The organism is Psychrobacter immobilis (genome assembly GCF_003148585.1).
Classification (GTDB): domain Bacteria; phylum Pseudomonadota; class Gammaproteobacteria; order Pseudomonadales; family Moraxellaceae; genus Psychrobacter; species Psychrobacter immobilis.
Genome location: NZ_QGGM01000001.1, coordinates 346,029 through 403,699, shown reverse-complemented (window position 1 = coordinate 403,699; position 57,671 = coordinate 346,029). Strand labels below are relative to the sequence as shown.

At 43.9% G+C, this 57,671-nt stretch carries 52 protein-coding genes (1 of these 52 only partly in view); 34 read left to right on the top strand and 18 right to left on the bottom strand.

Going from position 1 to position 57,671, the window contains the following annotated elements; translation table 11 throughout:
• Positions 1–25: 25 nt before the first annotated feature.
• The 11 genes from C8D84_RS01770 (at position 26) to C8D84_RS01720 (ending at position 11,468) form a co-directional block, all read left to right on the top strand.
• Positions 26–637: a hypothetical protein gene (locus C8D84_RS01770; protein WP_146192878.1), complete on the top strand. Its 612-nt coding sequence runs from the start codon at positions 26–28 to the stop codon at positions 635–637.
• A gap of 114 nt (positions 638–751) precedes the next feature.
• Positions 752–1,270, top strand: a complete 519-nt coding sequence (locus C8D84_RS01765) for a BLUF domain-containing protein (RefSeq protein ID WP_228244402.1) — start codon at positions 752–754, stop codon at positions 1,268–1,270.
• A 62-nt stretch (positions 1,271–1,332) separates the two neighbouring features.
• The gene (locus tag C8D84_RS01760; protein WP_060491721.1) at positions 1,333–1,770 is read left to right on the top strand and encodes a BLUF domain-containing protein; all 438 of its coding nucleotides are present in this window, start codon (positions 1,333–1,335) and stop codon (positions 1,768–1,770) included.
• Positions 1,771–2,195: 425 nt separating this feature from the next.
• The gene (locus tag C8D84_RS01755; protein ID WP_045453321.1) at positions 2,196–2,519 is read left to right on the top strand and encodes an H-NS histone family protein; all 324 of its coding nucleotides are present in this window, start codon (positions 2,196–2,198) and stop codon (positions 2,517–2,519) included.
• Between the two features lie 329 nt (positions 2,520–2,848).
• On the top strand, positions 2,849–3,676 hold the full coding sequence (gene gspN, locus C8D84_RS01750; RefSeq protein WP_109589545.1) for a type II secretion system protein N: 828 nt from the start codon (positions 2,849–2,851) through the stop codon (positions 3,674–3,676).
• Entirely contained in the window at positions 3,677–4,573 is an 897-nt protein-coding gene (locus C8D84_RS01745; protein ID WP_109589543.1) for a type II secretion system protein N, read from the top strand.
• Between the two features lie 186 nt (positions 4,574–4,759).
• Positions 4,760–7,006 carry a type II secretion system secretin GspD gene (gene gspD, locus C8D84_RS01740; protein WP_109589541.1) on the top strand — a complete coding sequence of 749 codons (2,247 nt, stop codon included), beginning with the start codon at positions 4,760–4,762 and terminating at the stop codon, positions 7,004–7,006.
• Positions 7,007–7,243: 237 nt separating this feature from the next.
• Positions 7,244–7,432 (top strand): hypothetical protein, encoded by a 189-nt coding sequence (locus tag C8D84_RS01735; RefSeq protein ID WP_109589539.1) that lies wholly within the window; start codon positions 7,244–7,246, stop codon positions 7,430–7,432.
• Between the two features lie 187 nt (positions 7,433–7,619).
• Entirely contained in the window at positions 7,620–8,609 is a 990-nt protein-coding gene (locus C8D84_RS01730; protein ID WP_228244401.1) for a TatD family hydrolase, read from the top strand.
• Between the two features lie 165 nt (positions 8,610–8,774).
• Complete coding sequence (locus C8D84_RS01725; protein ID WP_228244417.1) at positions 8,775–9,626, top strand: tRNA threonylcarbamoyladenosine dehydratase; 852 nt, start codon at positions 8,775–8,777, stop codon at positions 9,624–9,626.
• A 21-nt stretch (positions 9,627–9,647) separates the two neighbouring features.
• Positions 9,648–11,468, top strand: coding sequence for a GAF domain-containing hybrid sensor histidine kinase/response regulator (locus C8D84_RS01720; protein ID WP_228244400.1), 1,821 nt, complete (start codon positions 9,648–9,650; stop codon positions 11,466–11,468).
• A gap of 294 nt (positions 11,469–11,762) precedes the next feature.
• Here C8D84_RS01720 and efp read toward each other — a convergent pair whose 3' ends face one another.
• The gene (efp, locus tag C8D84_RS01715; protein WP_055124654.1) at positions 11,763–12,338 is read right to left on the bottom strand and encodes an elongation factor P; all 576 of its coding nucleotides are present in this window, start codon (positions 12,336–12,338) and stop codon (positions 11,763–11,765) included.
• Positions 12,339–12,505: 167 nt separating this feature from the next.
• On the opposite strand from efp, the gene epmB reads away from it, so the two are divergent.
• From epmB to C8D84_RS01675, 8 genes are all read left to right on the top strand, one after another.
• Positions 12,506–13,513: an EF-P beta-lysylation protein EpmB gene (gene epmB / locus C8D84_RS01710; protein ID WP_109589534.1), complete on the top strand. Its 1,008-nt coding sequence runs from the start codon at positions 12,506–12,508 to the stop codon at positions 13,511–13,513.
• Between the two features lie 220 nt (positions 13,514–13,733).
• Positions 13,734–15,509 carry a hypothetical protein gene (locus tag C8D84_RS01705; RefSeq protein WP_109589532.1) on the top strand — a complete coding sequence of 592 codons (1,776 nt, stop codon included), beginning with the start codon at positions 13,734–13,736 and terminating at the stop codon, positions 15,507–15,509.
• A gap of 353 nt (positions 15,510–15,862) precedes the next feature.
• Positions 15,863–17,950 carry an EAL domain-containing protein gene (locus C8D84_RS01700; RefSeq protein ID WP_109589530.1) on the top strand — a complete coding sequence of 696 codons (2,088 nt, stop codon included), beginning with the start codon at positions 15,863–15,865 and terminating at the stop codon, positions 17,948–17,950.
• A gap of 289 nt (positions 17,951–18,239) precedes the next feature.
• Positions 18,240–18,704, top strand: a complete 465-nt coding sequence (locus C8D84_RS01695) for a c-type cytochrome (protein WP_109589528.1) — start codon at positions 18,240–18,242, stop codon at positions 18,702–18,704.
• Positions 18,705–18,922: 218 nt separating this feature from the next.
• Positions 18,923–19,951, top strand: coding sequence for an AAA family ATPase (locus C8D84_RS01690; RefSeq protein WP_228244415.1), 1,029 nt, complete (start codon positions 18,923–18,925; stop codon positions 19,949–19,951).
• A gap of 147 nt (positions 19,952–20,098) precedes the next feature.
• Positions 20,099–21,160 (top strand): DUF58 domain-containing protein, encoded by a 1,062-nt coding sequence (locus C8D84_RS01685; RefSeq protein WP_109589525.1) that lies wholly within the window; start codon positions 20,099–20,101, stop codon positions 21,158–21,160.
• Positions 21,157–23,481, top strand: a complete 2,325-nt coding sequence (locus C8D84_RS01680; RefSeq protein WP_228244399.1) for a transglutaminase family protein — start codon at positions 21,157–21,159, stop codon at positions 23,479–23,481. The genes C8D84_RS01685 and C8D84_RS01680 overlap by 4 nt, the downstream gene beginning before the upstream one ends.
• 67 nt (positions 23,482–23,548) lie before the next feature.
• A complete protein-coding gene (locus C8D84_RS01675) occupies positions 23,549–23,836 on the top strand; it encodes a DUF4031 domain-containing protein (RefSeq protein WP_109589523.1) in 288 nt (95 codons plus the stop codon).
• Between the two features lie 201 nt (positions 23,837–24,037).
• Here the strand turns inward: C8D84_RS01675 and C8D84_RS01670 are convergent, their stop codons facing one another.
• Together C8D84_RS01670 and C8D84_RS01665 are read right to left on the bottom strand one after the other, a co-directional pair.
• Positions 24,038–24,556 (bottom strand): DUF302 domain-containing protein, encoded by a 519-nt coding sequence (locus C8D84_RS01670; protein ID WP_109589521.1) that lies wholly within the window; start codon positions 24,554–24,556, stop codon positions 24,038–24,040.
• Between the two features lie 185 nt (positions 24,557–24,741).
• Positions 24,742–25,635: a LysR family transcriptional regulator gene (locus tag C8D84_RS01665; RefSeq protein ID WP_109589520.1), complete on the bottom strand. Its 894-nt coding sequence runs from the start codon at positions 25,633–25,635 to the stop codon at positions 24,742–24,744.
• Between the two features lie 191 nt (positions 25,636–25,826).
• Between C8D84_RS01665 and C8D84_RS01660 the strand changes: the two genes are divergently transcribed.
• Entirely contained in the window at positions 25,827–26,951 is a 1,125-nt protein-coding gene (locus C8D84_RS01660) for an S-(hydroxymethyl)glutathione dehydrogenase/class III alcohol dehydrogenase (RefSeq protein ID WP_055124643.1), read from the top strand.
• 107 nt (positions 26,952–27,058) lie between these two features.
• Here C8D84_RS01660 and C8D84_RS01655 read toward each other — a convergent pair whose 3' ends face one another.
• Together C8D84_RS01655 and C8D84_RS01650 are read right to left on the bottom strand one after the other, a co-directional pair.
• Positions 27,059–27,754 carry a haloacid dehalogenase type II gene (locus C8D84_RS01655; protein ID WP_109589518.1) on the bottom strand — a complete coding sequence of 232 codons (696 nt, stop codon included), beginning with the start codon at positions 27,752–27,754 and terminating at the stop codon, positions 27,059–27,061.
• A 229-nt stretch (positions 27,755–27,983) separates the two neighbouring features.
• Positions 27,984–28,667 (bottom strand): DsbA family oxidoreductase, encoded by a 684-nt coding sequence (locus tag C8D84_RS01650; protein WP_109589515.1) that lies wholly within the window; start codon positions 28,665–28,667, stop codon positions 27,984–27,986.
• Between the two features lie 313 nt (positions 28,668–28,980).
• Between C8D84_RS01650 and nfsB the strand changes: the two genes are divergently transcribed.
• The 8 genes from nfsB (at position 28,981) to C8D84_RS01610 (ending at position 37,525) form a co-directional block, all read left to right on the top strand.
• On the top strand, positions 28,981–29,637 hold the full coding sequence (gene nfsB / locus C8D84_RS01645; protein WP_109589513.1) for an oxygen-insensitive NAD(P)H nitroreductase: 657 nt from the start codon (positions 28,981–28,983) through the stop codon (positions 29,635–29,637).
• A 300-nt stretch (positions 29,638–29,937) separates the two neighbouring features.
• Entirely contained in the window at positions 29,938–30,585 is a 648-nt protein-coding gene (locus C8D84_RS01640; RefSeq protein ID WP_109589646.1) for a 2Fe-2S iron-sulfur cluster-binding protein, read from the top strand.
• Complete coding sequence (locus C8D84_RS01635; protein WP_109589511.1) at positions 30,582–31,574, top strand: FAD binding domain-containing protein; 993 nt, start codon at positions 30,582–30,584, stop codon at positions 31,572–31,574. Before C8D84_RS01640 ends, C8D84_RS01635 begins: the two co-directional genes overlap by 4 nt.
• Before the next feature lie 2 nt (positions 31,575–31,576).
• Positions 31,577–34,024: a xanthine dehydrogenase family protein molybdopterin-binding subunit gene (locus C8D84_RS01630; protein ID WP_109589509.1), complete on the top strand. Its 2,448-nt coding sequence runs from the start codon at positions 31,577–31,579 to the stop codon at positions 34,022–34,024.
• Positions 34,025–34,150: 126 nt separating this feature from the next.
• Entirely contained in the window at positions 34,151–35,533 is a 1,383-nt protein-coding gene (locus C8D84_RS01625) for an XdhC family protein (RefSeq protein ID WP_109589507.1), read from the top strand.
• The gene (locus tag C8D84_RS01620) at positions 35,530–36,270 is read left to right on the top strand and encodes an NTP transferase domain-containing protein (RefSeq protein WP_109589505.1); all 741 of its coding nucleotides are present in this window, start codon (positions 35,530–35,532) and stop codon (positions 36,268–36,270) included. The genes C8D84_RS01625 and C8D84_RS01620 overlap by 4 nt, the downstream gene beginning before the upstream one ends.
• Before the next feature lie 32 nt (positions 36,271–36,302).
• Complete coding sequence (locus C8D84_RS01615) at positions 36,303–36,878, top strand: GNAT family N-acetyltransferase (RefSeq protein WP_109589503.1); 576 nt, start codon at positions 36,303–36,305, stop codon at positions 36,876–36,878.
• A 125-nt stretch (positions 36,879–37,003) separates the two neighbouring features.
• Complete coding sequence (locus C8D84_RS01610; RefSeq protein WP_109589501.1) at positions 37,004–37,525, top strand: HdeD family acid-resistance protein; 522 nt, start codon at positions 37,004–37,006, stop codon at positions 37,523–37,525.
• 458 nt (positions 37,526–37,983) lie between these two features.
• Here C8D84_RS01610 and C8D84_RS01605 read toward each other — a convergent pair whose 3' ends face one another.
• From C8D84_RS01605 to C8D84_RS01585, 5 genes are all read right to left on the bottom strand, one after another.
• Positions 37,984–38,598, bottom strand: coding sequence for a hypothetical protein (locus tag C8D84_RS01605; protein ID WP_045444387.1), 615 nt, complete (start codon positions 38,596–38,598; stop codon positions 37,984–37,986).
• A gap of 41 nt (positions 38,599–38,639) precedes the next feature.
• Positions 38,640–39,257 carry a hypothetical protein gene (locus tag C8D84_RS01600; protein WP_060491697.1) on the bottom strand — a complete coding sequence of 206 codons (618 nt, stop codon included), beginning with the start codon at positions 39,255–39,257 and terminating at the stop codon, positions 38,640–38,642.
• 150 nt (positions 39,258–39,407) lie between these two features.
• Positions 39,408–40,157, bottom strand: a complete 750-nt coding sequence (locus C8D84_RS01595; protein WP_109589499.1) for a PhnD/SsuA/transferrin family substrate-binding protein — start codon at positions 40,155–40,157, stop codon at positions 39,408–39,410.
• 3 nt (positions 40,158–40,160) lie between these two features.
• Positions 40,161–40,655 (bottom strand): PAS domain-containing protein, encoded by a 495-nt coding sequence (locus C8D84_RS01590; RefSeq protein ID WP_055124629.1) that lies wholly within the window; start codon positions 40,653–40,655, stop codon positions 40,161–40,163.
• A gap of 272 nt (positions 40,656–40,927) precedes the next feature.
• The gene (locus C8D84_RS01585) at positions 40,928–41,290 is read right to left on the bottom strand and encodes a roadblock/LC7 domain-containing protein (protein WP_010201036.1); all 363 of its coding nucleotides are present in this window, start codon (positions 41,288–41,290) and stop codon (positions 40,928–40,930) included.
• A gap of 637 nt (positions 41,291–41,927) precedes the next feature.
• On the opposite strand from C8D84_RS01585, the gene gdhA reads away from it, so the two are divergent.
• Positions 41,928–43,274 (top strand): NADP-specific glutamate dehydrogenase, encoded by a 1,347-nt coding sequence (gene gdhA / locus C8D84_RS01580; protein ID WP_109589497.1) that lies wholly within the window; start codon positions 41,928–41,930, stop codon positions 43,272–43,274.
• 195 nt (positions 43,275–43,469) lie between these two features.
• Positions 43,470–44,054, top strand: coding sequence for a PepSY domain-containing protein (locus C8D84_RS01575; protein ID WP_109589495.1), 585 nt, complete (start codon positions 43,470–43,472; stop codon positions 44,052–44,054).
• A 171-nt stretch (positions 44,055–44,225) separates the two neighbouring features.
• On the opposite strand, the gene hutI is transcribed toward C8D84_RS01575, so the two are convergent.
• From hutI to hutU, 5 genes are all read right to left on the bottom strand, one after another.
• Positions 44,226–45,551 carry an imidazolonepropionase gene (hutI, locus tag C8D84_RS01570; protein WP_109589493.1) on the bottom strand — a complete coding sequence of 442 codons (1,326 nt, stop codon included), beginning with the start codon at positions 45,549–45,551 and terminating at the stop codon, positions 44,226–44,228.
• 77 nt (positions 45,552–45,628) lie between these two features.
• On the bottom strand, positions 45,629–46,672 hold the full coding sequence (gene hutG / locus C8D84_RS01565) for a formimidoylglutamase (protein ID WP_109589491.1): 1,044 nt from the start codon (positions 46,670–46,672) through the stop codon (positions 45,629–45,631).
• Positions 46,673–46,699: 27 nt separating this feature from the next.
• A complete protein-coding gene (hutH, locus tag C8D84_RS01560) occupies positions 46,700–48,262 on the bottom strand; it encodes a histidine ammonia-lyase (RefSeq protein WP_109589489.1) in 1,563 nt (520 codons plus the stop codon).
• Positions 48,263–48,381: 119 nt separating this feature from the next.
• On the bottom strand, positions 48,382–49,743 hold the full coding sequence (locus tag C8D84_RS01555) for a YjiH family protein (protein WP_211181219.1): 1,362 nt from the start codon (positions 49,741–49,743) through the stop codon (positions 48,382–48,384).
• A gap of 70 nt (positions 49,744–49,813) precedes the next feature.
• Positions 49,814–51,532, bottom strand: a complete 1,719-nt coding sequence (gene hutU / locus C8D84_RS01550) for a urocanate hydratase (RefSeq protein WP_109589487.1) — start codon at positions 51,530–51,532, stop codon at positions 49,814–49,816.
• 305 nt (positions 51,533–51,837) lie between these two features.
• Between hutU and C8D84_RS01545 the strand changes: the two genes are divergently transcribed.
• The 4 genes from C8D84_RS01545 (at position 51,838) to C8D84_RS01525 (ending at position 55,358) form a co-directional block, all read left to right on the top strand.
• Positions 51,838–52,635: a UTRA domain-containing protein gene (locus tag C8D84_RS01545; RefSeq protein WP_109589485.1), complete on the top strand. Its 798-nt coding sequence runs from the start codon at positions 51,838–51,840 to the stop codon at positions 52,633–52,635.
• 314 nt (positions 52,636–52,949) lie between these two features.
• Positions 52,950–53,786 (top strand): amino acid ABC transporter substrate-binding protein, encoded by an 837-nt coding sequence (locus tag C8D84_RS01535; RefSeq protein ID WP_109589482.1) that lies wholly within the window; start codon positions 52,950–52,952, stop codon positions 53,784–53,786.
• Positions 53,786–54,523 (top strand): amino acid ABC transporter permease, encoded by a 738-nt coding sequence (locus C8D84_RS01530; RefSeq protein WP_055124618.1) that lies wholly within the window; start codon positions 53,786–53,788, stop codon positions 54,521–54,523. Before C8D84_RS01535 ends, C8D84_RS01530 begins: the two co-directional genes overlap by 1 nt.
• 91 nt (positions 54,524–54,614) lie before the next feature.
• A complete protein-coding gene (locus C8D84_RS01525; RefSeq protein WP_060491687.1) occupies positions 54,615–55,358 on the top strand; it encodes an amino acid ABC transporter ATP-binding protein in 744 nt (247 codons plus the stop codon).
• Positions 55,359–55,526: 168 nt separating this feature from the next.
• On the opposite strand, the gene C8D84_RS01520 is transcribed toward C8D84_RS01525, so the two are convergent.
• The 3 genes from C8D84_RS01520 to C8D84_RS01510 all read right to left on the bottom strand — a co-directional run.
• Positions 55,527–56,474, bottom strand: coding sequence for a DMT family transporter (locus C8D84_RS01520; protein ID WP_109589481.1), 948 nt, complete (start codon positions 56,472–56,474; stop codon positions 55,527–55,529).
• Between the two features lie 308 nt (positions 56,475–56,782).
• Positions 56,783–57,430: an anthranilate synthase component II gene (locus tag C8D84_RS01515; protein WP_109589479.1), complete on the bottom strand. Its 648-nt coding sequence runs from the start codon at positions 57,428–57,430 to the stop codon at positions 56,783–56,785.
• A gap of 33 nt (positions 57,431–57,463) precedes the next feature.
• On the bottom strand, positions 57,464–57,671 hold the end of the coding sequence (locus tag C8D84_RS01510) for an anthranilate synthase component I family protein (RefSeq protein ID WP_109589477.1). 1,211 nt of this gene lie beyond the right edge of the window; 208 of the gene's 1,419 nt are visible here — the last part of the coding sequence; its start codon lies off the right edge, out of view; the stop codon is at positions 57,464–57,466.

The window sequence follows — 57,671 nt, the reverse complement described above, 5'->3', positions numbered from 1 at the left end:
AGTACAAAGAATGAAAGATGGTGATGTGTTTCAAAAAACTGATTTGGGCAGAGAAGAGATTAAATCTCAGAGTCTCGGCATCTTGCCGCGTGAAGCGAGAACATTGCTCATTATGATCGATGGCAAACGCACGTATCAAAGCTATCTTGATACGCTTGACCGTAGCAAAATGTTTGCCGATTTTGGCGGTGTTGCACCACTATTTGAGTTGCTGTTAGGGCTTGAGTGCATAGAGATAGTGGGCGCTGATAATGCTGCCTCCCAAATATCCACTGCGCCGCAAGCACCAACGGCTTATCAGTCTCAATCATCATTGTCTGAAAGAAATATTGAGACAGAGTTTGATCGCACCTTTAATGATAAAGGTCTCAATAAAATGGCAGCATTAGGCAAGAAATCAATCAGTAGTATTTTCAAGGCTAGGTTGTCTGGTGCGAGCTACGAAACGATAAAGTCAGAGTTGGCTAACTATATTGAAAAAAACGCACCACCAGTAGAAGCTTGGGGTTACTTGTTGAGTTTAGAACAATGCAAGGATAGCTCGCAATTATTGAGCTTGGTCAAAGAAATACAGAGCACCAGTAGCAGTAATTTATCACGCGGCATGAATGATTTTATCAAAAAAATTCAACGTTAATATATACGCGACTTATGTTATAAAAAAATGACTTATACCACAAATACTTGGTTATAAAAGAAAGTAGCTGGGTGGTGATAGGTGAAAAATTTAGCAAACTAATTGGAGTGTTTTGTGGAATCAGCTGAGCTTTCAGAATTAAATCGCCTAAAAATGCATCATGGCGAGCATATTATTCTACGTTTAACTTATATTAGCCGTTATAACACCGACAATCCTAAAGGTGAAGTAACGCGCATCCTGACACAAGCTCAGCAAAATAATGAGCGCAATGGTATTACAGGTGCTTTGGTGTTCAATCACAATTATTTTTTGCAAAGTATTGAAGGGGCGAGACCCGTCATCAATGAATTGCTCAGAAAATTGGTTAAAGATAATCGGCATCATAGCTTACAAGTCATCGAATGCCGTGAAGTAGAGCTGCGCCATTGGAGTAAATGGTCAATGAAGTATTTGATTCCGAGCGATGAAAACAAAGGACTTGCGCTCAAGTTTTCGACAGGTACTCAGTTTAATCCTTATTTGATGAACACCAATCAAATCATGATGTTAATTGAGACGTTATCAGATCTTCAAGAGCAAGAAGCAGTGAGCGCCGCCAAAAAGAAGAAACCATGGTTTTCTATTGGCTAATTGACTGACGTTTATAAACGCTAAGAACCATCACACCCATGACATTTTACAAGAGATAAGATATGACATCAGCAATGGAAGATGCACACATTTTGATGAGCATGACATACGCTAGCCGTGCCAACCCAGATGTATCGGCCAACGACTTCAACGAAATCTTGCAGCAAGCACAAGTAAATAATGCCGCCAATGGCATCACTGGTATGCTGACGTTTAATAAAGATTATTTTTTGCAAACCATTGAAGGGCCAAGAGCACAGATCAATCGTCTGTTATATAGTTTAATTGCTGATCCGCGTCATCATGACTTACAGGTTATTGAAACGCGTGAATTAAAGCATCGAGCATGGTCTAAATGGTCCATGAATTATGCTTCCCCGACTGAAAAAAATGCGGCGATTTATTTAAAATATTCGACAACGATTGATTTTAATCCCTATTTATTGAGCGCCGAAGCAGCCTATAATTTGATGAATGAGCTTAGTGATCAGCATGATTAATGAATGGCGCTTTTAACTAATCGGTAGGTATATATAAATTGGTCGCTATTTTTAATGGATTTATGTTTGCTGAGTTATTCATTTAACCGTTTTTAGGACATTGTTTATAGAGACTGATTTTATCTTAAAATTAATAACTGTTTATGAATAACTATTAAATAAATAGTGGTTTTTCATTTACCCGATTTTACTATTCACTGACCTTTGTTATAGTGGATATAATAATCTACTGTTGTGATAGCAAGGTTTTTTGTTTATATTATCTACGCCATTAGCTATTGTGGCTAACAATATTTTATTTGGTTGAAAAAATATCGATTTATGACATTCATCGTTGTATTTAATGATGAATACGTCATTCTTAGTTCTTAATAGTGAATAATATCTATTAAGGTTATATTTTTTATCTTACAGTTGGATTTATTATGAGCAAAAATACCGCCATTGATTTAGAAAACCTGAACGTTGATGAGCTACGCGCCATCACTGAAAATGCTCAACAGCTTATTGCCAAAAAACAACATCAGCGTTTGTATGACGCTTATATGCAGTTTGAGAAAATTGCAGAAGACAGCAATGCCTCTATCGAAGAGATTCTAAAAGCTGGTGAAACGTTAGAGAAAAAACGCAGCATCAAGTATCGCAATACTGACAACAACGAAGAAACATGGACTGGCCGTGGTCGCAAGCCAACGTGGTTGGTTGAAGCGCTAGCAGCAGGTCGTAGTATCGAAGATTTTGCTATCTAATAGTGTAGTGGCTAACAAGATGATGTCGGTTTAGATTTAGCAAGGTGCAATTTTTACTAAAGGCTATCTAAAATAAGCGCTTGTTTAAATAAGTCCTGTTTTAAAAAAGTGCTATGTTACATCTACTCTGATCATCGTGCTTGTTTCTCATGATTTGTGTGTAATTATAGTGTTTGATCGTGATAGTCCTTTCGTCTTAGAAGCTGATAAAAGCCAGTATCTTTATTGCCATTATGTTGGTAAAAAGATACTGGCTTTTTTTCTGTCATCTGTATGCCATTGTTTGTTATGATAATGACGTTTTTGTCTTATATAAGAGTTATGCAACCGTGCCCCAAGTATCTGCGTCGTCTCATAAGCGCCCTCGTAAGCTGTGGTGGCTGGTTGGGTTTGTATTATTTGCATTATTTGCTGTGTTGCAAATGCCAGCGGCGTGGCTGCTTGAAAAGTATGCTCCCGAAACGCCTTATGTACAGCATGTGTCGGGTAATTTATGGCAAGGCTCCGTTATTTGGCAGATGCCTTTAGCAGCCACACCGCTCACAGGTACGGCAGAATGGTCGTGGCAGCCATGGCATTTGTTATTGGGTAAGATAAGTGCAGAGGTCGATATTAATTCAGCACAAACTCGCCTAAATGGACAAGTAAAGATAGGCAGCAACTCATGGCAAGTGGATAATATGAGCGGCAAGGTAGCACCTGAGACGTTGGCAAGTTTGGTTGATTGGCAATTGCCCAATACACCGATTCAGGTCAATAACGTTTCGCTCAGCCGTCAGACTGGCTCAAGTGCCGCCGCAGAAAACGCTTCAACAAAAAATTCATCTGGTTTTAGTCAAGCGGATGGTCAGTTGACATGGGTCGGCGGTGAGATAGGTTATCCTAGCGGTGGCAAGGTTTTTTATCTGACCATGCCTGCGATGCGTGCTGAGTTAAGTGCCGAGCAAAAAAATAATAAAAACCTGCTCCATATCAATTTATTAAACAATCAAGATAAGCGCTTGGGCGACTTATATATCGATGGCGACAATATGTTGGATGTCAGTTTGACGCAGCGTTTATTAGAAAGTATGCCTGAGTATAAAGGGCAAGCACCCCAAGATACCCCAGTTGTTAGTGTGCGTCAGCCGCTATTAAATGGGCTGGGGACACGCTAGATGATGAATGTTTCTACAACTTTAAAACCTGTGCTTAACACCCTTAATCGATTCTCAGGTTGGGTATTGTTATTGGCTGTTGCTTGGTTATGCTGGACAGCGGCTCGATTACTATGGTTGTTGCTCGCAGCACCATTGGCACCGATGTTGCCACCAGCAGCTTTGCAAAATACATCGGCATCTGGCAAGGACTATAGTGGGTTATTTGCTATTTTTGCAGACCCTGATCCTATTGCAGCAGCAGTGCAGCCACCGCCCAATGTCAATCTAAAAGGCGTTCTGTTAGCAATGCCAGAGAGCATGTCCTCGGCACTACTGGATATCAATGGTGAAGTGAAAAACTATCGAATCGGTGATGCGCTAAAAGACAGTGGCTATACCCTTGTGGCTGTCGATTGGAACTCGGTTGTCATCGCTGATGCTAGCGACAAGCAAACCGTCATTAGCATGCCAGCCGCGATGCCATTAGACCAAAGTGACATGATCGCAGGTGCCGTCAGTAATCAGCGCTTGCCAGAGAACAGCATGTTGCCTAACGCCCCTCAGCCTACACAAAATACTGAGGAAGAGTCCGCTGCGACAGGCAGTGACAGTAGCCCGCAATCTGCTATCGATGAAGCGGTCACAGAATTGCAAGAAAACCCTGCCAGTTATTTGAGTAGGATGGGGGTTATGGCAGCAGGGGAAAGCTATCAAGTAACGCCTGCAATGCCAGCAAAGCTGCGTAATCGACTAGGGCTTGAGCCAGGTGATAAAGTGCTAACGGTTAATGGTCAAAGCGTGGGTAGTAATCCTGCTCAAGATGCTAGTGTGCTGCAACAGGTACAGCAATCAGGTGAGGCGCAAATAGAGGTGCAACGCGGCGATCAAGTCATTACCATTCGTCAGCAGTTTTAAGCACAATAAATGGGTGAGAACTCTTATTTTAAGCAAACAAGTTTTAAGTAAACAAGTATTTAGATAGTGCCACTTAAATAATGCCATTGTTGGCAGAACGTTAAGTGAGCAAAGCAATCCTTGAGCACCTTAGCACACAATAAATCCAGTACATACTAAGCGACATCACTGTAGGTAATCATCAATATGGTAAGTTTTCATAATTTTTCAGTCACGCCTCTGTACCATGTTTTGCAGCGCCTGATGCGCCTGTGTCGTCCTCTTTGCCTCGCCGTACCATTATGGGCTGCCAGTACGGGTCTTGCGAGTGCTGAGAGCTGGAAAGTCAACTTACAAGATGCCGATATCAAAGCCTTTATTAATGAGGTGGCAACCATCACTGACCAAAACTTTGTCCTTGATCCGCGTATCAATGGCAATGTGACTGTAATTTCCAACAAAGCCTTGTCGCGTGACGAAATCTATCAGCTGTTTTTGAGTGTGATGCAAGTCAACGGTATTGCAGCGATTGACTCGGGAACGACCATCAAATTGGTGCCAGATAATGTCGCCAAACAATCTGGCGTGGCAGTTGATTTACGCGGTGACAGTGTTGGTGAGGCATTAGCTACTCGTGTTATTTATTTAACCAATACCCAAGCTGCAGAAGTGCTGGGTGTCATCCGTCCGCTTATGCCTCAATCAGCTCATGCCGCTGCCGTGCCTGGTGTCAATGCTTTGGTATTGTCCGATCGTGCCGATAGTCTTAATCAGCTGACGTCGCTTATCCGCGATTTAGATAGCAACGTCAATGACAGTTTGCAAGTGATACCACTACGTCACGTCGATGCTGAACGTATGATGGAATTGATTAGTGCCTTGGTTGCAAGCGCTGGTAGCGGGCAAGCACAAGGTGGTAACAACCAGCTTAAAGTTATCGCTGATACCTCTAGTGATAGATTGTTGGTGAAAGGCAGTCCGGAGATGATTGCTAAAGTCAAAGAGATGGTCAATCAATTAGATACCACGCCTACAAGGCGTTTGAGTGGTCTGCGCGTCTTTCGATTAAAATACGCCAGTGCAGGTCATATTGCAGATATGCTACGCGGATTGCTCGCCAATCAATCTATTAATAGCGCTGGAGCAACGTCCTCGTTAGAGTCGGCATCATTGAACGATTCCAGTAGCACGGGCGCTACTTTGACTAATGAGTCTAGCACTAACACAACGAACAACGCGACGACCTCATCGACCTCTGGTGCCAATTCGAGTAGTACTGGTACAGGTGTTGGCGGGCGACCTTTTAGTATTATCGCTGATGAAACCCAAAATGCCGTTATTGTCAATGCAGCACCGGAGCTGATGTTTGAGATTGAAGATGCGGTCACTCAGTTGGACAGTCGCCGCGCGCAAGTATTGATTCAAGCGGCTATTGTAGAGGTGTCAGGTGATGATGCGACCCAGCTTGGTGTGCAATGGGCGCTTGGCAATGCCAATAGCGGCTACGGAGTCGTAAACTTCAATAACGTAGGCGCGAGTGCTACAGCACTTGCCGCCGCGGCGTTGGGTGGCGGTGCCGCCAGTATCAGTGCAGCAGCAGGCTCGATAGCTGGTGCTTTGATTGGTATTGGTGATAGCAGTAAAGACAGTCAGGGAAACACCCAGTTTTATGGGGCTATCTTGCAAGCACTTGATTCTTCTACCAGTGCCAATCTGCTGTCTATGCCATCAATTTTGACATTGGACAACGAAAAAGCCAGTATTTTAGTGGGTCAAAACGTGCCTTTTGTGACAGGCTCCTTTACCACCAGTGGCAACGATTCTAGCAACCCCTTTCAAACCATTGATCGTCAGGATATTGGTATCAACCTAAATGTCATTCCTCATATTGGCGACAATGGCACCGTACGCTTGGAGGTCTCGCAAGAAGTCTCGTCGGTGGTGCCGGGCAGTACGGGTAACGCCAGTGGTTTGATCACCAATAAAAGCCTCATCAATACGACGATTCTGGCTGATGATCAGCAGACCATTGCTCTCGGTGGCTTGATGCGTGAAAACAGCACCACGCGCCAACAAAAAGTCCCTGGATTGGGTAATGTGCCGGTCATTGGTCGACTATTCCGCTCTGACAATGACACGACGCAAAAAAGCAATTTAATCATATTTTTACAGCCAACCATCCTACGTGATGGCAGGGCAGTCGCCAGTGTCACCGAGCGCAAATTCAACCAAATGCGCGTCCTGCAATTGGTCATTGATAAAAACGGTACCATCAAACAGCTGCCATTGAGCGGTACGGAAGGTTGGAATGGCGATGTTAGCGCAGATTATGAATTGATGCCGCTCAATCCCCTTGTTCCTAAGCGCGATCAGACACCAAAGACTCAGTCTCAAGGTTTTACCAAAGTAGACAGTCCTAATAATGGTATGACAACTTACCCTTTAAACCGTTAAGAACTCAAAAAAGCGCTTTATTAATGATAGGTTAATAAAGCGCTCGCCTCCTATTCTTATAGCATGTAGAGACACGGTGTAATAAATAAGCTACGCCGTACATTAGCTTGCGTATTCATAACACAGATAAACATAGCAGTTTTTATATCGCAGTATACTAATGAGTAATTGAGTAGTAAGTATGAACACTTGCTGATAAATATAGCAGATAATGATATAAAGGTAGGGGTGGAAGTAATGACAAGTCATACAAATGCTAAAAAGTGGTTTTTATTAGCAGTCGCTGCCACCGCCTTATTGGTGATTCCTCGGCGTAGCAGTCGACAAGCTGATACCAGAGCGTTAGATAAGCACAATGTATCAGATGAGCACTCAGATGAGCACAATGCAAAAGCCAATCATGATAATACTAATAGGGCGTGTTGAAGGTCTCTTTACTTGCCAAAAGCTCTTTTGTTGATTGGCATTTTTTAACTGTCGAAATCATTTTAAATAAACTTGCCATCCTAAAGTGTTCATTGACGTAGTTATTTCTACAAAATGACAAATAATGTTTATTGAATGACAAATCACGGAATGCCTCACTGAAAACTATTAATTTTGGAGTCTATCAATGGCCCCTATCGCTCCACCTAAGATGATCAAACAGCCCTTACCTACTATTTATCCTCTCATTGACACGCATACTCATTTTGATGCCCCAATATTTGATGATGATAGAGAAATACTGACGCAGCAGGCTCACAATCAGGGAGTACGCCATCTGGTATTAGTGGGTTATCTATATCAGCATTTTGAGCGGATGTATGAGACTGAGCGCCTGTTAAATACGCTGTCATTACCTACGACAGCCAATGTCGATAGACAAAAAGTGTCAAATTTTAGTAGCCATATTGCGGTCGGTTTGCATCCTTTTTATATTAAACAACATACTGACGATCATTTAACTGCTATGGCAAAAAGGATTACTGATAAACGCCCATTAGCAATCGGCGAGATTGGTTTAGACACCTTTACTGAGGCGATGAAAGCGCCTGACATATTTGCCAAACAAGTACGATTTTTTAAGGCACAATTGGACATGGCGGTGACTCATCAGCTACCAGTGATGCTGCATATTCGTAAAGCACATGCAGAAGCGTTGGCCATACTAAAAGCGCATGATTACGATGCACACAAACTTGGCGGTATCGCGCATAGTTTTAGTGGTGGGACGCAAGAAGCTAAAGCATTTGTTAAGTTGGGATTTAAGCTTGGGGTTACTGGTCAAATCACTAATCCCAATGCTAAGAAACTGCGCCGCGCCATTCAAGCAGCGGTTGATAGCTATGGCGTTGAATGTTTGGTGATAGAAACGGACTGCCCTGATATGACGCCTATCATGTGCCAAATATCTGACCATGATTCATTAGTACCAACTCAAAACTCAGACAGTGCACGGAGGAGTACAGCCGTACATAATAGAAATGTACCTGCCAACTTGCCATGGGTGTTGCTAAGCTTGAGTGAGTTGCTTAATGTACCACCCGCCAGTCTTGCTAAGCAATTGTGGCACAACAGTTGCAGTGCTTTGCAAACAAAATGGGATTATCCGTTATCGTAGTGCCACAGATTTTAGTCAATGACGGTTTATTATATGGCTAGCCATTGATATGATAGTGAATGAGATAGCCGTGAATAAAGAAATTGACGTAATATAAGCGCCACCAAAATAATTTAAAAGAGCATTTAATCTGTTATGAGTGAAATACAACCATTTGAGCAAACAATGACAGAATCCATTGGCACCGAAGACGTTACAAAGACAGAAAAGCTCAGCGAAGACAATGTGCAATATGAACGCCGTTTTCAAGGTACGCGCACTCTTTATGGTACGGCAGCTGTCACTACTTTTGCCGATGCGCATGTATACGTTATTGGCGTCGGAGGCGTTGGTTCTTGGGCAGCTGAGGCTTTGGCAAGAACGGCAGTGGGCACTATTACGTTGATCGATTTGGACGTATTGGTTGCATCCAATGTCAATCGGCAGTTGCCTGCACTAGACAGCACCTTTGGTGAGAGTAAAATTGCAGCGATGGCCACCCGTATTCGTGAAATTAATCCCAAAGTAACGTTAAACTTGATCGATGATTTTTTAACTGTAGAAAATGTCGCCACTTTATTGCCAAGTCGCGATGAAGCAAAAGCCGCTGTTGCTCAAGGTAGACCTATGGTTATTTTGGACTGCGTAGATGATATGAATGCCAAGCTTGCCATCGCGCTACATTGTCGTTTTAATAAATTAAAACTGGTGTGTGCAGGCGGCGCAGGCGGTAAGATAGACCCTAGTCAGATTAGGGTGAGCGACTTGCGTGACAGTTACCAAGATCCTTTACTTGCCAAATTACGCAATAAGCTGCGCCATGAAAAAGGCATTAATAGTACACTAAAAGAAAAGTTCGGGATCAAATGTGTCTACTCTACAGAGCCACCGCGGGTAGATAAGAGTTGTCAGACAGGCGGTTTGCAGTGTGGTGGTTACGGCTCAGCAGTAGTGGTCACATCGGTGGTTGCGATGATTATGGTGAGTGAAGCATTACAGTTATTAATAAAACAGACGGGCATCAAGCCGAGCGTCTGATCTTATTTAATGGAGTCTATCTTGTCTATATTTAACGCACCTAAACACAGCTACCCAGTGGCGGCAGATGAAGTAGAACGCATCAATAAGCTTAGGAAGTATCAGGTGCTCAACGACAATGATGAGCCTGCATTTAAGCGTCTAATTGATCTGGCAAAGCTATTTTTTGATGTACCAGTTGTGACCATTACTTTCATGGACGAAGAAACACAGTATCTAAAATCTGTCCAAGGACTGGGCGGTGTTTGCCGAACGACGCGTGAAGTGGCTATTTGCAATTATACCGTGCTTTCTAACGACGTCTTTGTAGTACCGGACTTAACCAAAGACAGTCGTTTTAGCCACAATCTCTTAGTGACAGAATCGCCATACCTGCAGTTTTATGCTGGTGCGCCAATTATCCTGCATGAGGACAATAAAAGCTATCGTTTGGGCTCGCTGTGTGTGATGGATATGAAGCCCAATCATGACTTTGATGAGCAAAAAGCAAAGGTGTTGGCTCAATTTGCGATGATGGCGGCAGATGCCTTACAGCTACAGGATAAGCAGCGTGATGCCAAACATGCCAATGAGATGAAATCAGACTTTTTGGCCAATATGAGTCATGAAATTCGTACACCGATGAATGGCATTATTGGTATGGTGGAGATGCTTGGTGAGACCAAACTTAGCAGTGAACAACAAGAATACGTGGACAATATCAAAGTTTCCAATGAGCATTTGATGGCGATCATTAACGGGATTTTAGATTTATCAAAAGTAGAATCTGGGAAAATGACCATTGATTCTATTCCTGTTAACTTATCCGCATTATGTAATGAGGTGGTCAGCCTCTTTGCTGTCAAAGCACGTCAGCGAGGGCTCATTTTAGACTACCATTATACCGAGTCGTTATCGCCCTATGTACAAGGCGATCCGGTACGCCTCAAACAAATTTTAGCAAACCTTGTTAATAATGCGATTAAATTCACTCGTGAGGGCGGGCGAGTCACTATTGATGTCAAACACGTACCCAATTGTCATTGTGATGGTTTTGACGATGACAGCGCTGACCAATATCGCGCTCAAGGCATTTCGGCAAGCGATCTCAGCAAAATAACGGCTCAAGAAGCTATCAGTAATACCATCTATCATGAAGTCATGACCTTATGCATTGAAGTCACAGATACGGGTGTCGGCATCAAAGCTGAGTCATTGGATGCAATATTTGATGCTTATGACCAAGCAAATAAATTCACCCACCGTCTTTATGGTGGCACAGGTCTAGGACTCTCGGTTTGTAAGTCTTTGGTTGATTTGATGGGCGGTTATATCGATGTGGATAGCGAAGTGGGTGTGGGCACTACGTTCAGTGTTTTATTACCGCTACCGACTATTGATGAAAACCAGTATGAGATGTGGCAAGATTCAAATGACTTTACGATGATTGAGCCGACCCATGAGCGTGCTGGTCATATATTGTTGGTTGAAGACGATACCGTCAATGCCATCATCGCTAAAAAAGCCCTGAATAATAGTGGTCATACGGTCACACATGTCACTGATGGGCAGCAGGCTATTGAAATTTTTGCGCTCTCACCTGAGCGTTATGATGTCATTTTAATGGACCATCATATGCCTATTTTAGATGGTGTACAGGCCACTATTAAATTGCATGAACTCTATGATCCTCAATCATTACCACCTATTATTGCTTTGACCGCCAATGCAATGGACGGTGAGCGCGAAAAGTATTTAAAAGTTGGGATGCAAGATTACTGTACCAAGCCTTTTAAACAAGAGCAGTTGAATGCATTGGTACAATATTGGCTGATACAGAAACATTCATCAGCAGAAGAGTAGTGCTTTGGTAGGTATTTATAGAACGTTATTTATCATCGCTGTCATCAATAGCGACAGTTCATCCACTATAAAAAACCACAGCGCTAACCTTGTTTGACATACTCCATATGAATTTTTACTCGGTTACTTTGGAGTACTTTTCAATCAAATTAACTACAGAGACAATATTCATAAATAAAAAAAGCTGAACCGCTTTATCAGTGGTTCAGCTTTTTTGTGGAATAACAGCTAGAGGCTAACTGTTAAGTTCTACTATGTAAGTTCTATTATGTCGAGCGCTATAACTTTTACATACTATTGGCTAACGCGAGTTTGATAGTCACCTGTGCGAGTATCAACACGTACGATTTCTTCTTGTTGTACAAATAATGGCACACGGACGACAGCACCTGTCTCTAACTTGGCAGGTTTGCCGCCACCACCTGAAGTATCACCACGCACACCAGGATCTGTTTCAGTGATTTGCAACTCAACAAAGTTAGGCGGTGTTACTGAAAGAGGAGCACCGTTGAATAAAGTGATGGTACATAGTGCATTGCTGTTTTCTTTTAGCCACTTTATTGAATCGCCCATCGCTGTTTTGTCCGCTTGAATCTGCTCAAAACTTTCAGGGTGCATGAAATGCCAAAACTCACCATCGTTATATAGATAGTTCATTTCAGTGTCCATGACATCAGCAGCTTCTAAGCTATCGCCTGACTTAAAGGTTTGTTCCAATACTTTACCACTACGAAGGTTGCGCAATTTAACACGGTTAAAGGCTTGACCTTTACCTGGTTTGACAAACTCGTTTTCAAGAATGGCACAAGGGTTGCCATCGAGCATGACTTTTAGACCAGCTTTAAATTCATTAGTAGAAAAACTTGCCACAAGAAACTCCTAGGGGTTATAAATAGGGTGATAGATAAGGGGATGAATAGCTTGCTGCGTTAAAATCGCTTATTACGCTAAGTGTTTAAAGGATAGGTCGTATGCTTTGATAGGCTACGCACTAAGCGCGTATAATAGCGACTTTTGGGCACAGGTATTAGGTTGTCATGATAAACCATTTAATCACACAAAAAAACTGGCAAACGCAATTATCCGAGGCCATTACCTCTATCGATGAGCTGTTAAGCATCCTAAAGCTAGAATCATTGCGTGCAGAGGTTTATGTACCTAAGCATTTTGAGCTGCGCGTACCACGTGGATTTGTGGCAAAAATGATCATCGGCGATAGCAATGATCCTTTACTGAGACAAGTATTGCCTGATCAACGCGAGCAAATCAAGGTAACGGGCTATGTGGCGGATCCCTTGAGCGAGAATACGCAAAACCCAGTCAAAGGTATGCTGCATAAGTACCAATCCAGAGTATTGTTGACCGTGACAGGTGCTTGTGCCATTCATTGTCGCTACTGTTTCCGTCAGCATTTTGACTATAGTGCCAATATGCCGACGGCTGATGCTAAAGAAAATATCATTGATTACATTACCGCACACCCCGAGATTAATGAGGTGATTTTGAGTGGCGGTGATCCACTGAATGTGACAAATAGACGCCTGTTTGCTTGGCTAGATACTTTAGAGTCACTCCCGCAATTGACCACTATTCGCTTACATACGCGCTTGCCGCTGGTCATCCCAGCGCGTTTGGACAATGCGTTATTGACCAGACTGTCTCAAAGTCGCTGTCATATTGTGATGGTAATTCACTGTAATCATGCCAATGAAATCGATGCCTTAACAGCAGAGCATCTGCAACGTGCTCGAGAGGCTGGCATAACGTTATTGAATCAAGCGGTGCTATTAAAAGGCATCAATGATAGCGTTGCTGTTCAAACACAATTAAGTCAGCGTTTGTTCTCCTGTGGGGTACTGCCTTATTATCTGCATGTATTAGACAAAGTGGCTGGAGCCGCACATTTCGATAATGATGAGCGCTTCGCAATTGAGCTGTATTGGTCATTGTTGGCAGCACTCCCTGGTTACCTGGTACCCAAGCTGGTGAGAGAGCTACCAAATAAACCTTTCAAAGTACCGATTGATATTTACAATGATCGTTAATATAGGCACTATGGTATATTGAAAAATTAGTGAACAAAGCGTGGTTTTTAGAAGATGGGCGTGCGGTTAGATGATGCTATAGAACTTAATTGTTACTAAAAATGGGTGCTGTCGATTTTGATGGTTGCTGCTGATTTGTATCTTTTATCTTGTGTTGTTGCATACGGCATGGTTGAATATTTGCCTCCTGCCAAGTTACTCAAGGTTACTAGGAATACTGATGATAACTTTATCGACGTTTCAAGAGCACCTATCTTCTACAGAGGCATTGCCACTAGTTTCTAAGCGATCCGCTAATGGCCAAGAAGGTTATTTGCTAAAATTGTTGGCAGCGTTACCTTCGCAAACGCAAGCACAGCAAGCTGAACAATTGGCAAAAATACTTACGGTACTACGCGTGGCCAATATAGATGATTCGCAACGTCTTACCCTTATGGCGACAGTGATAGACGCCTCAGATCAGTTAATTGCCACTTTGCGACAGTCTTATATTTATGAGACAGGTGCGCTTAGCGATATTCAAATGGGTTATGTGGCTCAAATAAAGTCGCTATATTATTCAATAATTATGACGTATGACAGAGTCATACGTCATAAAACTTCATTGCTCAATAATCAGCGAAAATATGCTGCAAGTAATGGCTGGCAGCGCTATTTTAATGGTGATAAGTCTTCATCGACGACACTCGCCAGCGCCATTTACCAGACGCTGCTGATGTACCAGAAGCTATTGGGCGAAGAAGCACTGTGCTATCAAAAACCCTCATCTTACTTATGGCACAAAATCAATCAGCTGTATTACCTTGCTTATCAGTATCATGCGGCTGAGATTAATATGAGTGTGATGACAGGTACTCAGCGTGCTAAGACAGTCCATCAGCTGTACTGCCAAATTTGTTTATACAGTCTATTAAATGTACGTGCCATGCGTCGTCCCAATATTCTGCTCGTCCAACGTTTGTTACCTGAATGGGCTAAGCATATCGTTGCGACGATTGAGCCAACCACTGAGACACGCGTGTTCGTTGATTTACAAAGTGACAATCCGCCAAATTACCTGACGGCCAGTTCTACAATCAACCCATACGACGATCGCTATCACTGTTTATTTATAGAAATTGCCCCGCTGGTTGAGTATCTTAAACGACGCAAACAGGCTTTAGTTAAGGAAGGGGGTGACGGCGTTGAGAGTCACTTGCTTAATAAAATAGCGATGACGCTTAATTACCGCTATTTACAGCCGCCGCTCACCCTAGCGACTAAACATAGTGCGAAAGAAGACGCTGTTTTGATTACAGGTTTTAATAATATTCATTATCGGGTGAGCCATTCGCATAGCTTTACCAGTTTAATCGCTATAAAAGAGTTACCAGATGAGCAGCGTCCTCGTTATGATACCGTGAATAAAAAACAAGACAGCAGCCACGTATTAGCCAGTGAAACCTTTGATCGTAATGATGATTTATCACTATTTCGCACCCTGCGACTATCATCAACAGTAGATACTTTAAATAAAGACCGCTTTCATAAAGATGGCTTTTATAAAGAAAGTGTTCATAAAGACAGCCTTAACATAGTGGCTGATGAGGATACATCTGCGACGACTGCCCCGCCAGCATTACATATGATGAGCCTTTTTTTAGTCTGTCGATCTGATACAATCATGCCGCCTGATTGGTCGATGGGCGTGGCGCGCTGGCTTGATTTTGATAGTAAAAACCCGGAGATCGAGTGGCAAGTACTTGGACATCAGCTAGTGGCTTGTGGCTTGCGTTTAGAAGGTAAAGAAACGCGTAGTCGCCATTTTGTGCCAGCATTTATTCTTGGTAGAGATGAGCGACTACAAACCACTGGCACTCTGATTGTACCGACTTCTTACTTTCAGACCCATGATAGAGTCATTATGCGTATTAATAGCAAACAAACCCCTTTACGTTTGGGACAGAGGTTGCTGATTACGGATGAATTCAGCCAGTATGAGGTGGTGCAGCTATAGTTTGTTTGAGCGTCTATGGAAAAGTTGCCAAATAGTAATGTCAATAAATACTGGCTTAAAGGTTACTTCATTGAATTTATTATTCAATAATAGCAGTGAATAAGTGTACTGAATAATGATGATAAGTTAGTCTGCAATCAGTCAAGTTATTGTCTATAATGATTGATAAAATTATGTTCGTTTATACGATGTTTTTGCTTCGCCAAGATGTCGCCTTGATTCGAAAGACGATGCCAATCTACTAAAAACCGCTAAGCCTATCCCTGATAGTATTTTCCTTGCTGGGTTAATGCTTGGAAAAGGTGTAGGGTATCAAACATAAAAATAAGATTACAAGATCCAAAAGGCTTCTTATGCGTACTCAGTCCATCTTAAACCTCTTAGTCATTGATGACGATCAGCTCTATGCTGAGCGCCTTGTGCACTTACTAGGTTGCTATTATGACACCATCAATTTAGGGTTTTTGGACGATAAAGAGGAGCTGTTAAAGTCACTTCGACAACCGTGGGATGTCTTGGTGTTTGGCAATGCTTATGATATGAGTTTCACCGATGTGGTGGGCGTCGTTCAAGAGCAAAGTATTGATTTGCCTATGATCTGCCTATTCAATGAAGAGATGGCAGCGTCCGCCAATAACGATGAGGGGCTACCTGATATTATTAGCGGCACGATGGTCAAATCGCTCAAAGTAGACCAAGAGATGGCAGTAGTGATGTCTATCTGTCTACAGCATGATAATTTACGCAGTCGCCGTGAGCTTAGAGCGTTGCGACATGTTCTCTCTGAAGCAGAGCAACGCGCCAACGTATTGATTAAAAACTCTAAAAGTGCGGTCGCCTATATTGATCAGGGTATTCATATTTTTGCCAATGACCCTTATCTTCAGCTTTTTGGTTTTGAGTCAATGAATGATGCCATAGGCGTGCCTGTTGTTGACCTGATTGCAGGCGGTGATAACGTTAAGGGTTTCAAACAGTTCTTACGTCAATTTGATAAAGGTAGCCGCCAAGAAGTCGAGTTCAATTTTGAAAGTAAGCGGATGGATGGCAGTACTTTTGAAGCAAAGCTACAATTGGCAGCCGCGACCTTAGATGGCGAGCCAGTGACGCAGGTTATTATCCAACAAAACCATAATAACAGTGCGGAAGTCGCTAAGCGTTTGGCAGCCGCTGAATGCAAAGACAGCCTGACAGGAATCAACAACCGCCGCGGCTTTGAAGAACAAATGGCAATCGTGTACCAGCAAGCACGTCAAGGTGTAATGACGGCTGGGCTTTTGTATATTCAGCTCGATAATGTCGGTAAAATAAGAAGCAGTCTAGGTTTGCAAGGGGTAGATGCGACCGTCAAGCAAGTCGCCTATGCGTTAGATGAGCTGATATCAGACGGGCATGTGAGTCGTTTCAGTGATACCGCCTTTACCATACTGGTCGAGGATAAGAGCACCACAGAGCTTGAAACACTGGCTAAGCATATTGGTTCACGTATCAGTGATATGCTCATTGAAGTAGATAAGCGTACGACGAGTACGACTGTCAGTATTGGTATTGTCAAAATCGAAACCAATACAGCAGAGCCAAGTATCGTGCTCGAACGTGCGATGGATGCCATCAGTCAGATTATGATAGAGACCTCTAATCATGGCGGCACTTATCATTTGTACGATCCAAGCGAGCATGCCAATAGTGATGATCATGCGCTTGCCGAATCTTTAGTTGATGCCATTGCCAATAGCCGTTTTGAGTTATCGTTCCAGCCAATATATGATATTAACAATGACCGAAGCGACTTTTTTGAAGTATATCTGCGGTTGCCATTGGCGGATGCGGACAATACGATATTGACGCCTGATCAATTTATGGCAGTCGCCAAGACGCATAAATTGCTCGAAAAAATAGATCGTTGGGTGCTCATCAATGCCTGTAAAAAGGTCAATGAGGTACGTAAAACACATCCTGAAGCCAGATTGCTAGTGCAATTGACTAGTGCCTCATTGATAGACAAAAAACTGCCTAGTGTTGCCAGTCAGCTTATAAAAGCGGTGGGCGGTGCAGCTGGTGTACTCACCTTGCAGTTCAACGAAAAAGACGTCTCAGACCATCTCACAGTGGCAAAAACACAATTTGCCGCCCTTAGCCAAGTCAGCTGTCAGATGGGCATCAATAACTTCGGCTCTTCTGCCAAATCCATAGAGATTGTCAGTTTTGTGCAGCCAGATATGGTGCGTTTAGCACGTAGCTATGTGGATGGCATTGACTCAGCAGACAATTTAGAAACTGTCAAATCACTTATTATGCGTACGAATGAAGTCAATGTGGACGTATTGATGCCTTATATTGAAGATGCGGCGACCATGTCCGTTGCTTGGAGCGTGGGCGCGCGCTATTTACAAGGCTATTATCTAGAAGAACCCAGCAGTACGATAAAGGTTGCGACCTAACGTCATTTAGGATCCGTTTGATATGCAACTATCAACAGTGCCTATTTATGGAATACTCGACACGGCTTAATAGCTCATAAATTTTTTATCGTCATACATTACAAAAGCCTTACTCAAATTGTCCTATAAGCGTTGTTTATTGGCTCGATATGCCCCAATAAATAACGTTATGTTTTTACAAGCAGCTATTTAGACGTGAAGAGGGTTCCACTTTGCAAGTGTTTGACCCTACCTTATTATCTATATTGTTCACCTATAGCTGACATTCCTTAACCAAAGATTGCCGAAAATGCCCATCATTAATAAATATCAAATAAGCAGTATATTTGCTGCTGTTTTATTGCTCAGCGCTTGCGGAGAAAGTACGCCACCGGATCATCGTGCTGCTGTGACATTGCCGCTCTATATGGAAGGTGATGCTGATAACGGCGCGATCATTTATCAAGACGCTTGTGGTCAATGTCATCAGCTGAATGCGGGACTCAACAAAAAAGGTCCGCAGCTGATGAATATATACGGTGCGCCCGCCGCTGAGCTAGAAGATTACACCTATAGTGACGGGCTAAAAACATCAGGTTGGGTATGGGACGCGCAAACGCTTGACCCTTATATTGCGGATGCAGAAAAAGCCATGCTAGACTCAAAAATGCTATCAAACCCGATGCCCGATGCGCAAGAACGCGCAGATGTCATCGCTTATCTGTCAACGCTTCGTGCCGCCGTGCCGATAACTGAAGATGACTCAAAGCAATAGCCAGTTTATGGCGTGTCCTTAAGCTAAACGAAAGCGACTAAATGGGCTAAAGATGGTTAAATTTTGCCAAACCACGTCAAACAATTGGTTAATATCTTGATATTATCAGCGCTATTTTCCTTGTTTGGTTGCCATTTATCTCATTTTTATCACCACTTTCAAAATAAGAACACGCCCTAGAAACACTAATCCCATAAGAAATGAGCCAATAATTGACTATGACCCACGCAGCTATCGATAGAGCCATTATAACACCACATCCATCAGCAGCAGAGGTGATTCATAAGTTGACCTTTAGCGCTGCCGACTATCGTCACAATCAGCAAAAAATTGCCCAACTTATGGCGCAGTTAAATCATATTGTGTTAGATAAGCCGCAAGTGGTTAAGCTTGCGCTGAGTGGTATTTTGGCAGGTGGACATCTGTTACTGCAAGATCTGCCGGGTATGGGTAAGACGACGTTGGCGCAAGGCTTGGCGCAATTATTAGGCTTGAGCTTTAGCCGTGTACAGTTCACCAATGATATGCTGCCAGCAGATATCTTAGGCATGAGCATTTATGATCAAAAGAAACAGCAATTTGAGTTTCGAGCAGGTCCTATTTTTACTCAGCTTTTGCTCGCTGATGAGATTAATCGCTCTAGCCCTAAGACGCAAAGCGCGTTACTAGAAGCGATGGAAGAACGACAAGTCACCCAAGATGGGCAAACCTATCCTTTGCCGCAGCCGTTTTTTGTCATTGCAACCCAAAATCCTCTACAGCAAGCAGGTGTCTATCCGCTTCCTGAATCGCAGCTAGATAGATTCTTACTATGCTTGTCGCTTGGTTATCCGTCGCCTACCGCAGAGCGTGAGCTATTAAAAGGTCAGGATCGCCGCGAGCTACTAAAAAATTTAGATGCGCTGCTTGATACTGAGGCGGTGTTGTTAGCACAGCAAGGTGTTAAACACGTTTATGTCGCGGATGTGGTCTTGGATTATCTGCAGCGATTGGTCGCAAAGACACGAGCAAGCTCCGAGTATCATGGCTTATCACCGCGTGGAGTATTGTCGCTACAGCGTGCCGCGCAGGCTTATGCGTATGTATCGGGGCATATGGAAGTGACACCTGAGGACATCCAAGCGGTGTTTGCCGCGGTCACAGATCATCGTCTCGGTCAGCGCTTTGTCCTAGCGCATGTGACTGGTGGGCAGGCGACACAGACCATCGCACAACGTATATTGGCAGAAGTGGCTGTTGTTAGTTAAATGATGGTTATTTAAATAGTTGTTACTTCAATCACTATTATCTGAGTATTTATTTTTTAGCTGCTTGTTGTTTCATAGTGTATTTGTTTTAAAACTATCACCAATTGTGAATGAGAGTATCAATTTTATGGTAAGGATAGGGTAGTCATGAGCTTTTTGCCAAAAGCCTTAACCGTACCAGCCACTTCAGCATTAAGCCGTTGGTTTGCCTCGCGTGCGCCTAAAAGCGATAGCGCCACCCTCAATTTGCGTAACGTCTATATCTTTTTTAGCCGTGAAGGGGTGCTATATGCAGTGTTATTAATCATCACCTTTATCGCTGGCATTAACTATGGCAATAACTTGGTATTAGGTTTATGTTTTTATTTGGTCAGCGTCTGGCTTATCAGCTTTCATGTAACCTTTGCGCACATTTCAGGTCTGCAAGTACGTTTGCTTGAAGTGACTATGGCAGAAGCGGGCGCGCCTGTTTGGGTGACTTTGCAGTTGCGTAGTGAGAGCCGTCAACCAAGACGACAGTTGTTATTTAGCTTTGAGCAGACTGATGACAAGGCTAGTAGCAAGCCTAATAATAAAACAGATAAAAAAGCCCATAAAAAAATCAAACATAGCGCTGATAATAAACAGTCGATACTTGTGACACGACTGCAAGGTGAGCAAATTATTCGCTTGCCAGTACTGACGCAGAATCGTGGGCAGTTTGAATTACCACGCTTAAAAATAAAAACGGTTTATCCGTTAGGTATCATGAGGGCGTGGTCCTATGTTTATTTTGCCCGTACTGCTTGGGTCTATCCAAAACCTGAAGTGTTTGATTGGCAAGCGCAGTATGCCGTTGCCAGTCAGGAGGATTTGCCAACAGGTGGGCAATATCGGCAAGGTCAAGATGATTTTGAGCGGCTAGATAACTACGTTGAAGGCGAGTCGCTGGCACGGGTGTCGTGGGGACATGTAGCACGTGGTCAAGGCATGTTGACCAAGCACTTTGCTGATCCAGTCGGTCATGAGCAAACGTTAGATTATGCGGATATGCCAGCAGCACATCATGAGCAAAAACTGGCACAACTGGCGTATGGGGCGATGAAATTAGGTGAGCTGGGCGTGACATTTCATATGCGCTTACCCAATGACATTCATTCTACTGCACCAATGGGTGAAGGCGACAGTTTTGCACAAGCGTGCTTGCTAAGGTTGGCGAAAGCACAATGAATAATAGGAGCAACTCAAATAGGAGCAACTCAAAAAAACTCCCTACAAATGACGCTGAAAACACATTTATAGGTTTTCCTGAAACAAGTCCCACAAGCTTTGAGCAGTTGGCACTGGGTCAAAACGTCACTGATCGTGCTTTACAGGATAGCGCTGCAAAATGGACTCGTAAGCTATTCGCCTTGCCTGCTTATTATTGGGTGCTAATTGCTCAAATTACCGTTATTTTACCTCATGCGGCGCATCTGCCGTTTTGGTTGATAGGTTTTGCGGTGGTCAGCATCGCCGCACAGCTGCCGTCTATAAAAGCTAAGTTTAAAAAAATAGCGCATTTAGAACGTGTCTATCAAGGCATGCAAATGCTCGGCTTTTTATTGGGACTGGCAGGTCTATGGCTGACTTACAATACAGCGTTTGGACTGGATATGGGCGTGGCGTTTTTAGTGCTCTGTCTCATCAGCAAGCTGTGGGAGATGTATAAACGGCGTGATGCTTATGTGGTCCTAAATTTATCACTATTTGTCCTTGCCGCGCTGTTTTTGATGGATCAAGGTCTTGTGACGACTTTAGAAGTGATTGTTGGTGCAGTTATCATTTTATTGGCATTTATCGCGCTTAATGATGACGGCAACACTCGCGGTGATGGTCGCTTGCGTACTTTGGGTGTGCTGGGTATCGGGGCGTTGCCGTTATTAGTCGTGCTATTTTTGTTCTTCCCGCGCTTGCCACCACTATGGTCAGTACAGCTATCAGGTCAGCAAGCAACCACTGGCGTGTCCGACAGTATGTCACCCGGGGATTTTGCCAATTTGGGACAATCGACTGAGCTGGCGTTTCGGGTAGAGTTTGCAGATAATCGCCCGCCACAACAGCAGTTATATTGGCGTGGTTTGGTGTTTAGCGACTTTGACGGTATTACATGGCGTCCTAGCCCTCAGCAACGAAAATGGCGACCTGCACCGCAAATGCCATCTTGGATTGAGAATGCCTTTGCAACTGTCCCTGATGAAGTAAAAGTTGCGCCTACTAGCTATGAAATTATCTTAGAGCCGACGCAGCAAAACTGGCTATTTGGACTTGATTATCCTTTTGCCCAGCGCCAAGATGTCAGTATTACTTCAAACTTTACCTTATTAAAAGATCAGCCCGTCACTCAGCAGTTACGTTATGAAGTATTGCAATTTGCACCGATGCGCATTGACCCTGTTCTCTCTGATGAGTTACGACGTCTAAATCTTACCTTGCCAGCCGACGGAAATCCGCAAGCAAGAGCACTGGCACAGCAGCTATTTGCGCAATCAGACTCAGACCCAGTGCGCTATATGGCGGCTATTGAACGCTGGATTAACCAAACGGACTTTCGTTATACGTTATCACCGCCAAGGCTGAATAATAACCGTATTGACGAGTTTTTATTTGAGACCAAAGCTGGGTTTTGTGAGCATTATTCTTCCAGTTTTACCTTTATGCTGCGCGCCGCTGGCATACCCGCGCGCGTCGTCGCCGGCTATCAAGGTGGTGAGCTGAGCCGCGGTGGCAATGTGTGGGAGGTGCGGCAAAAGGATGCGCACGCTTGGACGGAGGTTTGGCTTGAGGGTCAAGGCTGGGTACGTGTCGATCCGACGGCTTTTGTTGCGCCTGAGCGTGTCGAGCAAGGGATGGATGCGCTGACGCAGGCACAAGGAGCGGCAATGTTCGGCGATGGCGCTAGCGCACAAATCAGCTATCAGCAATATCAAATGCTACAAACCTTACGCCGCCTCTCAGATCAAGCGAGCTACTATTGGCAAAAAGACGTCGTTGGTTACGATCAGGACAAACAAGCTGACTCGCTGCTTAAATGGTTTAATATCCGCTCAGTGATGCAGCAAATTATCTGGTTGGCAGCGAGTGCTATTACTGTCATGGTGATTTTGGTCTTTGTCATTTGGCAACGCCGCCGCAAGCGCTGGCATCCAGCAGACCAGCCGCTTGCACAGCTATCAAAACGTATTGGCAAAGCGGATAAATCACTTGCTCGTGATGAAAGTGAAGGTCAGCTGGCTTGGCTTGAGCGCTTGGCTAGGGCTGTTGATGACCGAACTAATGATATCGGTAGTTATGTAAATAGCGATGTAAATGTGTCACGTAGCGCTGATAGTAGTAAAGCTAGTAAGCTCACAGATAGCGGTCATTCAGATATTGTCCAAGCAAAAATCATGCAGATGAGGCAGGACTATCGTCAGCTCCGTTATGGGCGTCTAAGCACACTTGGAACCAATCATAGCGAATACCAAGCCGTACTCAAACAGCTAAAGAAAGATGCGAGTGAATTGTTCTAGTGGCTGTTTTGTGAAAGCGTTGCTTAGCACATGATAAAAAATTAAGGATAATAGAGGAGGCGGTTCTATGGCGATATATGTGGATTTTATGCAGATAGAATTTAAAGGCTATAAGTGGTGCCATATGCTGGCAGATACCCTGCAAGAGCTGCATGATTTTGCCGCACTGATTGAAGTGGATAAGCGTTTATTCCATCGAAACGCCAGCTATCCGCACTATGACGTCACGGTACAAATGCGAGAAACGGCGATTCAATATGGCGCTATTCCTGCTGGTCGAAAAAAGATCATCGAATGTGCAAAGAAGTTAAAAGTAGAGTTGCATGAGCAAATAGCACGGTCTGAGCATTGCTAGTAAATGAAGCTTTTAAAGATATAAAAAGGTGGGAGTGCTTTTGCATCCCACCTTTTTATATCTTTAGATTTTCACCCAACGCTTATACCCTCTCAAAAAATTAGAGTAGCAAGGAAAACGAGTGTAAGTACTACATCTAGTAGACTAAGCGAGCGGAACAAGCAAAAATGATGTCGTTAATCGTATTTTTTGGGTTTGGTATTACTTTGCAATAGCGGCTTTACTGACACCATCAAGGGCTTTTGCGATATTAGCTATTTCAGTATCACAACCTTTGATATTGTGACGACTCTTTAGGTATTCGGGATTGTTGTAAGACAACCAGACCTTTTTATCAGCATCTTCACTGATGAGGATTTTTTGCGGCAAGTCGATAGCGACGCTTTGCTCGCAATTCATCAATGGCGTACCCGCTTTCGGATTACCAAACATAATCACTTGCGTCGGTCTTAATGTTAAATTGACACCTTGGGCATTCTTTTGGTGATCGACGCGCGCAAATACTTTCATACCTTTGCTTTCAATAATTGCCGCCAGTTTATCAGCGGTATCTTGCACGGAATGATTGCTTTGCAGCGTAACCAAGCCTTTTTCGGCATCGATAGCAGTCATCGTTGCTCGCGTTGATGGCATCTTATCAGGCGCGTTTAAAATATTTTCAACACTGGCGCAAGACGATACGGCCAACGCTAGGGCAGCGATAGAGAGAATCTTAAGCATAAAAAGTCCTTTTATTGTCATTGTTCATTCAGCGATTGCTGGCTGGCAATATCGAATATTTAGTGTGAACCATAATATTCCTTGTGCTTAGTAGCATCGATAGTAGCATTGTGCGTAATAAACCGTGCATAGTAAAGCCTCGCATTGCAACACACCTTAAAAAATGCCTAAGCCAAAACGCATAGCTAAACCAAATGCTCTGCTAGATAATCGACGAGCAGTCTAATCTTTGGCGATAAATGACGGTTGTGCGGATAGATGGCCCAGATACTTTCTTCAGGCTCTCGATAGTTATTCAATAAGCTGACCAGCTCACCTGATGCTAAGTATTTTTGCACATAATAATCAGGTAGCTGCACGATACCCAGACCTTTTAACGCAGCATCGACTAGACTATGACCGCTGTTATATTGGACACTGCCAGACACGCGCAGGTTTTTTTCTTTATCAGCATTTTTTCCAGAATCTATTTTGCCATCTTCTATAAAGTGCCAATAGTCACGCGTGCCAAGTAAGCAGTTATGCTGACTCAGATCGCTCAAAGAATGTGGTATGCCGTATTTTTCGAGATAAGCAGGCGCGGCACAGACGAAATTGGTACGACGGCTGAGCTTTTTTGCCATCATCGTCGAATCGCTTAATTTGCCGATACGAATCGCCAAATCATAACTGCCATCAATGAGGTCGATTTTTTGATTGCTCAAAAACGCCGTCACTTCGATATCGCGATATTGCACCATGAAATCATTGATCAATGGCAATAATTGCTGCTCGCCATAAGTGACAGGAGCGGTCAGTTTAATCCTACCTTGAGGCTTTGATTGTAAATTGCTCACTGCTTGCTCAGCCGCATCCAAGCCATCGAGCACCCCGCGGCAATGCTGATAAAACACGCGACCTTCTTCAGTCAGTGATACCTTACGCGTCGTGCGATACAGCAGTTTAATATTCAGTCGCTTTTCTAAAGCGCTTATCTGCCGACTGACTTGCGCGGTTGAGATACCCAATTCTTTTGCCGCCCGCGTAAAGCTTTCGTAATCTGCTACATAAACAAATTCGCTAATACCATCCCAGCGCATGATTATTACCACTGTGTAAAAGATATTTGCAAATATAGCACATTGTTATCGCTATAGAAAAAACTATAATAGCCAGTATAAAGCTTTACAGACTGCTACAACTGCCGCTTGCCTCCATTCAACAAGCAAGATAAGCTGAATAGAGGTCTGCGCTTAATAACCCATAAAATGAATTAAAAAGAGAGATAACGATGTCAGATAAATTTATTAAATCAAAAGCCGCCATTGCTTGGGGTCCAAATGAGCCACTATCTATCGAAGAAGTGGATGTTATGCTGCCCCGTAAAGGCGAAGTATTGGTAAAAATCGTGGCAAGCGGCGTCTGTCATACTGATGCATTTACGCTCTCTGGCGAAGATCCAGAAGGTGTGTTCCCAGCGATTTTAGGTCATGAAGGTGGCGGTATCGTTGAGCAAATCGGCGAAGGCGTCACCAGTGTGCAAGTCGGCGATCATGTCATTCCTTTATACACAGCAGAATGTGGCGTCTGTAAAATGTGTACCTCAGGCAAAACCAACTTGTGCTCTGCCGTACGCGAGACCCAAGGTAAAGGCTTAATGCCAGACGGCACCACGCGTTTTTATAAAGATGGTGAGCCTATTTATCATTATATGGGCTGCTCAACCTTCTCTGAATATACCGTGTTGCCTGAGATTTCTTTGGCAAAAGTGAACAAAGAAGCCCCACTCGAAGAAGTCTGCTTATTGGGTTGCGGTGTCACCACGGGTATGGGTGCAGTGATGAATACGGCCAAGGTAGAAGAGGGTGCGACTGTCGCTATCTTTGGTCTCGGCGGTATTGGTCTATCAGCGGTCATAGGTGCGGCAATGGCAAAAGCCAGTCGTATCATTGCTATTGATATTAACGAGAGCAAATTTGAGCTGGCTAAAAAGCTTGGCGCAACCGACTGCATCAATCCAAAAGATTATGACAAGCCAATTCAAGAAGTCATCGTTGAATTGACCGATGGCGGCGTCGATTATTCATTTGAGTGTATCGGTAACGTCGATGTCATGCGTTCAGCGCTCGAGTGCTGCCATAAAGGGTGGGGCGAGTCGGTCATCATCGGTGTCGCTGGTGCTGGACAAGAAATCTCTACTCGCCCATTCCAATTAGTGACTGGTCGCGTCTGGCGCGGTTCAGCATTTGGCGGCGTAAAAGGTCGCAGTGAATTACCAGGTTATGTTGAGCGTTATTTGGCTGGTGAGATTCCACTACAAGATTTCATTACCCATACCATGCCATTAGAGGATATCAACGAAGCGTTTGATTTGATGCATAAAGGCGAGAGTATCCGTACGGTTATTCATTTTTAAAAATCATTATTAATAATAGTGATTATAGATTTAGCCTCATAAAGTAGCAGTATGCTAAACCAAAAATGCCGTCCTTATATAGGGCGGCATTTTTTTGGCATTGGCAATTATTTTTTAGTGGAAAAAATTATTTGTTCGGCAAGCGTGGTTAGATCTGCTGCTACAAAGTCTGGCGCTGGAACGTTTGGCGCTGATAATAAAGCGTTGTGCGGTCGCGTGAGAAACGCCCCTTGGCAGCCAGCCGCTTGAGCGCCTATCGTATCCCAAAGATGACAAGCGACTAGGCACAAATCTGACAACTCAACAGACAATGCGTGAGCGACCATTTGATAAGTCTCAGGCGCAGGCTTAAATTTACCAACAGTTTCAACACTAAAATGCTGTTCAAAGAAATGGCTGATGCCAGCTTTTTCAAGTGGGGTCGGGGAAGCGCTATTTGCTGAGTTGGTCAACGTTACCAGTCGAAACCCTGCCTCACGCAGTTTGGTTAATGCTGGAACTACATCAGGGTGAGCAGGCATTTTGCTCATACGCTCTTTCAATTCGTCGATATCGCTATCTATCAGCCTGACGTTATGAATATCAGCGGTCATCTGTAAGGCGCTGACGCCAAGCTCGCCAAAAGGCGTATAAAGTCCTGATAACGTCATGGTTTGTGAATATAGCACCAATTGCGCAAACCATTCTCTTAGTAGTATTTTATTGCCAAATAGGCGAGCGAATAATGGTTCAAGAGTGGTAATGTCGAGTAGCGTCTCATTGACATCAAACACGATAATAGGGAGAGATTTATCAGAGGACATAAGGGATCCTTTTAGGAATAGCTAACGAAACCTTGCCAAAAAACCTCGTCAGGAAAACTAGGGCGTGTCTTCATTTCAAAAATGGTGATAAAAATGAGATAAATTGCCGTCAAACGAGGAAAATAGCGCAGATAATATCGGGATATTAACCAGCTGTTTGACGATATTTGGCAAGATTTAACCATTTTTAGCCCATTTAGATGACTATCGAATGAACTGAAGATGCGCCCTAGTCTGGCATGTCAGCCAACTGCTGCAAGATATTTTTGAAATTTTCCACACCTTGTGCACCACTAACCAGATGACGCTTATTAAAAATTACCGCTGGTACGCTTTGAATGCCTTGTTGTTGCCAATGTTGCTCTTCTGCGCGCACCTCTTTAGCAAACCTTTGGTCTGCTAACACGGCTAGTGCCTCATCACGATCTAGTCCAATCTCTGCTGCGATATCAGCAAGCACGGCATTGTCAGAAATATTGCGACCATTGGTAAAATGAGCGACGAATAACGCCTGCTTTAAGTCATGCATGCGACCTTGCTGATCTGCCCAGTGCAGCAATTGATGCAAGTTGAACGTGTTATGCATGCGCGTGTCATCGTTAAAGTTAAACGTAAAGCCAACCTCATTACCCGCTTCCATTAATCGAGCACGGCTAGCATCAGATTCTTGCTTGCTCGACCCATATTTCTCCATAATATGTTCACGCATATTTTGTCCTGCGCTTGGCATATTTGGATTAAGCTCAAACGGATGCCAGTGAATCTCGTGTTCGGTGTTGGTTTGCTTGAGGGCTTCTGCCAGCTGGCGGTAACCAATGACGCACCAAGGACAAACAACGTCTGAGACGATATCGATGCGTAGTGGCTGCTCTGAGGGTAACTGCTTTGAGGGTAACTGCTTTGAATGTTCCATATCTATCTGCCTAATTCAGTATTTATTTTTTATATAAGCTGTCTGTGGTCGACCGCCTTATAAATCAATGCTAATTAACTAATGCTAAGAGAATGAGGGAACAATTACAATATCGTCTAAGTTACTGTTTCATGAGTCTCTGTCTAATAAGTATCTGCTTAAATAACTGTTCAAATGGCGGCTCAAATAACTCAGCGATGCACTGAATCATCAGTAACGTAATAACAAAATAGGTGACTACTTAACCAATCTGTAACGGTCATCAAACGGGTTTTTGCTTAAAGTGGCGGTACTAAAAATCTTGGAGTCATAAATGAAAAATATCACTGAAGCCATGAACTGGCGTTACAGCACCAAAGAGTTTGATGCCAATAAAAAAATATCAGCAGCAGACTTTCAAAGTTTAAAGGATATCCTACGACTTAGCCCATCAAGCACCAATATCCAACCTTGGCATTTTGTGATCGCTGATGATGATGCTGGCAAGGCACGTATCGCAAAAGGTACGCAAGGGATGTTTGATTTCAACATGGCAAAGGTGAAAGATGCCTCACACGTCATAATTTTCTGTAGTCGTATCTATGCTGATGATGAATTTTTGCATGAAGTATTGGATAAAGAAGATACGGATGGTCGCTTCGCAGAACCAAAATTCAAAGAGCAAATGCATCAAGTGCGCAAGATGTTTTTGGACATTCGCCGTTGTGAGCAAAAAGACGAGCCGCATTGGCTTGTCGAGCAAGTGTATCTAAATATGGGTGCATTATTGCTGGGTGCTGCTACTTTAGGCATTGATGCCGTACCGATGGAAGGCGCTGATCTAAAGGCACTCGATGAAGAATTTGAGCTACGTAGCAAAGGCTACACAGCCGTTGCCGTTATCTCACTGGGTTATCGTAGTGAAGACGATTTTAATGCAGATTTGCCAAAATCTCGATTGAGTGAAGCGAGCATAATTACTAAAGCGTAATGCCCGACTGGTATTTTTAACTGACTATATTGAACTCAAATAGCGTTATAAACGGCATGTTTATAGCGCTATTTTTTTTGCTAATAAAATGAGTTTTTGAGTTTCATTTATAAAATTGATAGTGAATAAGCCAGATAAAATAGTGAGAAGTAAAGTTTTCATAGATTAAAAACTACACTGTAATAACTACAAAGTAAAAACAAATCGACATTTCTAATAAGTCATAATAAATCGATTGGCGCGACTTTTAAGAAGCGTTTAACCCTATTTTTTATGATTATCTGCCAGCGAGAAGCCAGCATGTCTACCTTGAACTTAACCATTAATAAGCAAGATTATCAGCTCGACAATCTTGATTCACGCACGACCTTACTCGATGTCTGTCGTCAGCACCTCAAAATTACGGGGCCTAAAAAAGGCTGTGACCATGGTCAGTGCGGCGCTTGTACCATACTTATCAATGGGCGTCGGGTCAATGCCTGTTTGACCTTGGCAGTTATGCACGATGGTGATGAGATTACCACGATTGAAGGCATTGGCATGCCCGAATCTTTGTCAGCGTTGCAACAAGCCTTTAAAGATAATGATGCGTTTCAATGTGGTTACTGTACCCCTGGGCAAATTTGTTCAGCAACAGCGCTGATCGATGAGATTAAACAAAACTGGCCCAGTCATGTCACTACAGATTTGCAAAATCCTGATGGGTTGCTGGTTCAAGAAATCGCTGAGCGTATGAGTGGCAATATTTGCCGCTGTTCTGCTTATCCCAATATTATTAAAGCCATCTCACAAGTACTAGAAAATGAAATGAATGATTCATCTAAAACTGACGCAGTACAAAAATCAGAGGTGACGGGTATTTGGTCACCACCACCTAGTGAAGCGCAGCTAGGTAGTCAATCTATGAAGAATAAGACGGCAACTAGCAGGTTAGGAGATCGCTCATGAAACGTTTCGAGTATAGCCGTGCTACCGCGCCAGAGCAGGCAGCCCAATCTGCTAGTGTAAAAGACGCCTCATTTATCGCAGGGGGTACCAACCTTTTAGATTTGATGAAGTTAGAGATTGAAACGCCAGTTAAGCTGGTAGATATCACTCGCTTAGCATTAGCTCAAATTGAGAAGACTACAGATGGTGGCCTGCGCATCGGTACGCTAGTGACCAATAGCGACTTGGCCGCGCATCCTGAGGTCATTGCCAATTACCCAGTGCTATCACGGGCGATTTTGGCAGGTGCGACAGGACAATTGCGTAATAGAGCGACGACTGGTGGCAATTTATTACAGCGTACGCGTTGTTATTATTTTTATCAGACGGATAGTGCTTGTAATAAGCGCAAGCCAGGTTCTGGTTGCCCAGCGATAAATGGTGAAAATCGTACGTTGGCAATTTTGGGTACTAGCGAGTCCTGTATTGCTCAACATCCATCTGATATGGCCGTCGCGATGCGCTCATTAGATGCCACTGTTGAGACGTTAAAAACGGATGGTTCAACGCGTACAATTGCCATCAAAGACTTTTATTGTTTGCCAAAAGATACACCACATATCGAAAACGTTTTAGAGTCTGGTGAGCTTATCACTCATGTTGTGTTGCCAGCGCCCATCAAAGGCATGCACACTTATGACAAAGTGCGTGATCGCGCGTCCTATGCTTTTGCCCTAGTGTCTTGTGCCGCGATAATAGACGTGACTGATAATGGGCGTTTGGACACAGTGCGCCTAGCATTCGGCGGTATTGGCACTGAGCCATGGCGTAACGAAGCCGTTGAGGCATTGCTGACGGGTACTGATGGCAATGAAAATGTCATTAAACAAGCAGCGGACTTATTACTGAAAGAGGCTAAAGGTAGTGGTCAAAATGATTTCAAAATACCGCTGACTCGTCGTCTACTCAAACAAGTTATTCAACGCGCATTAGCGGGCAAGGGAGCATAATCATGTCGTTATTGGATTCAATATTACCAGCAGAACCGACCAAAAAAATGATGATGAATGCGCCTGTCGAATCACTTTTTGATAAAACAGCGAGCAAATTGGTGGGTAAGCCCATCAACCGAGTTGAGGGATCACTCAAGGTCAGTGGTCAAGCACATTATACGGCAGAGATTCATTTAGACAATCAAGCCTATGGTGTTTTGGTGAGTGCAACCATTGCTAAAGGGCGCGTTAAGCAAATTGATAGCAGCTCTTTAGAGGCTATTCCTGAGATTATTAAAGTGGTGACCGATCCTGAGCACTTTTTACGCAATGCCCAACAGGGCGGTGCAACCAAATCACCTAAGCAAGGCGTTAGTGAAATTTTTTATCATGGTCAGCCGATTGCGGTTGTCATTGCTGAGACGTTTGAGGCGGCGACCGAAGGTGCAAAAGCGCTCAAAGTGACTTATGAGGATGAGACTGAGCAGGCGGCATTGAACTTTACGACAGAGCTGCCAAATGCTCATGAGGTTAATGAAAAAAAAGGTTCGGATAAAAACTCAGAAAAGGGTAATCCAGAACAAAGCCTTGCAAATGCTGCAGTAACCTTTGATCGCTTTTATCATACGCCAAGTCAAAACAGCGCAGCGATGGAGCCTCATGCAACGCTTGCTCACTGGAAAGGTGAGAAGCTGATTATGTACTCCTCTAATCAAATGCTTGCCTCATGCAAAAAGCAAATCGTCGATGCATTGGATTTGGATCCAGATAATGTACAATTAATCGCTCGCTACGTCGGTGGGGGTTTTGGTAGCAAACTTGGGATTTCTCCAGAATCGATAGCCGCTGCACTCGCCGCAAAAGAATTGGGTCGTCCCGTGTTAATCACTATGACACGTCCGCAAGTAATGGAGGCAACGATTAGACGCTCAAACACGCGTCAACGCATCGCAATTGGCTGTAGTAAAGACGGTATTATTGACACCATGATTCATGAGACGGTCTCTAGTAATTTGCCAGGAGAAGCCTTTTTTGAGCCAGCAGCGCTCTCTACGCATTATCTGTATCGCGGTGACAATCGCCGAGTTAATTATCAGCAAGTAGACATGAACCAAGTATTATCAGGCTCGATGCGTGCCCCTGGCGAAGCAGTCGGACAGATTGCCCTTGAGTGTGCGATGGATGAATTGGCAGAGCAACTCAACCTAGACCCTGTCGAGCTGCGCCGTCGCAATGAGCCTGAGCAAGATCCTAGTAAAGGCATCCCGTTTTCCACGCGTAAGCTTATCGCTTGTATCGATCAAGCGGCTGAACAGTTTGGCTGGAATCAACGCAATGCTAAGCCTGCCAGTCGCTTAGAAGGTGATTGGTGGATGGGCATGGGTATGGCAGCGGCAGCTCGCGGCAACAGCTTAGCGCCATCAGAAGCACGGGCGACCCTGCAAGTAGATAACTCAAAAGCGCTAGGCGTCAAAGCCGTGATTGAGACGGACATGACCGATATCGGTACAGGTTCTTATACCGTATTTACTCAGGTTGCTGCAGATTTATTAGGGCTACCAATAGATCATATTGAAATGAAGCTTGGTGATACCAGTTTGCCACCTGCGATAGGCTCAGGGGGCAGTATGGGCGCTGCCAGTTCAGGCAGTAGTATTTACCTTGCTTGTCAGCAGCTACGTGAGATGATCGCAGAAAAAGTCGGTCTATACCCTGACATCATTCAGCTGGATAACGGTCAAATTAAGCAGGTAGGTGAGCATGAGGCTAACTTTGTAGAAACCGTTATAGAAGCAGGAAAAGAAAAAGTAGCAGGTTTGGGCGATAATATCGTAGATAAAGTGGCTGATTTAAAAGACAAATTAGCTGAAATAACTGGAATCTCACTAACTGAATCGAAAGAATATGACTTTAGTAATTTCCAGACTCATTCATTAGCCGATATCGTCGCTCAATATGATGACCAAAAGCTCAGTGCCAAAGGTCAAATTGCACCGGGTAAAAACGCCAAAAGTCATCGCCAAGCGTCATTTGGTGCCAATTTTGCCGAGGTCGCTGTACATCGAGTGACTGGTGAAATACGCATCAAACGTATGACTGGTGCCTTTGCAGCAGGGCGTATCCTCAATCATAAAACCGCGACCTCACAGTGCTACGGCGGTATGATATTTGGTATTGGTTCTGCGTTGATGGAGCAGGTGATTCACGATAAGCATGACGGTCGGCTATGTAATCATAATCTTGCAGAATACCATGTCCCAGTCAATGCGGATGTTCCTCAGCTTGATGTTATCTTGGTAGAAGAGGACGATCCGTACACCAATCCAATGCATATAAAAGGTATTGGGGAAACGGCGATTGCCGGTGCTGCCGCTGCTATTGCTAATGCCGTTTACAACGCCGTGGGTGTACGAGTTTATGACTTTCCTATTACTCTCGACAAATTACTTTATGAGCTACCAGAATAGGTTTTTAGTCAAATGGATGGACAATATAAACCCGCTAATTGTAGTCACTAGCGGGTTTTATAAGTGGGCTATGATGGATATAGACCGTATATAGACATCAATGATAGAGAGTATATAAGAGGCGTTATGAATCAAATTGCTGATATTCTTAAGCTGGCACGCGAGGCTCAGCAACAACAGGTCGACGCGGTATTAGCAACCGTCGTGCGTACCGAAGGGTCAGCCTATCGCCGCGCAGGCGCCATGATGCTCATCTGTGAAGATGGTCGTTCAGTTGGGATGATTAGCGGCGGCTGTTTGGAGCCACATATTATCAAACGTGCTTTTTGGCTCACGCGTCAAGGTGCGAATGTACAAGTCTATCAAACAGGCGATGATATTGAATATGCTGAAAATGGTAATGTGCCAGCAAGCGTATCAGACGATGATTTTGATAGAGGCAGTGATAATAAGGGCACAGATCATAACTACGATGAACAAGATATTGATCTGGACGAGTTAAATTTTGGATTAGGCTGTAATGGGCGCGTACATGTGTTGTTTGAAAGGCTAGTGACAGCAATGTCTTTGTTAAATGTCATCAGTCAAGTTCGTCAGTCTCAGCAGCCAGTAACGGTAGCAACTTTAATTCGCTCTACAATCCATTTTAATAACCAAAATAATACAAACTCTCAACTTCAAATTGGTGTGCGTCTTAACCTAGATAATTATATCAAGTCAGGAAACCTCACCGCTATCGACGCTAATCATTCAGATAAAGTGATATCTAATGCTTCAAGCACAGTTATCCATGCTATTGAAAGTTTATCCGAATATAAACTGCTCCATAAAAATGCTGAGTACGTCATCGTAAAAGATGACAATGATGATTTAGCCACAGAATGGCTGATTCAGCGCCTACAACCACAGATACGCTTGCTGATTTGTGGTGCTGGCAATGATGTGATGCCGCTAGTTACGATGGCAAAGCTGCAAGATTGGCATGTGACAGTGGTAGACAGTCGAGCGCAATATGCCACGCAGCAGCGTTTTCCTCAGGCAGATAGAGTGATGGTACTGGCATTAGATGATAGTGACACTTTACTAAAACTCAGTAAAAATGCTGCCGTTGCTTTGATGTCGCATAGTCTCAGCCAAGACCGTGCTCGCCTTGGCGTATTATTAGAGCATGCTAATCACTATAAATATCTTGGACAACTAGGGCCACGCTACCGTACCGAGCGCTTAATCGAAGAAATTAGTACAAGGTTTACAAATCCTGCCAGTTTAAACCTAGGTATCAAAAAACTGCATTATCCGATTGGCTATAAGCTGGGCGGCGATGGTCCTGAAGCATTAGCACTGGGTATCATGGCACAAGTCAATGCGGTCGTCCATAATCAAAACCTATCAGCAGAAAACTCAGACACTCATCTGTCAAACACTAACTTTACAACGCTATTTTCTACACATATTGATTCTATAGAGACGACTGCTACAAGTGCTCGTGCCACGATAAATTTATCATGAGCCGCGACGCATCTATTTTAGCATCTATGCAACTAAAGCCAATAAATCTATCAAAGCCACCAAACCATGCGGTCATTATTTTGGCCAGTGGACTGAGCCTGCGTTTAGGTCAAGCAAAACAGTTACTGTGTAAAGATGGCGAACCCTTAATTTGCTTCATGACCAAACTCGCACTTTCTACAAAACCGCAAGCAATTATTATAGTCATTCCTGATAATCAACCATCAATAGCCAGTGCGATGGATGAATTGGCTTTTCAGTACTCTATGATTCAAATGGTCGTAAATTCTACGCCTGAAATAGGTATGGCGTATAGTTTGAATTTGGCTATTGAGGCGGTCACGCAATTAACAAGTTCATTAATCGAGCGCGTCGTCATTATGGGTGTTGATCAAGTTCTACTCGATGAGCAGCATTTGGCAAAACTGCTGGCAGATAAGCGGTCTGTAGTGGCAAGTGCTTATAGTAGCTGGCAGTATTCAAATAATATGAATTTAAATGAAACGTCTGCTGCCACTGCATTAAAGCAAAACATTATCGGACTACCTTTAACGATTGATTATGATTTACTCAGAGAGTGGCAAGCATTGCTGGTAGGCGATAAAGGGCTGCGTTATTTAATTAGAGAATTGAAGCCCAGTCAGATAAGTACCGTTGTTAATCATCAACTGAGCTATGATATCGATACTCCTGAGCAACTTGCTTATGCCAAGCAACAAGGCTGGCTGGATAAATAAGTATTAACAGTGTCAATCCATAAGTGATAAAAATGATAAATGTGATAGAAACAGAACGTCTTTATCTCAGGCAATGGCAAGCAAGTGACTTTGCTGTTTTTGCTGAAATAAATGCTGATCCTGAGGTAATGAAGTATTTTCCCAAGTTATTAACGCCTAAAGTAAGTGACATCATCGCTAGTAAATGCCAGCAGCTTATTGCTAATCAAGGCTGGGGGCTTTGGGCCGTCAGTTTAAAAGATAGCACCAAAACATATGATGATTTTATCGGTTTTGTTGGCTTGAATGATACTCACGCAGATATGTCTTTTGCCCCGGCTGTCGAGATTGCATGGCGACTACATAAAGATTATTGGGGACAAGGCTATGCTACCGAGGCTGCACGTGCGGCGCTGAATTTCGCTTTTACTGAGCTGTCGCTCGATGAGGTTGTGTCATTCACAGCGGTTATCAATAAGCGCTCGCAATTGATTATGGAGCGTATTGGCATGATGGATACCCGCGCCAACTTCTACCATCCAGCCCTTGACCCTAACCATCGGCTGGCTGAGCATGTACTTTATAACATGACGCGGCAACAGTGGGAAAATCAGTTAGCAGGCTTGTAACCACAAATCAATGCCCACACTCTGATATTAACAGGACTACTCGAAGATATTACTACCGTTATACAACATAAGGTAAGGTTTGCGATATAATTTATTTTCTATTAAATGTAAAATAAGGTCGTCTTATGAATCGTACATTATGGTTAGTCATTGGCATCATTAGTATTCTTGGCGGTATCTTTGCATTTTTTAATCCTCTTAGCGCCACTTTGGCCGCTGAGCAGTTAGCAGGTTTTATCTTTCTTTTAGTGGGTGTTTTACAGTTTATCGCCTTGTTCCGAGCATATAGTACCACTGGAAAAGTGCTGGCTGCCATCGGCGGTGTACTTGGTGTATTAATTGGTATTGAATTATTACAAGACCCGTTGCAAGGAATATTAACCTTGACCATGGTAACTGCTATTTTATTTATGGCAACAGGTATAGTCAGAGTTGTTGTTGCTTTCGGTCTCCGTCGGACAGTGGCTTTTGTTCCAATATTACTCTCAGGGCTGCTATCGATTATATTGGCTATCATGATATTTACCAATTATCCGCAGTCAGCGACGTATATTCTTGGCATACTGTTGGCCGTCGAGTTGATATCTAACGGCATATCATTAATTATGTATTCACGTATACAATCAATTGTGGTGCGCAATATATAAATGTAGTTCTAGGGCGTGTTCTCAATTCAATTGATCATATCTAAACGGGCTAAAAATGGCTAAATTTTGCCAAACATCGTTAAATAGCTGGTTAATATCCCGATATTTTCTGCGATATTTTCCTCGTTTGACGGCAATTTAAATCATTTTTATCACCATTTTTGAAATGAAGGCACGCCCTAGCAATAAATAAAAAAGACGCTGTAAATAGCGTCTTTTTTTATTTCATAATTTATTTGAATATCACATCTTAATAATGCGTAAAGCCTAAGTGCAATTTGTAGTACTTGTCCTTGTGTGTAAATCGGCTATAGCAGAAGATGAAAGAAAAAAATATATTGAAAGTAAAGCAGATGTGAGAGATTGAAAGAAGTGCGCTTAGTTTGATATAAGCGCACTGGTCAGTATGGCAGCGTGTCATACTGATATTTGATGGTATATCAAGCGGTTTGGTTGATTTAGCTAAGAAATCTTAATCCAGATGTTTTCAATGCCCATACCATCTCAACAAAGGCGCGGCTATTAGTCAAAGGCTCGCCATCGATGATGAGGGCGTAACCTGACCCATCAATCCATAAAAACACAAAGCTGGTCTCAGGAATCAGTAAGTCAACTTGTTGAAAAAATGAGATGGCTTGGCTTTCGACCGCCCAGCCGCGTTGTTTTTGGCGAATCATGAAACCTGAAAAGTCAGCAGCTGCAACACTTAGCATGTCCGCTTCTTCTTGGCTGTAACCGATTCGTGCTAGGCAAAACCCTTCATCAGAGCCAATAGCGGCACGGCGTTTACCAGATAAGCTGGCAACCACATACGGTAAAAACTGATCCAACGGCAGATTGGGTGCGGGTAACAACAAAGACAGCTTTTCAATCCAGCCGTGTTCTATAAAGCTCTGTAGCCATTCGTCAGAATAACGCTCAAGCCAATCAGCGGCGAGCAACGTCTCCCCATAGGACATTAAGTCTTGTAATGACAGCTGTTCATCAGTGGGCTCACTTTGTGAAAATGCCTCAAAAATACCGGCTGGAGTGAGGGTTAGATACGTTTTATCAGCATTTAAGTAAGAGGACATAGCGGCTACCATTGTGATGAAAGGGTTAAATCGGCGATAAATTAGGTCTTGATGGTCTGATCAAGATGCTGTTGACAGTTATTCCAGCGCTCATCGAACTGCCAGTCGCTTTTACCCAAGCGAAACCATACTAACGAGAAGGCAAGTCGATCATTGCGAGCGATACAGTGAGCAAAGAATTCGTTTTCGATCTGCTCAATCGTGCCCCAATCCTTATCTTCACGCGCCTGCATGAGCTCAGCGGTGATGTCTTTGGATATTTCTTTGGCATCATCGCTACTGATAAGCAATCGCTGTTTTTGCTCATTGAGAGACGGCGATATCAGGACACTCCAGCGAGTCGCCAGCATACTATTGCGTTGAATATATCGCTTCTTACTAATACAATCGCGAAACCCTTGCTGGACATGAGGGTACAAGCGATCTTTAATACGCGTAAACAGATTATTTACATCGTAAGGAATGTCATACCAACAGCCATAAAAAAAGTCTGCGACGGCACCTTGTAGCGGCTCTTTTTCGGTCAAAAGTAATGCGGCATTGATACGTTGTTCATGAAAATGACGGTTATTGGGTGCCAAAAACACTTTACGCGAATATAAACGAAATACTCGGCGCGCTTCCATCTCATTTTCTTTGATAAGGTCTAAATCAGACATAATAGTGTCCTTTAAGTCATAGTGTCTATTATATGGCTAACAGCTTATGGCTAATATCGTATGGTCAAAATGATATAGCCACTATTGAGCGACAATAGGCTATGACTTCACTAAGCGAAACGGTGCAACGTGCCAATTAATAATTAATAATTAATCAAGTAAAGTTTGCATCAAATCTATCATAAATTCAGCATCTTCTTCGTCCATGGCTTCAAACCCTTGAGGCATGCCAAGTTCAGCCAATGCTTCTTTACCATCGTCATCATTATGCAAGTTCAGGATCGCATTCATGAATATTTCTGTATCAGGAAAGCCATCTTTAATCAGTAATACATGGCTAATGTCTGCCAAATCACTTTCGATTAGCACTGACAGCTGAGTTTTGGTCAAGCGTGAAAAGCTATGAAAAATCTCTGCCAAGAAAAAAGCCGCTTGAGCATCACCTTTGATGACTTTACGGGCGGCTGCCTGATAAGTTTCAGTGATATCCCAGTTAAGATCAGACTCTTCTATATCCACAGCTTCTAGTAAGCGTAAGCCAATCAGCTTAACATCACGGTTGTCCGCCATTGCTACGGTCGCACCCGCTTTAATGTCTTCTAAGCGCTTGATATCACTGTTTGCCGCAGCAGCAATAACCATCTCATCAGATTTACCGATAGGGCGTGCAACGGCACGATAGCCTTGTTCACGGATCAAAGTAGCTGCATCAAATGGGTTGGCATAGATAACTTGAATGTCACCTGCCTCAATGATTTGCTCTTGTTCAGCATGTGAGGTAGGTATATTCAGATGCATATTTAGGTTGGCACGTTTTTGAATCAAAATATTAAACATGTGCCAGCCTGCAAAACGCTCAGGAGAAAAATCAGGGGCGATTAACATATTGTGTGTCGTCATGATTTAGCCTTCCTCATTTTGATTCATTTGGGCATACTGAGCCATAGCAGCTTCGATTTTGCTACGTGATGGCTTACGGCGTACCGAGGTATAACCCACTGTTTCGCCGCGACGAATGTTTGGCACAACGGTCGCATAGACCCAATAGTGACTGCCATCTTTGCATAAATTCTTAACGTAGCCATGCCATTTTTGCCCAGCCGCTGCGGTATCCCACAAATCTTTATAAGCGGCTTTTGGCATATCAGGGTGGCGCAAAATAGATTGTGGCTGACCAATAAGCTCATCAACGCTGTAGCCACTGATTTCGACAAAAGCATCGTTGACGTGAGTCAGCACACCATCCAAATCGGTGCGAGATACAATCAGCTTGCCATCAGGATAAGGGCGTTCAATACCAGTATCATAGACAGTCCGTGATGTACCATCATAATAAGTCAGAGTAATCTGCTCAGCGGGCATATCAGGCTTATGTGCATCAGGGATTGGAGAACCCATCGTAATCTCCTTTATTTATCGTTATATTTATAATGATTAAAAAATCAATCTGGTATGGTAGTTGTCGATAACATCATGTTGCCTTTCAGCTCAGTCGTCGTCCCAATATTTATCAGGCCATTATTCCATACAAATAATGTGTGCCATCTTAAATATTTTTTATGAGACAGTCACCTCATTTTGATTTAAAGTCATATTTATCAGTCGCGCTATGTGCTATACGACGTTAAATAATAAAAAATGTGTTATCGACAAAAATCCAAATTTACCAATTAGATAAGTTTTGCAAGGGCTTCTGAGGCACGCTTGATATCTAAGAATATCAAACCAAGTTTTGCATTCGGTTTTGCCATAATAGTAAGTACCGCTTCATCTCCAGATGAGGTCATAATCACGTAGCCTTTTTCACCTTGAATCATAATACGATCGATACTACCACGTGCCAACTCACGACCTGCGCGGTCACCCAATGACAATAAAGCCGCTGACATAGCGCCAACACGGTCTTCATCAACGCCCGTTGGTAGTGCTGAGGCAATCATCAGACCATCGTTAGAAATAAGGGCAGATGCTTCAACATCGGCTGATGAGCTGTTTAGGTCTTCCAAGATTTGCTGGAATGAATCTGTACGCATATCGCTTTCTCTATGACGGGTTATTCAATTGATAAAATAACAGTTAGTAATGGTGGAGAATAAATGTTGACTAAGTCGGCTATTATAAACCCTTGCTGTTAATATTGATATACATCGGCTCAAGCAAAAAGCCAAGTTTTTGAGTTTTTTATACCGTTTGGTGCTGATTATTGACCTTTCGTCTTTATTAAACGGTTATCAATCTACAAATTTCCATTAATATTTGATTTGTTTACCGATTAGAAAAACGAAGGTTTTTTAGTAATGCAGGACTATTTTTAGCACAATCAATGAGATCTGTAAGCTTATCAGTCGGTATCTCAAGGTTCTATGAAAAGGTGCACTTTAGACTGTGCCAATAAAAATCGCTTATAACTTTTCATGATGGTGATATTTACTAGACTTATACGCCTCAAAAATGATATATATTATGGGATAAAAAATGTTCTTGTCTCTGAATGTGGCATCTAGGCATAAATTCAGTCAGCTTTTTTAATCCCATTTGTCTCTACACAAGCCAGCGTGTCGGGGCAATTTCAGTTTTACATCAGTGTCCACAATCCCCTCGTTTGCTGTCAATACGACGTGACATCAGTGTAAATAACCACGAACACCATTTTTACCCTAAGGAAAAGATATGAGTATCAGTCAGGCCATCGAAAAAGTTGAAGCACGTTATGCCCATCAACCTGAATTCGTTCAAGCGGTAAAAGAAGTTGCAATCACGATTGCCCCGCTATACAACGCCCATCCAGAGTATGATACTTTTAAAATATTTGAACGCCTTGTTGAGCCTGACCGTATTATTGCTTTTCGTATTAATTGGGAAAATGACCAAGGTGAAGTTCAAGTCAACCGCGGCTGGCGCGTCCAGTTCAGCAACGCCTTGGGCCCTTATAAAGGTGGCGTGAGATTTCATCCTACTGTCAATCAATCTGTATTGAAGTTTTTAGGCTTTGAGCAAATATTCAAAAATGCATTGACTGGATTGCCAATGGGTGGCGGTAAAGGCGGCTCTGATTTTGATCCCAAAGGCAAAACAGACAGTGAAATCCGCCGTTTTTGCTATGCCTTTATGCGTGAGCTACATCACTATGTAGATAAGGACATCGACGTGCCCGCTGGTGACATTGGCGTGGGTGGACGTGAAGTCAGCTATATGTTTGCTATGTATAAGAATTTAACGCATGAATACGGCGGCGTTTTGACCGGTAAAGGCGTTGGCTTCGGTGGCAGTTTGATGCGTACTGAGGCGACAGGTTATGGCGCGGTGTATTTCTTAGAAAACATGCTTACGGCGCAAAATGACGATATCAAAGGTAAGAGAGTATTGGTTTCAGGTGCTGGTAACGTCTCATTACATGCTGCTGAAAAAGCCCATATGCTGGGCGGCATCGTCGTCACTGTGTCAGACTCACAAGGGACTTTGTATGATGAAGCGGGTCTGAATCAAGAAAAAATTGATTGGCTCAAGGCGCAAAAAGCAAAAAGCAAACCGTTGGCTGAGTACGTCGATGTTTATGGTGGAGAGTGGTTTGCGAAGCAAAAGCCGTGGCAATTCAAAGGTGACATCGCGATTCCATCTGCGACGCAAAACGAAGTCAATGAAGAAGATGCCAAGCTCATGGTTGAAAATGGCATCACATACGTTGTCGAAGGTGCCAACATGCCATTGACTGCTGAAGCCATCGACTATATTCGTTTGCACCGGGTGCATTATGCCCCAGGTAAAGCCGCCAACGCGGGCGGTGTAGCAGTCTCTGCGCTTGAGATGTCACAAAACTCAGTCCGTCAGTATAAGAGCTTTGAGCAAATCGACTTGCGCCTCAAAAATATCATGAGAAATATCCATGACTGCGCAGCTGATGCCTCAGAACAGTATGGTCAAACGGATAATGGCTATATCAACTATATGGCTGGTGCAAATATCGTTGGCTTTAAACGAGTTGCCGATGCATTGGTTGCTTACGGTATTTTAAACTAAGCATTTTTATCATAGCCACCTATTAACGAATAACGCGTCTGTTTTAACGATAGGCGCGTTTTTTATGGATGAACCCTACCGTGAACAGTCAAAGTGGTTTTTATAAAGTGATACGATTGACCTATTGATAATGTGTGTTTTTTAAAAGATAATAATTTTAGAACACTCAATAAGATTAATTTTGTGGAGACCGTTATGAGCAAGATTTTCAAGCCATTTTCGCTAACGACTTTGGGTACTCGTGCTGCAGTAGTAGTGGGTGCGGCTATGTTGACTACGACAATCTATGCATCTGCACAGCAACCGCTAGCAAGTGAGGTGCAAGCCGCCAAAGCCAGCAGAATAAGCTTACAACAAGCAATAAATATTGCGGCGAAAAAGTCATCTGGTCTATTGATGAGCGCCAGCTTTGATCACGATGATGATAAAGCGCAAGGCGGTGTGTATGAGATGGAATTTGTAACCAGTAGCCGAAACTATGAAATCAAAGTCGACGCCATGAATGGTAGAGTGATCAGTACGGATGTGGAACGATTAGACAGTGATGATCTGGTCGATTATAAGGCGCTTAAACAAGCGAAGATTGATGTTAAACAGGCAATGAAAATTGCTGAAAAACAATCGGGCGGTCGTGTTATCGAGATTGAGTTTAAAAACGACCGAGATTATAGTGATCATGCATCCTATTATGAAGCTGATATCCTCAAAGGTAATAGTATCGTTTGGCTAAATGTTGATGCCAATACTGGCAGTGTATTTAACAATAAGTTTAAGAAATAGCTAAGTAAGTTAGACATACATACAGATAGATAGACAGGTATCGCTAATAGTCGTTTTTCTTGCTAATCAGTTTTTTGAAAATGGGATAGCAAAGCCGCGCATTTATTATTAAAAAGGCCCCAATCATTCAATGACTGGGGCTTTTTTAATGTGAGTAGTTAGATAAATTCGCTATACTGTCTCACGCCACTTGCCTTGAACCATAATGCCGTTAATAGGGTTTAGTCCCATCTGATAAGCCAAATCCGCAGGGCGGGCGATATCCCATAGGACTAAATCTGCATCACAGCCAACTTCTATTTTACCTTTATTAGATAGCCCCAGCGCTTGTGCTGCATAAACGGTTGAGCCTGCCAGTACCTCTTCAGTCGTTAAGTAAAATAGCGTACAGCCCATGTTCATCGCAAGCAATAATGAGGTAAGCGGTGAGGTGCCAGGATTGCAGTCAGTTGAAATAGCCATAGGTACTTGGTGCCTGCGTAATGCCTCAATGGGTGGCAACTTGATATCCCGCAGGGTATAAAATGCACCGGGCAATAGAACTGCAACGGTATCACTGGCCGCCATTTTTTTGATGTCGTCTTCTGACAAGTGTTCTAGATGGTCGCTTGATAGCCCTTTATATTCGGCAACCAATGCACTTCCGCCTATGTCAGATAATTGCTCAGAGTGCAGTTTGACTGGTAGGCCTAACACACGTGCTACTTCAAAAACACGTCTGATTTGCTCAGTGCTAAAGGCGATATTTTCACAAAAGCCGTCGACCGCATCGACCAAGCCCTCTGAATGCAAGATTGGTAGCCACTCGCACACTTGCTCGATATAGTCATCCGAGCGGTCCTGCATGTGAGACTTGTATTCAGGTGGCAAGGCATGAGCCGCTAGATAAGTGGTGCTCACATGGATATTGTGTTTGTGACCAAGTTGGCGAGCAACCGTGAGCATTTTGCGTTCAGTATCTAAATCTAAGCCGTAGCCCGATTTGATTTCGATACTGGTGACGCCTTCTTTCATCAGTGCAAGCAACCGTTTTTCACTTTGTGCAAATAGCGATTCGATACTGGCAGCGCGGGTAGCAGTGACAGTTGAGACGATACCGCCACCTTGTGCCGCAATGTCTTGATAACTAGCGCCTTGCAAACGTGCCTCGAACTCGTTACTGCGATTGCCACCATAGACGATATGAGTGTGGCAGTCGATAAGTCCGGGAGTTATCCAGCCGCCATGAGCATTTTTTATTTGCCCTGCTGAGTAATGAGACAGGTGATCAGTTATTTGTTTATTAGAGCCAATCCACGCAATTTTGTCATCAATAATACCGATGGCAGCATCTTCCAGTTGCCCGTAAGGCACATGGTAACTGCCATTAAAACCATACTGCGCCGAAAAAGTCGCAAGATTGGCATTGATAATGATGTGGTCAAACGATGTCAGGATGTCTTTATCATCTGTAGTATTAATAGATTTGTCGAGTATCTGTGCGCTAGAGTTGTTCATAATAAGCTCCTGCTTAATACTGATAGTCAGGTGAATATATAAAATTCATCTTTAAAGTTTTATTCATAAGTCTTTATTTATAGAGTCAGTAAATGCTGCTCTATAATAGTCGCTAATAGTCTTGCCGCAACTTTGCAGCTGCGCCCATCAATATCAAAGGTGGGATTAATCTCGGCAATGTCGGCCATTTTTACTTTACCAGTAGCCATAATGGTTTTTACCATGCGCTCAACAAACCTAAGCTCAATGCCATAAGCAGCTGGGGCACTCACACCGGGCACAACATTGGCAGGCAAGCAGTCCATATCAATGGTCAGATAAACCACATCAACTTGATTGATAAAGCTTATAACCTGATCGGCAAGTATCTGCCAAGGCTGATAATGGCAGTCTTCATCACTGATGATATGCACGCCCAATTGCTCAGCACGATCAAACAGCGCCGCGGTATTAGAAAATCGACTGACACCAATACAGCAATAATGAAAAGGCTGACCATGTGCGTCAAGATGCTCGGAAATTTGGCGAAATGGTGTACCAGAAGTCGCCACATCAGATTGACGAATATCAAGATGGGCATCAAAATTGATAATACCAATACGCGTCAGTGCATCTATATCATTGGTAACATCTGTCTGCTGTAGCGCTTGCCACAATCCCAAAAAGCTACCATAAGCGATGGCATGACCACCGCCAAGCCCGATGGGTAAGCCGCCTTGTTTGACGATAGCGCTTACCTTATCCGCATATTCGAGCTGAGCTTGCTCAAGAGTGTGCGCAGCAAAGTCATCATCGTCGTGACAATAGATATCGCCTGCATCACCTAGCAATGTTGCCAATTGGTTATCATAGCGTGTCTGCAACGACGCAATCACTGGCAGCGTCGCAAACGCTCGGCGAATCAGCGGCGGGGCAGCTCGTGCACCCACGCGGCCTTGATTGCGCCTAACCCCTTGATCACATGCAAAGCCAATTAGCCCAATATTTTGATCCTCGTAAGGCTGGGCGAGCTGATACCAGTAGCGGGCGCGCGCAGTCTCAAATGGCTCTGCACGACCTGTCCACTGCGTCATGTCAGCCGCTGTATGACTCACGGTTGTGCTACTTGTCGTCATAGCCATCGCTCATTTCCTTTAATTATCTAACGCTTATTTAGACTCATACCAGTCGCTGCGTAGTGACTGCCAGTGCTCAGCAAGTGTACCGTCTAATACCAACTGCTTGGCCGCTTCGATATCAGGGGCTAGGTAGCGATCTTTGTCATAGAAAGTCACTTGCGCACGCAGTTTCTGATGTGCCACTGTCAACGGCTCTGATGTCTCTAATCCGCGATGAAAATCAATCCCTTGACCGGCAGCCAATAGCTCAATACCGATAATGGTGGCAGTATTCTGTGCCATCTCATATAGGCGGCGTGCGCAATAGGTCGCCATAGACACATGATCTTCCTGATTGGCGGAGGTTGGGATACTGTCGACACTGCCTGGGTGAGCGATAGATTTATTCTCCGATGCCAGTGCGGCTGCGGTCACATGGGCGATCATAAAGCCTGAGTTCACCCCAGCATTGTCGACCAAGAACGGCGGCAGACCACCTGACAGCGTCGCATCGATTAGCAAAGCGACACGGCGCTCAGACATAGAGCCAATCTCGGCGATTGCCAAGGCCAGAATATCAGCGGCAAAAGCGACTGGCTCAGCATGGAAGTTACCACCTGAAATAGCGACTGGTCCATCTTCATTATTAAAAATAAGTGGGTTGTCGGTCACCGCATTGGATTCGATTAGTAGCGTTTTTCCTGCTTGGTTAATGATATCAAGGCAGGCACCCATGACTTGCGGCTGACAACGCAGGCAGTAAGGATCTTGTACTCGGTCATCCTGCTCGCCGTCATGCGAGGCGCGAATGGCACTGCCTTTAATTAATTGACGGTGCGCTTTAGCGATTTCAATTTGACCATGATGACCACGTACTTCGTGAATACGCGCATCAAATGGTGAGTCCGATCCTTTGGCCGCATCAATTGACAGGGAGCCAACGATAGTCGCTGTCTCCAGCAAGTCACGCGCTAAGAAATAACCCCGTAATGCCAATGCGGTTGAGACTTGCGTGCCGTTGATAAGTGCAAGGCCTTCTTTGGCTGCTAGGGTAATTGGCTCAAGTCCATGCTGGGCTAGCGCTTCTGCTGCAGGCACTTTTTCGCCAGCGACAAACACGTCGCCTTCGCCCATCATTGCCAATGTCATATGGGATAAAGGGGCGAGATCTCCTGACGCACCAACTGAGCCTTTGGCAGGGATACTGGGCGTAATTTGATGGTTAATTAAGCCAAGTAAGCTGTCCACTACCTCGCGACGGACACCAGAGACACCTTGCGCCAAACTGGCAACCTTCATGACCATAATTAGACGAACCACGCCGGCAGGAAGCGCTTCACCAGTGCCCACTGAGTGAGAAACGATCAAGTTGCGCTGAAGTAGCTCAAGCTGATCATCGCTAATTCGGGTTTTTGCTAACAGACCAAAACCGGTATTGATACCATAAGCGCTCTTATCACGCGCAATGATGGTGCGTACATCTTCGTGTGAGGCATCGATGGCCTTATAAGCACTCTCAGGTAATGTCAATATGACAGGCTGCTCATAGATATCACGTAGCATCTTAAAGCTAAGCTGGCGAGGGTGTAGCGTTAATTGTTTGATATCGTTCATAGGGTGATCCTAGTATTGTAAGACACATGGGTTATATTATTTTTGATTCATGCCTTGGTTGAAATGACGTTTTTTAAATGTTTTTAGTTAACATAATACTTGTTATTAAATTTGTTTTTTTAGCCAATCCAGTTGAAGTACATGGCTAGATGTCCGAATGCCGCAGCCAATAAAATACTGAGTACCACACGCTCAAACCAGATAATGACCATTTTGCCGACAGATAATGGTATTTCAGTGGCAAGCACACAAGGAATCATGGCAGAGAAAAACAACACGCTGCTAATAGAGATGACCCCTGCAACATAGCGAGTCAATATATCAGCCTCACTGAGGAGCAGTGCTGGCAAGAACATTTCAGCCAATCCCGCTGACATACCTTTGGCGGCAACCAGAGGCTCTGGTAAGCCGCTAAGCCATGTGAATGGATAAAGAAGCAAGCCTAAAGCATCGAATACAGGCGTATACTTTGCTAATATCAATCCTGTCAAGCCAACCGCGATGATAGAAGGCACAATCGCCGCTGCCATCGTCAGCCCATCGCGAAAGTTAGACCATAAGATTTGTTTTAGATCAGTGGCACGGCGCGAAGTGGACAAACCCAAATCAAATGCTGCCGCCAGACGTGTACCGCGTTTATGGTCTAAAGCGGGACGTTCAACGCTATCATCTACAAGGCTAATGGGTGGAATACGAGCAGTAATCGCAGTGACGATAAAGGTAATCACTAGCGTAGACCAAAAAAACAGGTTCCAAAACTCCATCAGACCAAGCGTTTTGGCAACAATGACCATAAATGCCGCTGATACGGTCGAAAATCCAGTCGCAATGATAATGGCTTCGCGCGCTGAATATTGCTTTTGCAAATACACGCGATTAGTAATGAGCAGCCCGATAGAGTAGCTACCAACAAAGGATGCGACGGCATCAATCGCTGATGAACCTGGGGTTTTCCAGATAGGTTTCATGATTGGCTGCATGAGCACACCGACCATCTCGAGCAAACCAAAACCCACCAAAAATGCTAAAATTAATGCCCCAAGCGGTACAATCATACCGACTGGTAATGCCAGTTTTTCAAACAAAAACGGCAGCATGTCCTTTTCCATCATAAAGGCAGGCGCTACGTCAGCCACATACATCACTGCCAAAAGCAGACCGATGATTTTAAAAACAGTCATGATTATATGGGTAATGTTTTTACGCCATGAGCCGTCTATAAATGGCTTGCTTACCCCAAAGATCATCAGTAAAAACAATAACGTCACAGACAATGTATGCTGCTGATTGACCAGATAAGTTGCCCCATGATCGAACAAAATCGTGCTTTTCTCACCAATGGTAAATGGCACAAAAAACATGACCAAGCCGATAGCACTAAAGACTATCAGTTGCAGTAACGCTACAGGTTTAGACAGTAGTGCTTCAGTTGGTGTCGCTGCTGCATCCTTGAAATTTAGTGTCGTATTTTGCTCAATCACATTATCCTCCTTGATAAAATGTCGATGATATCCTTATGTCAAGTAATCACTTATAAGGATAAAAGGTATGCTACTTAATCATCGGCAGATTCAGACCATAGTCTTTCGCTGTTTTGATCGCTAGCTCATAACCTGCATCGGCGTGACGCATGACGCCTGAGCCGCAATCATTGACCAGTACCCGCGCCAAGCGTTTGGCTGCAGCATCAGTACCGTCTGCGACGATGACCATGCCAGAATGCTGCGAGTAACCCATACCAACACCGCCGCCATGATGTAGTGATACCCAAGTCGCGCCGCCTGCCACGTTGAGCATACCATTCAATAATGCCCAATCAGATACGGCGTCTGAGCCATCTTTCATACTTTCTGTTTCGCGGTTTGGACTGGCAACAGAGCCCGTATCCAAATGGTCACGACCAATGACGATAGGGCCTTTTAGCTCGCCGTTTTTGACCATTTCATTAAAGGCTAAACCTGCTTTGTCACGCTCACCCAATCCTAACCAGCAGATACGGGCAGGCAAACCCTGAAACTGAATGCGCTCTTTTGCCATATCTAACCAGCGATGGATATGGGTGTTTTCAGGGAACAGCTCTTTGATTTTTTGATCGGTCTTATAGATATCTTCTGGATCGCCTGACAGCGCCACCCAGCGAAATGGGCCTTTACCTTGGCAAAACAGCGGACGAATATAAGCGGGGACAAAACCTGGGAAATTAAAAGCGTCTTTAACGCCTTCATCAAAAGCCACCTGACGAATGTTATTGCCATAATCAGTCGTTGGAATGTCCATTGCCTGCAAGTCTAGCATCGCCTGTACATGTACGGCACAAGACTGAGCCGCGGCTTTGGTCAATGCTGCATGTTGCTCTGAATCTTCTTGGGCAGCTTTCCAGCTATCAATCGTCCAGCCGCTTGGCAGATAGCCGTTGATTAAGTCATGCGCTGAGGTTTGATCAGTGACCAAATCAGGCTTCATGCCGCCAGCATTGGCGCGCTTTACCATCTCAGGTAAGATGTCTGCGGCATTACCAAGTAGGGCAATAGAGACCGCTTCACCCGCGTCGGTATGCTGTTTGATGAGCTCATAAGCATGGTCGAGATCATCGGCTTGCTTATCGACATAACCAGTACGCAAACGGAAATCGATACTAGACTGTTGACACTCAATGTTCAGTGAGGTTGCCCCTGCAAAAGTAGCCGCAAGTGGCTGCGCGCCGCCCATACCGCCAAGACCCGCGGTTAAAATCCAACGACCTGCCCAGCTACCATCATAATGCTGACGACCTGCTTCCACAAAGGTCTCATATGTCCCTTGCACGATGCCTTGCGTACCGATATAAATCCAGCTACCCGCGGTCATTTGGCCATACATCATTAAGTCTTTGCGATCGAGCTCGTTAAAATGCTCCCACGTCGCCCAGCGCGGCACAAGGTTAGAGTTGGCAATCAATACACGCGGGGCATTTTCGTGCGTTTGAAACACGCCAACTGGCTTGCCTGATTGCACGAGCAACGTCTCATCGTCTTCCAATTCTTTTAATGACGCTAGGATTTGATCATAGCTTTCCCAATTGCGGGCTGCGCGTCCGATACCACCATAGACCACGAGGCTTTTTGGGTTTTCAGCCACATCAGGATGCAAATTGTTTTGCAGCATGCGATAAGGTGCTTCGGTCAGCCAGCTTTTGCAATGTAGAGTACTGCCAGTGGGCGCGGCGATTTCGCGGCTCTCATCACGGCGAGTCAGCTTAGTCTCTTTATTGGTTCCATGGTCAGTAGTCATTATCATATCCTTGTGATATCTGTTAAGACGATAAAGTAATCAAAGTAAGTGTTTTACAGTCAGTCTATAAACTCAGCGAAACATCGATTAGATGACGCAAATTTTTTAGCACTGTCGTAAAGTTGTATATACAAATTATCAAAGATACTTTTTTCATGCAAGCAATTTTTTATAAATGACTCAATTATTTTTGTGAGGGTTTTGGTAGATAGATAAATGTCACAGTGTTTTGCTAAGGTTCATGACGTTATCTCGTGATATTATGGCGCTACTATTATTGGTGAAATTAACGGTTAAACACGGACATGACAAAGACAATTCCGGCATATCAGCGCATAAAAAACGCCATATTAGACAATATTCACTCTGGTAAATGGCAAGCGGGCAATGCAATTTCTACAGAAATGGCGTTGGCAAAAGAGTTTGGCGTATCGCGTATGACGGTCAATCGCGCTCTAAAAGAGCTGAGCGAAGAGCGAGTGCTAGAGCGCCGGCAAGGGTCGGGGACGTTTGTCGCCCAGCAGCAGTTCAATCACACTTTTGTAGAAGTGCGCAATATCGCGCAGGATTTAAAATCTGCCAACCGCGATTATCAGGCGCAAGTGGTGAGTAAACGCATACTTACGGCTGCGATGTTAGACGATGAATTACGGCGTAAATTTGATATTGATGAAGTAGCTGTGTCTTCTAATACAAGCGCTAACACAAACGCTGATACAACCGTAATGGATGACAGTACTGGCGCAGATAGTAGCAGCGACGTTGCTGTTTTATACGAGGTAAAAATCATTCACTTTGCGGATGGTCAGCCCATACAGTTCGAAGAGCGCTGGGTGGATGCTCAAAAGGTGCCAGAATTTATTGAGCAGGATTTTAGTGTGGTCAACACCAGTGATTATCTCATCGCCAAAAGTCCACTAGAGCGCGGTAGCTATACCATTCGTGCACTGGCGGCACCAGATAAGATAGCTGCGCTACTGCAAATCGCACCGCAGTCGCCGACATTGGTATTGCGCCGTCAGACGTATTCAGCAGGTCGAGTATTGACCTTTGTGAAGATGTGGCATGCAGGCGATCGCTATCAATTCTCCGGTGAATTATAATAGTCTTACGCATGCTCACTGTTTTTGTACGTTTATTCTTTCTGAAGTGCGCTAGTATATGAATAAATGGCTATTTAATCGGCAATAATAACGTTAAGATCTGCCTAAAAAATGTCCAAAAATTCAAAGATAATATAGAAACAGTATTGAAAAATATGCTGAGCATCCTCAAATCGAGCAGCCAAAGCTAAATAATGCGGCGCAAGTACTTTATTATAGTATTTGCCTGTGCTGGTCTTATCCTTATTTGTTGCTATGGTTTTATTGGCACGATACCTTTTTGCATTATTCATTCACTCTTATAAGGACGTCTTATGAAACGTCGTACTCTTTTAGCACTTGCCGCCAGTACTATGCTACTTGCCGCTTGTGGTCAGTCTCCTACCAATGAAGCAGAAACCAATGCGACAGACAGTGCCGCGACGGGTGGCTCTGATTTGCTGCAACGTATCAATAATGGTGGTACCATCAACGTCGGTACAGAGGGTACTTATCCGCCATTCACTTATCATGATGAGAGTGGCAAGCTAACTGGCTATGATGTCGAAGTGACACGTGCGGTTGCGGATAAACTGGGCGTAGACGTCGAATTTAAAGAGACCCAGTGGGATGCTATGTTGGCAGGTCTTGACTCAAAACGCTTCGATATGGTGGCCAATCAAGTAAGCTTGACCACGCCTGAGCGTTTGGCTAAGTATGACAAAGCCATGCCGTATAGCTGGTCGGGCGCGGTTGTACTAGCACCGACTGATGACGATCGTTATAGCTCGTGGGAAGGTTTAAAAGGTCTGCGTACTGCGCAATCACTAAGCAGCAACTATGGTGAGCTTGCAGAACGCTACGGCGCAGAAATCGTCCCTGTCGATGGTATGGCGCAAGCGATTCAACTGGTTAAGCAAGACCGTGCTGACTTCACGATGAATGACAATCTGGCAGTATTGGATTATCTCAAAAAATTCCCAGATGCAGCACTTGAGATCAAACTGACAGCGCCTGCGAGTGAGCAGACTGGTTCAGGTTTAGTACTCATCAAAGGGGATGATGACGTTGTGGCAAAATTGAATGAAGCAATGGCCGCATTAGCAGCCGATGGGACGCTGACCAAGCTTAGCGAAGAGTTCTTTGGTGCTGACATAAGTCAACAAAAATAATGCTAGCGTCTATCACGTCAATGCTAGCTGAGTTACTGGCACTACTACCATTTATGGATCCTGCGCGGGCGCAAATTGTCATCAATTCATTTTGGCCAATGCTTAAAGGCGGTATTTATTATTCGATACCGCTGGCGTTGATCTCATTTGCGATTGGTATGGCTATTGCGCTGATAGTGGCGCTGATTCGTATCGTACCGCGTGCTGGCTGGTTCCATGAAATCATATACAGACTTGCCCGTATTTATGTGTCCGCCATTCGCGGGACACCAATGCTGGTTCAGCTATTTATTATTTTCTATGGCTTGCCAAGTATCGGAGTAAAGCTTGATCCTTTTCCCTCAGCGATTATTGCCTTTTCGCTCAATATTGGCGCTTATGCATCGGAGACGGTGCGTGCCTCTATTTTGTCCATTCCAAAAGGTCAGTGGGAAGCAGGCTCGACCGTAGGCTTGACGTATCTACAGACCTTTCGTCATGTCATTTTGCCGCAAGCACTTCGGGTGTCAGTACCCCCGTTATCCAATACCTTTATTAGCCTAGTAAAAGACACGTCTTTGGCGTCATTGGTCTTGGTAACCGAGCTATTTAAACAGGCGCAAATCATCACGGCACGTAACTATGAATTTATGTTGGTCTACACCGAAGCGGCGATTATTTATTGGGGTATTTGTCTGTTCTTGACCTTTATTCAAGGTAAGCTTGAAACCAGACTTGATCGCTATGTGGCGAAATAAACCCTTGATAATGGTAGCAGTATAGGATGGTAATGCCGCGTCGATAAGCGTGTGTTATTAGCAAACAGATATCAGTACAACAGGAAGCTTTATGATTCAAGTCACTAATATTCACAAAGCTTTTGGTGGCAATCAAGTGCTTAAAGGCATCGACTTGACCATCGAAAAAGGCAAGGTAGTGGTGATATTAGGACCGTCAGGGTCTGGTAAAACCACTTTTTTACGCTGCTTGAATGCGCTGGAAATTCCTGATCAAGGCATCATTGCTTTTGATGATGGCAGCTTAACGGTTGACTTCGCTACCAAGCCCAAGAAGAAAACGTTGCTGGCGTTGCAGCGTAAATCAGGCATGGTATTTCAATCTTATAACTTGTTTCCACACAAGACCGCGATTGAGAATTTAATGCTTGGGCCAACGGTAGTGCAAGGGCAAACTAAGGCGCAAGCCCGCGAACAGGCACTGGCATTACTTGATAAAGTAGGCTTATCGGATAAGGCAGATCTGTATCCGTTTCAGCTATCTGGTGGTCAGCAGCAGCGTATCGGTATTGCTCGTGCACTGGCTATCGAGCCGTCATTATTATTATTTGATGAGCCAACGTCTGCGCTCGATCCTGAATTGGTACAAGATGTGCTGGGCACGATGAAGCAACTGGCATCTGAAGGCTGGACGATGGTCGTTGTGACTCATGAGATTAAATTTGCTCGTGATGTGGCAGATCATGTGGTGTTAATTGAGGATGGTCATGTGGTCGAAGAAGGTAGCGCTAAGCAGATGTTCGAAGTGTCTACTCATCCACGTACGCAGGCCTTTTTGCAGCGTATTGAACAGTAATATCATCAAGACAGTCCAAGTTATTTAGCAACCGTCTATGGCATAAATACTTACCTCTAAAGCAAAGTGTCAAGCAGAAAAAAGCCCCGACTATATCGATATAGTTGGGGCTTTTTTCGTCTAATAGCAATGGTACTAAGGCTATTAAAACTTTTTAAAAAGTACAGACTAAATTCTTTGTCGTCTTTTTAGCCAGCGTGGTACGCGAGTGGCAGTGCCGTTTAATATGGCATTAAATAAAGCTGCCAGTAAGATTAATACCACGCCCACATATTGAATCCAAGATAAGGATTGATGCAGTAATAGTATGGCAAGGGCAATGGCAGTCAATGGCTCAAAAATCGTAAATACTGATGCACGAGTGGCAGGTAATTTCTCTAATGCTTTCATATAAAGGGCAAAGGGCACGACGGTTCCAATCAAAGACAACCCCAAGGCATAGCCCCAAGTATGTAAGGGTAAGCTCAATAACCGCCCATAGGTTTGATAGGTTTCAGGTAATAAGAGCAGTACACCAGCACTGATGATAATAGAGGTAAAAAACACCAAAGGCGCAGGGTGTGCATCGTGCATCGCGCGCTTGCCCAGTACTCCGTATAAGGAATAACAGACGCCTGCTAGCAGTCCTAATAGGATGCCCCAATTGACTTGCGCCTCATCACCAAGCATCGTCAATCCAACACCAAATACCGCTATGAGCGCCAGTAATGCCGACTGGCGAGTGATAGATTCATCAAGCAAGAATGCCGAAAACAATAAGCTAAACACAGGTGCAGTATAAAGCAAGGCAACCGCAGGGCCAGCACCGACATAGATCACAGCAAAAAAGTAGCATACCGACATACCAAGTACGCCAATCAAAGACTGCAATGCCAGTCCAAGCCACTGCTTTCGACGAAGCTTGATAAGATGCGGCCATAATTTCGGTAGCATGACAAGAATAAGAAAAGCCGCGGTCACGATACGTAAGATCGTAATCTGCCAACCACTAAAGCCGATTTGATTGAGGTAGGTCGAAAATATCCCTAACGTACCCCAGCAGACCGCCGCCGTGATGATTTGAATGGTGCCTATCCATGACTGCCGTGCTGACATTACGCCATCGGTATTTGCCATATCGCTCTCTATTTTTATGTGATATCAAAACCCATGCCCAAACTCAAAACCTCAAACAGTTCAAGCCTTTTAGCTAATGGCATCATACAATACTGAAATAAGAAAAAGACAACCCGAGTAAGGGCTGTCTTTTGTTTATTTTTTCAATCTATCATTAAAGCGTTAATTAAGTTCGAACACAAGTCAGTTAGACATAAAATTCAATTTATTTGAGTTAGAGGTACGCTTGTTTTTAGCTTATGTCTTTAGATTATGTCTTTAGCTTATCACCCTTTGGTGTCATATCCCCCAAATTTAAGCATCAAGATTTACACTTGTAGTAAAAAATTCGTCAGCAAGCGTTTGGCACCTTCCGTCGCAAATGACTCTGGGTGAAACTGCACACCTTGAATGGGATAGTCTTTATGCTGTAATCCCATAATCTCCTCACCTGCTAGCGCAGATTCGGTTAGGCTGAACTCAGCATGAGCATTATTGGCGACGACAGCTGTGACAGCCAAGCAATCTGGGAAGGTGTCTGCTTTTACCATCAATGAGTGGTAGCGCATGATTTCAATCTCTTGTGGCAAGCCTTGATAGACACCCGCGCCATCATGGCGAATGGAGGATACCTTGCCATGCATTGGCACGCTCGCCCGTACCACATCGCCGCCGAACACATGCGCAATCCCTTGCATACCTAAGCAGACACCCAATAGCGGCGTCGTCTTACCCATGACTTCAATTACTTCGGCACAAATACCGAAGTAGGCAGGGTCGTCAGGGGCACCAGGACCCGGTGAAATGATGATGCGATCAAGATTCATGGCTTGTACATCTGCTAACGTTATCTCATTATTACGTTTAACAATGACGTTCGCGGCTTTATCGCCGTCCATCGTCTGCAAAATCTCGCCGATATATTGGTAAAGATTAAAGGTAAACGAGTCGTAGTTATCTATAATTAAAACATTCATGGGTTATCAACTCTTTGGCAAAATATAAGCAATTTACGGGTTCATAAAACTGTCTAATACCACTTTCATGGCAGACAATTTACGCTGAATTTCTATATATTCATCAGCAGGATTGGAGTCATAGACATTGCCGCCACAGGTTTGCGCATAGGCAGATTCGCCGTTGATGAATAGGCTGCGAATAGGGATGGCAAAAATACAATCACCGTTAAAATTAAACGATCCAAGCGCACCACCATAA

Excerpts from the sequence above, each read along its gene's own strand:
- C8D84_RS01760 (WP_060491721.1), top strand. The coding sequence starts at position 1,333 with ATGACATCAGCAATGGAAGATGCACACATTTTGATGAGCATGACATAC.
- C8D84_RS01755 (WP_045453321.1), top strand. The coding sequence starts at position 2,196 with ATGAGCAAAAATACCGCCATTGATTTAGAAAACCTGAACGTTGATGAG.
- C8D84_RS01745 (WP_109589543.1), top strand. The coding sequence starts at position 3,677 with ATGATGAATGTTTCTACAACTTTAAAACCTGTGCTTAACACCCTTAAT.
- gspD (WP_109589541.1), top strand. The coding sequence starts at position 4,760 with ATGGTAAGTTTTCATAATTTTTCAGTCACGCCTCTGTACCATGTTTTG.
- C8D84_RS01735 (WP_109589539.1), top strand. The coding sequence starts at position 7,244 with ATGACAAGTCATACAAATGCTAAAAAGTGGTTTTTATTAGCAGTCGCT.
- C8D84_RS01730 (WP_228244401.1), top strand. The coding sequence starts at position 7,620 with ATGGCCCCTATCGCTCCACCTAAGATGATCAAACAGCCCTTACCTACT.
- C8D84_RS01725 (WP_228244417.1), top strand. The coding sequence starts at position 8,775 with ATGACAGAATCCATTGGCACCGAAGACGTTACAAAGACAGAAAAGCTC.
- epmB (WP_109589534.1), top strand. The coding sequence starts at position 12,506 with ATGATAAACCATTTAATCACACAAAAAAACTGGCAAACGCAATTATCC.
- C8D84_RS01705 (WP_109589532.1), top strand. The coding sequence starts at position 13,734 with ATGATAACTTTATCGACGTTTCAAGAGCACCTATCTTCTACAGAGGCA.
- C8D84_RS01700 (WP_109589530.1), top strand. The coding sequence starts at position 15,863 with ATGCGTACTCAGTCCATCTTAAACCTCTTAGTCATTGATGACGATCAG.
- C8D84_RS01695 (WP_109589528.1), top strand. The coding sequence starts at position 18,240 with ATGCCCATCATTAATAAATATCAAATAAGCAGTATATTTGCTGCTGTT.
- C8D84_RS01690 (WP_228244415.1), top strand. The coding sequence starts at position 18,923 with ATGACCCACGCAGCTATCGATAGAGCCATTATAACACCACATCCATCA.
- C8D84_RS01685 (WP_109589525.1), top strand. The coding sequence starts at position 20,099 with ATGAGCTTTTTGCCAAAAGCCTTAACCGTACCAGCCACTTCAGCATTA.
- C8D84_RS01680 (WP_228244399.1), top strand. The coding sequence starts at position 21,157 with ATGAATAATAGGAGCAACTCAAATAGGAGCAACTCAAAAAAACTCCCT.
- C8D84_RS01675 (WP_109589523.1), top strand. The coding sequence starts at position 23,549 with ATGGCGATATATGTGGATTTTATGCAGATAGAATTTAAAGGCTATAAG.
- C8D84_RS01670 (WP_109589521.1), bottom strand. The coding sequence starts at position 24,556 with ATGCTTAAGATTCTCTCTATCGCTGCCCTAGCGTTGGCCGTATCGTCT.
- C8D84_RS01665 (WP_109589520.1), bottom strand. The coding sequence starts at position 25,635 with ATGCGCTGGGATGGTATTAGCGAATTTGTTTATGTAGCAGATTACGAA.
- C8D84_RS01660 (WP_055124643.1), top strand. The coding sequence starts at position 25,827 with ATGTCAGATAAATTTATTAAATCAAAAGCCGCCATTGCTTGGGGTCCA.
- C8D84_RS01655 (WP_109589518.1), bottom strand. The coding sequence starts at position 27,754 with ATGTCCTCTGATAAATCTCTCCCTATTATCGTGTTTGATGTCAATGAG.
- C8D84_RS01650 (WP_109589515.1), bottom strand. The coding sequence starts at position 28,667 with ATGGAACATTCAAAGCAGTTACCCTCAAAGCAGTTACCCTCAGAGCAG.
- nfsB (WP_109589513.1), top strand. The coding sequence starts at position 28,981 with ATGAAAAATATCACTGAAGCCATGAACTGGCGTTACAGCACCAAAGAG.
- C8D84_RS01640 (WP_109589646.1), top strand. The coding sequence starts at position 29,938 with ATGTCTACCTTGAACTTAACCATTAATAAGCAAGATTATCAGCTCGAC.
- C8D84_RS01635 (WP_109589511.1), top strand. The coding sequence starts at position 30,582 with ATGAAACGTTTCGAGTATAGCCGTGCTACCGCGCCAGAGCAGGCAGCC.
- C8D84_RS01630 (WP_109589509.1), top strand. The coding sequence starts at position 31,577 with ATGTCGTTATTGGATTCAATATTACCAGCAGAACCGACCAAAAAAATG.
- C8D84_RS01625 (WP_109589507.1), top strand. The coding sequence starts at position 34,151 with ATGAATCAAATTGCTGATATTCTTAAGCTGGCACGCGAGGCTCAGCAA.
- C8D84_RS01620 (WP_109589505.1), top strand. The coding sequence starts at position 35,530 with ATGAGCCGCGACGCATCTATTTTAGCATCTATGCAACTAAAGCCAATA.
- C8D84_RS01615 (WP_109589503.1), top strand. The coding sequence starts at position 36,303 with ATGATAAATGTGATAGAAACAGAACGTCTTTATCTCAGGCAATGGCAA.
- C8D84_RS01610 (WP_109589501.1), top strand. The coding sequence starts at position 37,004 with ATGAATCGTACATTATGGTTAGTCATTGGCATCATTAGTATTCTTGGC.
- C8D84_RS01605 (WP_045444387.1), bottom strand. The coding sequence starts at position 38,598 with ATGTCCTCTTACTTAAATGCTGATAAAACGTATCTAACCCTCACTCCA.
- C8D84_RS01600 (WP_060491697.1), bottom strand. The coding sequence starts at position 39,257 with ATGTCTGATTTAGACCTTATCAAAGAAAATGAGATGGAAGCGCGCCGA.
- C8D84_RS01595 (WP_109589499.1), bottom strand. The coding sequence starts at position 40,157 with ATGACGACACACAATATGTTAATCGCCCCTGATTTTTCTCCTGAGCGT.
- C8D84_RS01590 (WP_055124629.1), bottom strand. The coding sequence starts at position 40,655 with ATGGGTTCTCCAATCCCTGATGCACATAAGCCTGATATGCCCGCTGAG.
- C8D84_RS01585 (WP_010201036.1), bottom strand. The coding sequence starts at position 41,290 with ATGCGTACAGATTCATTCCAGCAAATCTTGGAAGACCTAAACAGCTCA.
- gdhA (WP_109589497.1), top strand. The coding sequence starts at position 41,928 with ATGAGTATCAGTCAGGCCATCGAAAAAGTTGAAGCACGTTATGCCCAT.
- C8D84_RS01575 (WP_109589495.1), top strand. The coding sequence starts at position 43,470 with ATGAGCAAGATTTTCAAGCCATTTTCGCTAACGACTTTGGGTACTCGT.
- hutI (WP_109589493.1), bottom strand. The coding sequence starts at position 45,551 with ATGAACAACTCTAGCGCACAGATACTCGACAAATCTATTAATACTACA.
- hutG (WP_109589491.1), bottom strand. The coding sequence starts at position 46,672 with ATGGCTATGACGACAAGTAGCACAACCGTGAGTCATACAGCGGCTGAC.
- hutH (WP_109589489.1), bottom strand. The coding sequence starts at position 48,262 with ATGAACGATATCAAACAATTAACGCTACACCCTCGCCAGCTTAGCTTT.
- hutU (WP_109589487.1), bottom strand. The coding sequence starts at position 51,532 with ATGACTACTGACCATGGAACCAATAAAGAGACTAAGCTGACTCGCCGT.
- C8D84_RS01545 (WP_109589485.1), top strand. The coding sequence starts at position 51,838 with ATGACAAAGACAATTCCGGCATATCAGCGCATAAAAAACGCCATATTA.
- C8D84_RS01535 (WP_109589482.1), top strand. The coding sequence starts at position 52,950 with ATGAAACGTCGTACTCTTTTAGCACTTGCCGCCAGTACTATGCTACTT.
- C8D84_RS01530 (WP_055124618.1), top strand. The coding sequence starts at position 53,786 with ATGCTAGCGTCTATCACGTCAATGCTAGCTGAGTTACTGGCACTACTA.
- C8D84_RS01525 (WP_060491687.1), top strand. The coding sequence starts at position 54,615 with ATGATTCAAGTCACTAATATTCACAAAGCTTTTGGTGGCAATCAAGTG.
- C8D84_RS01520 (WP_109589481.1), bottom strand. The coding sequence starts at position 56,474 with ATGGCAAATACCGATGGCGTAATGTCAGCACGGCAGTCATGGATAGGC.
- C8D84_RS01515 (WP_109589479.1), bottom strand. The coding sequence starts at position 57,430 with ATGAATGTTTTAATTATAGATAACTACGACTCGTTTACCTTTAATCTT.